Origin of the sequence: Caballeronia sp. RCC_10 (genome assembly GCF_041360715.1) — a bacterium.
In the GTDB taxonomy this organism is placed as follows: Bacteria; Pseudomonadota; Gammaproteobacteria; order Burkholderiales; family Burkholderiaceae; genus Caballeronia; species Caballeronia grimmiae.
Genome location: NZ_JBFUPT010000012.1, coordinates 1 through 57,671 on the forward strand (window position 1 = coordinate 1; position 57,671 = coordinate 57,671).

General features: G+C 61.6%; 49 protein-coding genes and 1 pseudogene (1 of these 50 running past the window's edge). 26 read left to right on the forward strand and 24 right to left on the reverse strand.

The genetic code is table 11. From position 1 onward, the window contains the following. Window positions 1–216 precede the first annotated feature (216 nt). Window positions 217–657 carry an Hsp20/alpha crystallin family protein gene (locus tag AB6804_RS20370; protein ID WP_370887977.1) on the forward strand — a complete coding sequence of 147 codons (441 nt, stop codon included), beginning with the start codon at window positions 217–219 and terminating at the stop codon, window positions 655–657. 21 nt (window positions 658–678) lie between these two features. Beyond that, on the forward strand, window positions 679–1,086 hold the full coding sequence (locus tag AB6804_RS20375; RefSeq protein WP_370887978.1) for an Hsp20/alpha crystallin family protein: 408 nt from the start codon (window positions 679–681) through the stop codon (window positions 1,084–1,086). 423 nt (window positions 1,087–1,509) lie between these two features. Here the strand turns inward: AB6804_RS20375 and AB6804_RS20380 are convergent, their stop codons facing one another. Both AB6804_RS20380 and AB6804_RS20385 read right to left on the reverse strand, forming a co-directional pair. Then, window positions 1,510–1,737, reverse strand: a complete 228-nt coding sequence (locus AB6804_RS20380; protein WP_035960342.1) for a hypothetical protein — start codon at window positions 1,735–1,737, stop codon at window positions 1,510–1,512. A 492-nt stretch (window positions 1,738–2,229) separates the two neighbouring features. Continuing rightward, the gene (locus tag AB6804_RS20385; RefSeq protein ID WP_370887979.1) at window positions 2,230–3,921 is read right to left on the reverse strand and encodes a methyl-accepting chemotaxis protein; all 1,692 of its coding nucleotides are present in this window, start codon (window positions 3,919–3,921) and stop codon (window positions 2,230–2,232) included. 628 nt (window positions 3,922–4,549) lie between these two features. Here AB6804_RS20385 and AB6804_RS20390 point away from each other — a divergent pair. Continuing rightward, window positions 4,550–5,359, forward strand: coding sequence for a class II aldolase/adducin family protein (locus tag AB6804_RS20390; protein WP_035960340.1), 810 nt, complete (start codon window positions 4,550–4,552; stop codon window positions 5,357–5,359). 90 nt (window positions 5,360–5,449) lie between these two features. Next, a complete protein-coding gene (locus AB6804_RS20395) occupies window positions 5,450–6,754 on the forward strand; it encodes an MFS transporter (RefSeq protein WP_370887980.1) in 1,305 nt (434 codons plus the stop codon). A 9-nt stretch (window positions 6,755–6,763) separates the two neighbouring features. Here AB6804_RS20395 and AB6804_RS20400 read toward each other — a convergent pair whose 3' ends face one another. Both AB6804_RS20400 and AB6804_RS20405 read right to left on the reverse strand, forming a co-directional pair. Beyond that, entirely contained in the window at window positions 6,764–7,675 is a 912-nt protein-coding gene (locus AB6804_RS20400; RefSeq protein ID WP_370887981.1) for a LysR family transcriptional regulator, read from the reverse strand. 166 nt (window positions 7,676–7,841) lie between these two features. Then, the gene (locus AB6804_RS20405) at window positions 7,842–8,846 is read right to left on the reverse strand and encodes an NADP-dependent oxidoreductase (RefSeq protein ID WP_370888131.1); all 1,005 of its coding nucleotides are present in this window, start codon (window positions 8,844–8,846) and stop codon (window positions 7,842–7,844) included. 241 nt (window positions 8,847–9,087) lie between these two features. On the opposite strand from AB6804_RS20405, the gene AB6804_RS20410 reads away from it, so the two are divergent. From AB6804_RS20410 to AB6804_RS20460, 11 genes are all read left to right on the forward strand, one after another. Continuing rightward, complete coding sequence (locus AB6804_RS20410; RefSeq protein WP_370887982.1) at window positions 9,088–13,953, forward strand: NAD-glutamate dehydrogenase; 4,866 nt, start codon at window positions 9,088–9,090, stop codon at window positions 13,951–13,953. Window positions 13,954–14,136: 183 nt separating this feature from the next. Further along, the gene (locus AB6804_RS20415) at window positions 14,137–15,456 is read left to right on the forward strand and encodes a helix-turn-helix domain-containing protein (RefSeq protein WP_370887983.1); all 1,320 of its coding nucleotides are present in this window, start codon (window positions 14,137–14,139) and stop codon (window positions 15,454–15,456) included. A 188-nt stretch (window positions 15,457–15,644) separates the two neighbouring features. Next, complete coding sequence (locus AB6804_RS20420; protein WP_370887984.1) at window positions 15,645–16,181, forward strand: carboxymuconolactone decarboxylase family protein; 537 nt, start codon at window positions 15,645–15,647, stop codon at window positions 16,179–16,181. Window positions 16,182–16,229: 48 nt separating this feature from the next. Further along, window positions 16,230–17,054 (forward strand): oxaloacetate decarboxylase, encoded by an 825-nt coding sequence (locus tag AB6804_RS20425; protein ID WP_370887985.1) that lies wholly within the window; start codon window positions 16,230–16,232, stop codon window positions 17,052–17,054. A 40-nt stretch (window positions 17,055–17,094) separates the two neighbouring features. Further along, complete coding sequence (locus tag AB6804_RS20430) at window positions 17,095–17,487, forward strand: RidA family protein (RefSeq protein WP_370887986.1); 393 nt, start codon at window positions 17,095–17,097, stop codon at window positions 17,485–17,487. Between the two features lie 720 nt (window positions 17,488–18,207). Further along, a complete protein-coding gene (locus AB6804_RS20435; RefSeq protein WP_370887987.1) occupies window positions 18,208–19,299 on the forward strand; it encodes an ABC transporter ATP-binding protein in 1,092 nt (363 codons plus the stop codon). Beyond that, on the forward strand, window positions 19,286–20,410 hold the full coding sequence (locus AB6804_RS20440) for an ABC transporter ATP-binding protein (RefSeq protein WP_370887988.1): 1,125 nt from the start codon (window positions 19,286–19,288) through the stop codon (window positions 20,408–20,410). The genes AB6804_RS20435 and AB6804_RS20440 overlap by 14 nt, the downstream gene beginning before the upstream one ends. Then, complete coding sequence (locus AB6804_RS20445) at window positions 20,407–21,303, forward strand: carbohydrate ABC transporter permease (RefSeq protein WP_370887989.1); 897 nt, start codon at window positions 20,407–20,409, stop codon at window positions 21,301–21,303. The genes AB6804_RS20440 and AB6804_RS20445 overlap by 4 nt, the downstream gene beginning before the upstream one ends. Further along, entirely contained in the window at window positions 21,293–22,105 is an 813-nt protein-coding gene (locus AB6804_RS20450) for a carbohydrate ABC transporter permease (protein WP_244796196.1), read from the forward strand. Before AB6804_RS20445 ends, AB6804_RS20450 begins: the two co-directional genes overlap by 11 nt. Next, complete coding sequence (locus tag AB6804_RS20455) at window positions 22,105–22,386, forward strand: DUF2160 domain-containing protein (protein WP_370887990.1); 282 nt, start codon at window positions 22,105–22,107, stop codon at window positions 22,384–22,386. The genes AB6804_RS20450 and AB6804_RS20455 overlap by 1 nt, the downstream gene beginning before the upstream one ends. Before the next feature lie 101 nt (window positions 22,387–22,487). Next, entirely contained in the window at window positions 22,488–24,227 is a 1,740-nt protein-coding gene (locus AB6804_RS20460) for an ABC transporter substrate-binding protein (RefSeq protein WP_370887991.1), read from the forward strand. A 331-nt stretch (window positions 24,228–24,558) separates the two neighbouring features. Here AB6804_RS20460 and AB6804_RS20465 read toward each other — a convergent pair whose 3' ends face one another. The 4 genes from AB6804_RS20465 to AB6804_RS20480 are packed head-to-tail and all read right to left on the reverse strand — an operon-like array spanning window position 24,559 to window position 27,807. Beyond that, window positions 24,559–25,254, reverse strand: a complete 696-nt coding sequence (locus AB6804_RS20465; protein ID WP_370887992.1) for a hypothetical protein — start codon at window positions 25,252–25,254, stop codon at window positions 24,559–24,561. Between the two features lie 29 nt (window positions 25,255–25,283). Further along, window positions 25,284–26,177, reverse strand: coding sequence for a fumarylacetoacetate hydrolase family protein (locus AB6804_RS20470; protein ID WP_370887993.1), 894 nt, complete (start codon window positions 26,175–26,177; stop codon window positions 25,284–25,286). Window positions 26,178–26,186: 9 nt separating this feature from the next. Beyond that, the gene (locus AB6804_RS20475) at window positions 26,187–26,999 is read right to left on the reverse strand and encodes a 2-keto-4-pentenoate hydratase (protein ID WP_370887994.1); all 813 of its coding nucleotides are present in this window, start codon (window positions 26,997–26,999) and stop codon (window positions 26,187–26,189) included. Window position 27,000: 1 nt separating this feature from the next. Continuing rightward, a complete protein-coding gene (locus tag AB6804_RS20480) occupies window positions 27,001–27,807 on the reverse strand; it encodes an IclR family transcriptional regulator (protein WP_370887995.1) in 807 nt (268 codons plus the stop codon). Between the two features lie 86 nt (window positions 27,808–27,893). Between AB6804_RS20480 and AB6804_RS20485 the strand changes: the two genes are divergently transcribed. The 5 genes from AB6804_RS20485 (at window position 27,894) to AB6804_RS20505 (ending at window position 32,990) form a co-directional block, all read left to right on the forward strand. After that, a complete protein-coding gene (locus AB6804_RS20485) occupies window positions 27,894–29,327 on the forward strand; it encodes an MFS transporter (RefSeq protein ID WP_370887996.1) in 1,434 nt (477 codons plus the stop codon). Window positions 29,328–29,445: 118 nt separating this feature from the next. Then, window positions 29,446–29,898 carry a cupin domain-containing protein gene (locus AB6804_RS20490; protein ID WP_370887997.1) on the forward strand — a complete coding sequence of 151 codons (453 nt, stop codon included), beginning with the start codon at window positions 29,446–29,448 and terminating at the stop codon, window positions 29,896–29,898. A 65-nt stretch (window positions 29,899–29,963) separates the two neighbouring features. Next, window positions 29,964–30,800 carry a shikimate dehydrogenase gene (locus AB6804_RS20495; protein ID WP_370887998.1) on the forward strand — a complete coding sequence of 279 codons (837 nt, stop codon included), beginning with the start codon at window positions 29,964–29,966 and terminating at the stop codon, window positions 30,798–30,800. 118 nt (window positions 30,801–30,918) lie between these two features. After that, window positions 30,919–31,938: a Gfo/Idh/MocA family protein gene (locus tag AB6804_RS20500; RefSeq protein ID WP_370887999.1), complete on the forward strand. Its 1,020-nt coding sequence runs from the start codon at window positions 30,919–30,921 to the stop codon at window positions 31,936–31,938. Further along, on the forward strand, window positions 31,935–32,990 hold the full coding sequence (locus tag AB6804_RS20505; protein WP_370888000.1) for an alpha/beta fold hydrolase: 1,056 nt from the start codon (window positions 31,935–31,937) through the stop codon (window positions 32,988–32,990). Before AB6804_RS20500 ends, AB6804_RS20505 begins: the two co-directional genes overlap by 4 nt. A gap of 395 nt (window positions 32,991–33,385) precedes the next feature. Here the strand turns inward: AB6804_RS20505 and AB6804_RS20510 are convergent, their stop codons facing one another. Beyond that, complete coding sequence (locus AB6804_RS20510) at window positions 33,386–33,769, reverse strand: nuclear transport factor 2 family protein (protein WP_370888001.1); 384 nt, start codon at window positions 33,767–33,769, stop codon at window positions 33,386–33,388. A gap of 207 nt (window positions 33,770–33,976) precedes the next feature. Next, window positions 33,977–34,924 (reverse strand): lyase, encoded by a 948-nt coding sequence (locus AB6804_RS20515; protein ID WP_370888132.1) that lies wholly within the window; start codon window positions 34,922–34,924, stop codon window positions 33,977–33,979. A 1,130-nt stretch (window positions 34,925–36,054) separates the two neighbouring features. Between AB6804_RS20515 and AB6804_RS20520 the strand changes: the two genes are divergently transcribed. The 4 genes from AB6804_RS20520 to AB6804_RS20535 all read left to right on the forward strand — a co-directional run bounded on the left by AB6804_RS20520 (window position 36,055) and on the right by AB6804_RS20535 (window position 38,252). After that, the gene (locus AB6804_RS20520) at window positions 36,055–36,330 is read left to right on the forward strand and encodes a hypothetical protein (RefSeq protein WP_370888002.1); all 276 of its coding nucleotides are present in this window, start codon (window positions 36,055–36,057) and stop codon (window positions 36,328–36,330) included. A 67-nt stretch (window positions 36,331–36,397) separates the two neighbouring features. Next, window positions 36,398–36,583, forward strand: a complete 186-nt coding sequence (locus tag AB6804_RS20525; RefSeq protein ID WP_370888003.1) for a DUF6566 family protein — start codon at window positions 36,398–36,400, stop codon at window positions 36,581–36,583. A 95-nt stretch (window positions 36,584–36,678) separates the two neighbouring features. After that, window positions 36,679–37,914, forward strand: coding sequence for an NAD(P)/FAD-dependent oxidoreductase (locus tag AB6804_RS20530; protein WP_370888004.1), 1,236 nt, complete (start codon window positions 36,679–36,681; stop codon window positions 37,912–37,914). A gap of 65 nt (window positions 37,915–37,979) precedes the next feature. Beyond that, a complete protein-coding gene (locus AB6804_RS20535; protein ID WP_370888005.1) occupies window positions 37,980–38,252 on the forward strand; it encodes a UBP-type zinc finger domain-containing protein in 273 nt (90 codons plus the stop codon). Between the two features lie 67 nt (window positions 38,253–38,319). On the opposite strand, the gene AB6804_RS20540 is transcribed toward AB6804_RS20535, so the two are convergent. From AB6804_RS20540 to AB6804_RS20555, 4 genes are all read right to left on the reverse strand, one after another. Further along, window positions 38,320–41,151, reverse strand: a complete 2,832-nt coding sequence (locus AB6804_RS20540) for an ATP-dependent Clp protease ATP-binding subunit (RefSeq protein WP_370888006.1) — start codon at window positions 41,149–41,151, stop codon at window positions 38,320–38,322. A 37-nt stretch (window positions 41,152–41,188) separates the two neighbouring features. Then, window positions 41,189–41,548, reverse strand: coding sequence for a hypothetical protein (locus AB6804_RS20545; protein WP_370888007.1), 360 nt, complete (start codon window positions 41,546–41,548; stop codon window positions 41,189–41,191). A gap of 79 nt (window positions 41,549–41,627) precedes the next feature. Then, on the reverse strand, window positions 41,628–42,050 hold the full coding sequence (locus AB6804_RS20550) for a PRC-barrel domain-containing protein (protein WP_370888008.1): 423 nt from the start codon (window positions 42,048–42,050) through the stop codon (window positions 41,628–41,630). Window positions 42,051–42,495: 445 nt separating this feature from the next. Next, window positions 42,496–43,353: a helix-turn-helix domain-containing protein gene (locus AB6804_RS20555; RefSeq protein ID WP_370888009.1), complete on the reverse strand. Its 858-nt coding sequence runs from the start codon at window positions 43,351–43,353 to the stop codon at window positions 42,496–42,498. A gap of 530 nt (window positions 43,354–43,883) precedes the next feature. Between AB6804_RS20555 and AB6804_RS20560 the strand changes: the two are divergent. Next, a pseudogene (locus AB6804_RS20560) lies at window positions 43,884–44,075 on the forward strand (IS110 family transposase); the annotation flags it as partial. Window positions 44,076–44,163: 88 nt separating this feature from the next. Here the strand turns inward: AB6804_RS20560 and AB6804_RS20565 are convergent. The 5 genes from AB6804_RS20565 to AB6804_RS20585 form a co-directional block, all read right to left on the reverse strand. Continuing rightward, on the reverse strand, window positions 44,164–46,032 hold the full coding sequence (locus tag AB6804_RS20565) for a serine hydrolase domain-containing protein (protein ID WP_370888010.1): 1,869 nt from the start codon (window positions 46,030–46,032) through the stop codon (window positions 44,164–44,166). Between the two features lie 357 nt (window positions 46,033–46,389). Beyond that, window positions 46,390–48,141: a nickel ABC transporter ATP-binding protein NikE gene (gene nikE / locus AB6804_RS20570; protein ID WP_370888011.1), complete on the reverse strand. Its 1,752-nt coding sequence runs from the start codon at window positions 48,139–48,141 to the stop codon at window positions 46,390–46,392. After that, a complete protein-coding gene (locus AB6804_RS20575; RefSeq protein ID WP_370888012.1) occupies window positions 48,138–48,983 on the reverse strand; it encodes an ABC transporter permease in 846 nt (281 codons plus the stop codon). The genes nikE and AB6804_RS20575 overlap by 4 nt, the downstream gene beginning before the upstream one ends. Then, window positions 48,980–49,918, reverse strand: a complete 939-nt coding sequence (locus AB6804_RS20580) for an ABC transporter permease (protein WP_370888013.1) — start codon at window positions 49,916–49,918, stop codon at window positions 48,980–48,982. The genes AB6804_RS20575 and AB6804_RS20580 overlap by 4 nt, the downstream gene beginning before the upstream one ends. Window position 49,919: 1 nt before the next feature. Beyond that, a complete protein-coding gene (locus tag AB6804_RS20585; RefSeq protein ID WP_370888014.1) occupies window positions 49,920–51,656 on the reverse strand; it encodes an ABC transporter substrate-binding protein in 1,737 nt (578 codons plus the stop codon). Between the two features lie 476 nt (window positions 51,657–52,132). On the opposite strand from AB6804_RS20585, the gene AB6804_RS20590 reads away from it, so the two are divergent. Beyond that, window positions 52,133–53,776 (forward strand): ABC transporter substrate-binding protein, encoded by a 1,644-nt coding sequence (locus AB6804_RS20590; RefSeq protein ID WP_370888015.1) that lies wholly within the window; start codon window positions 52,133–52,135, stop codon window positions 53,774–53,776. Window positions 53,777–54,151: 375 nt separating this feature from the next. Here AB6804_RS20590 and AB6804_RS20595 read toward each other — a convergent pair whose 3' ends face one another. The 5 genes from AB6804_RS20595 to AB6804_RS20615 form a co-directional block, all read right to left on the reverse strand. Further along, on the reverse strand, window positions 54,152–54,481 hold the full coding sequence (locus AB6804_RS20595) for a hypothetical protein (RefSeq protein ID WP_035960314.1): 330 nt from the start codon (window positions 54,479–54,481) through the stop codon (window positions 54,152–54,154). A 636-nt stretch (window positions 54,482–55,117) separates the two neighbouring features. After that, window positions 55,118–55,414, reverse strand: a complete 297-nt coding sequence (locus AB6804_RS20600; protein WP_370888016.1) for an AMP-binding protein — start codon at window positions 55,412–55,414, stop codon at window positions 55,118–55,120. A gap of 291 nt (window positions 55,415–55,705) precedes the next feature. After that, window positions 55,706–55,852: a hypothetical protein gene (locus AB6804_RS20605; protein WP_370888017.1), complete on the reverse strand. Its 147-nt coding sequence runs from the start codon at window positions 55,850–55,852 to the stop codon at window positions 55,706–55,708. A gap of 188 nt (window positions 55,853–56,040) precedes the next feature. Then, window positions 56,041–56,322: a hypothetical protein gene (locus tag AB6804_RS20610; RefSeq protein WP_370888018.1), complete on the reverse strand. Its 282-nt coding sequence runs from the start codon at window positions 56,320–56,322 to the stop codon at window positions 56,041–56,043. Between the two features lie 174 nt (window positions 56,323–56,496). Further along, window positions 56,497–57,671, reverse strand: the 3' portion of a protein-coding gene (locus tag AB6804_RS20615) for a putative bifunctional diguanylate cyclase/phosphodiesterase (protein WP_370888019.1). It continues 721 nt past the right edge of the window; 1,175 of the gene's 1,896 nt are visible here — the last part of the coding sequence; its start codon lies off the right edge, out of view — the gene reads right to left on this strand; its stop codon occupies window positions 56,497–56,499.

Below are 57,671 nucleotides of genomic sequence, written 5' to 3' on the forward strand. Positions count from 1 at the left end.
CGCCTCAAGGGTTCGCTGCGCGGACCTTACGCTCGCCCTTGACCCGCCAAACCACCCACTGAGAATTCAAAAGAGGCATTTTTTATATTAGGCGGTAGAAAGGCAGCCGCCGTCAGCGCGCGCTGCGTGTTTCAACTTAATTTGTCCGCGGCATTGGGGCAGCTAAGCTGAAGCGCAAAAAGCAGCTTCCCCTCTTGCCGCCAGAGGAGAGCAAAGATGAATGAAGCTTTCACTGGGGCCAATCTCTTCACCGAACTGGAGAGACTGCAAAGGCAGTTGTCGAGTGTATTCGATGGCCTTCCGAGCAGCCTGCGTTCAGGCCGCCTCGACGCGTTCCCGCAAATCAACATCGGCTCGACCGACGACACGATAGAGATCGTCGCGTTTGCGCCCGGTCTCGACCCGGGCAAACTCGAAGTGTCCGTCGACAAGGGCTTGCTTGTCATCGCCGGCCAACGCGTGACGCAGGATGGTGCCTTGCCGGAAGGCACGCGCGAATACGCTCAGGAGCGCTTTAGCGGCGCGTTCCGGCGTGCTATCGAGCTTCCGCAGCACGCCGACCCCGACAAGGTGCAGGCCCGGTACATCGACGGATGTCTGCTGATTTCAGTAGGCAAGCGCGAGGCGTCGAAGCCGCGTGCGATCACCGTCCAATGAAGACACGAACGAGGTGATGTCATGAGCGATACGACACAAGTTGCAGAGCGCGAACAAGGTGCGGTGGCTCGTCAAGAGTCGAACGATCAACGCCGGCGCGAGACGCGGACGCCGACTGTGGACATTATCGAAGACGCGCACTCGGTTACCCTTTGGGCTGACCAGCCGGGTGTATCGAAGGACCGGCTGGAAGTGAAGGTCCAGGACGGACGCCTGACGATCGATGCCGACTCCGTCGTCCCAGTGCCAGGCAACTTGCGGCTGATCCACGCGGAGGTCCGGGCACCGCACTTTTCACGCACGTTCACGGTGAGCGAAGACTTCGATACATCAAAGATCGATGCCTCGCTCAAAGACGGCGTGCTTCGGTTGACGCTGCCTCGCCGGGAAGAGGCCAAACCGCGGCGCATTGAAGTCGCCGTGAAGTGAGAGACTGGACGTGGCGCAGCGGTTGCGCCACGTCCTCTGAAGCGTACGGTTTGTTTGCGTCGTTGGCGGGAGGAAGGTTATCGTGAGCAGCGTGAGCGCAGTCCGATGGAGATGAACCGAAGCCGGCTCTTTAGGACGAAACGCTATGAAGCAAGATCTCTAAACATATCGAGCAGTTCGTGAACCGGCCGCGACCGAGTGCCTGGTCGCGTGGGACAAGCGGCCCGACTGCCCAATTTCGGCGACAGCACTGGCAAGGAAGATGGAGTGCACCAGCCGTGTCCGTGTACTACAGCAACAACGGCTGAAGACTGAACATGTGCGCGACAGCGGCATCGCGTTACGGCACGCCCGTGCTAGCGAGAAGGCGCAGGGCGCGCAGCGTGAACGTCAACGGCTCGAACCGCTACGGCACGAGCCGGGCTACGCAGACAATCCGATGGGCGGCACAGGCAATTCATCACCCTCGAGGAAGGCCGTCGCCGACCGGATCGCAAACTGCATCGCGCAATCTTCGCTGGCGAAAAAGCCCCACTTCCCGAGCGAAGTCGAATGGCCATCCTCTTCCAGAATGGAGGCCGTTGCCACGAAGGCTTTTCCGTTGCGCATGACGTTCGGCTCGAATGCGGCTCCGCCGTGATAGATGATCATCGGTTTCTCTCTCTCAAGTTATGAATCGCTCCGGCACTCGTCGATGCCGTTTGCTCCGCTCGCTTTCCACCGCAGGCAGATCGCGACGCGGCATGGTGATCCGCTCCTCAGCTACGTCTTAGGTCAGCAAATTCGAGGGGTGATATTAACGGTTCAATTTTCGTCTAAGGGTAGTTTTAACTTTGCTTACAATTTTACGGCGCGCTCTTAAATCAGACGTTTAAGAACGACGTTATTGCCTGCGAGAACTCGATAATCGCTGTCGACGGAGCAGCGAGCGGCTCGTATGCCGAAAAAAAACCCCGACCGATGACCCGGTCGGGGCGAACTTGAAGGTAACAACGAAATCGGGCGTTCCGACGATCACCACCACGCATAGAAGTCACCCACCGCAATGAGTGAGACCGCAAGGCCCTTGTAGCGCGTGTCGGATCGCCCAAAACCAAAAAGCCGCAGACAACTGCGGCTTTTCATCCGATGCAACATCGTCGATCAGAACGTCGACCAGTCCCCGTCACTGGAAGCCACGACCGGTTGAGCGCGCTCGATCACCGGCTTCTTCGCAGGACGCGTGACCGCGCGCACCGGCACCGGAGTCGGTGAACGCTTAACCGGAACTGCACTCGCTGCTACCGGCGATGCCATGAACATCTGCCCCGTCCGAAACGCACCAACGGCTGTGGTCAGTTGCTTCGCCTGGTCGTCCATTGACCCCGCCGCTGCCGCTGCTTCTTCAACGAGCGCCGCGTTCTGCTGCGTGACCTCGTCCATCTGCGAGATGGCCTGATTCACCTGCTCGATGCCTCGCGTTTGCTCGTTCGACGCCGACGCAATCTCGCCCATGATGTCAGTGACTCGCTGGATCGCGGTGCCCACGCGCTTCATCGTTTCACCTGCCTGCGCGACGAGTTCGGATCCCTCGTGGACCCGGCTGCCAGACGTTTCAATCAGATCCTTGATCTCCTTCGCGGCGGTCGATGAACGCTGCGCGAGGCTGCGCACTTCGCTGGCGACCACGGCGAAGCCACGGCCCTGCTCGCCGGCACGTGCGGCTTCCACGGCAGCGTTGAGCGCCAGAATGTTGGTCTGGAACGCGATGCCTTCGATCATCCCGATGATTTCGGCGATCTTGCCCGAGCTTTGCTCGATGCCGTCCATCGTCTGGATAACCTGACCGATGATCGCGCTTCCCTCGTTGGCGACCGCATTCGCGTTGTCGGCCAGTCCGCTCGCTTGCTGAGCGTTCTCGGAATTCTGCTTGACCGTCGCTGTCAGTTCCTCCATGCTCGCTGCCGTTTCTTGCAGCGACGCCGCTTGCTGCTCCGTGCGGCTGGAGAGGTCGGTATTGCCCGCCGCAATCTGAACGGCGCCGGACGATACGGATTCCGAGCTTGCACGGATCTTGGTCACCATCTCTTCGAGACCGAGGCGCATGTGTTCCACTGCTGCGAGAAGGCTGCGGTCATCACCGTTCTTGAGCACCGTGGGTGAACTCAGATCGCCGCCTGCAATCGCCCGGACAACGCCCACTGCATACCCGGGTTCGCCGCCGAGGGCACCCGTCACGCTGCGAATGGTTTTCCACGCCAATGCAGCAATGACCGCGAGCGCCACTGCTATCAAGCCCGAGATTTGCAGCGTCGTGTGCAGGAAAGTGGCGGTGATATCGTCGGTGAAGAATCCCGTACCGATCCACCAACCCCAGGGCTTGAACTCGACGATGCCGTTTATCTTGCCTGTCATCACGCCGGTCGATGGGTGTGTCGTCACCACCATCAGCACCGGAATGTGCTCCTTGGCGAGCATCTCGCGATAAAGCTCTGTGTCTGGCCGTCCGTCCGGCGCTTTGCCCAACAAGACTTTGCCGATGTTCTCCTGCTTCCGGTGCACGAGCGACGTCCCGTCCGGAAGACGCGCCCAGAAATAGCTCTGATCGGAATAATTCATTCTGTTCAAAGCGGTCTTGGTCGCCGCCTGCGCTTGCTCCGTCGTCATCGCGCCGGCAACTTCCTGCTCGTGGTAATACTGCGCGAGGTGCTCGGCCATTTTCAACAGGTTGACGATCTGCGCCTGCTTGTCATCGAGCATCGCGCGTCGAACGCTATAGACGCTGTATCCACCGACTGCGAGCAGCGCAATAAGCGCTGTAACGGCTAGCAGTATTAGCCGAGTAGAGACTTTCATTCCAGGTTCCGAGTGCAAGGTTGCGGTCGCCGCAATGCGCGGCTTTACCCCTGCTAACGGCAGTAACTTCGACCACTTGAATGGAGGAAGTCCCTAGTCGGCGCATGAGGCCGCAGGAACGACGTTGCGAACGTTCAGAGCGACGCCATCGTCGGGCGTCCTGGTGCTCGGGTGCAAACCGTGCTCGGCTTCAACTTCGCGCCGGATGTGGATGGTCTGGTGCTGACGGCTGCGCAACGCTCGCTTGAAGCGCTCGCCGCGATGATCGCGCCTCCGCTCGTCCCTTTGTTGCAGCGCGCCGGCGTGACGCGTGTGAACGTTCAAACGCACGAAAGCGCGCTGATGCCGCTCGTCGAACTGCTGGAAAAGGAATACCGCGCGACGGATCGCGGGCACATGGTCGCCATGTCTGCCGCTGCTGATCACACTTCCTGTGCACGTCGAACGCTTGTGCGAAGGAACGCTGACCGCACGCGCGACGGCCACCGCGAGCGTCTCTGCAGCGGAGCGCCGGACTGGCGCGCTGCCACGACGATGCCCGTGCATAAATCCTATTCCCGCCAGCCCCTGAATCCATCGCAAACGCGCTCCTATACTGGCACCTCGAACTTAACAAGGGGACGCTTCGATGCTAATGGACGCCAAGGATTCGATTTACAGCCCGACACAGGATGGCCTCATCTTTCCACAGGAACCGACGTTTTCCAGTTCCGCCGAGGAGCGCCGTTATCGCAAGGAACATCTCGCCGCCGCGTGCCGGATCTTCGCCCGCCACGGTTTCAGCTTTGGCTTCGGCGGCCATCTGACGGTGCGCGATCCGGAGCATCCGGATCTCTTCTGGACCAACCCGATGTGCGTGCCGTGGTCGCGCACGAAAACGTCGCAACTGGTGCTGGTCGATCATTCGGGTACCGTGATCGAAGGCAAGTATGCGGTGAACCGCGCCGGCTACGTGCTGCATTCCGCGATTCATGCGGAGAATCCGGACATCATCGGCTCGTGCCATGCGCATACGGTGAACGGCGACGCATGGGCCGCGATGGGCAAGCCGCTCGATTACGTCACGCAGGACGCGTGCATGTTCTACGGCAGTCATACCGTGGTACGCGATGGAGCGGGCAAGGTGCCGGTGGCGGACGAATCGGGCAATCCTATCGCGCGCGCATTCCAGGATCACAAGGCGATCATCCATCAGAATCACGGGCTGCTGACCGCCAGCCGCCACAGCATCGACGATGCGGTGTGGACCTTCATCGCGCTGGATCATTGCTGCAAGATGCAGTTGCTGATGGACGCGACCGAATCGCGCCCGATACCGATCGATCACAAGTTCGCCGAATATTCGCACCAGCACCTCGGCAATTCGTTCATCAGCTGGCTGCATTTCCAGACCATGCTGTACGAGATTGCAGAAGAGGAACCCGATTATCTCGATTGACGCATCGAGATCTGCCAGCACTCGCGGCATGCGCGAAGTGATCGAGCATGCCGCACCAGGCGCACAAAAACATCTATACCGGAGACACGCATGGAAGCGCTATATGGCGAAGAAGCCGTCAGGCAGGCGGATACGAGCCGCACGTATTACCGCGCCTATTGGCGGCTCTTGCCGCTCTTGTTGATATGTTATCTGGTCGCGTATCTCGATCGAGTGAACGTGGGTTTCGCGAAACTCCAGATGCTCGACGCACTTCATTTCGACGACGCCATCTATGGCCTCGGCTCGGGCATCTTCTTCGCGGGATATTTTTTCTTCGAGGTGCCAAGTAATCTCGTGATGCGCAAAGTCGGCGCACGCAAGTGGATCGCGCGCATCATGCTGACCTGGGGCGTGATCTCGGCCGCGATGATCTTCGTGAAGACGCCGACGATGTTCTACGTCGCGCGCTTCCTGCTCGGCGCCGCCGAAGCAGGCTTCGCGCCCGCGATCATGTATCTGCTCACGCTCTGGTTCCCTGCGCGATATCGCGGCCGCGCAATGTCCATCTACGTGATGGGCGCACCGCTCGCGTTCGTCGTCGGCGGGCCGATTTCCGGCTATATCCTCCATACGTTCGCAGGCAACGAGTATCTGGCGGCGTGGCAATGGCTGTTTCTCATCGAGGCGATTCCTGCCGTCGTGCTCGCGTTCGTCGTGCTCGCCTTTCTCGACGACAACCCCGCTCACTCGCGCTGGATCACCGAAGAAGAGCGCAACGACGTGCTCAACGAGATCCGCGCTGAGAACGCGGGCAAGGTGGATCATTCGAGCGTGCGCGCGTTTCTCGCCAACCGCAAACTCTGGGGGTTCTGCGCGATCTTCTTCTGCCTCATCATGGGCCTTTACGCGCTCGGCTTCTGGATGCCCTCGCTGATCAAGCGCAGCGGCGTAACGGACCCGTTCGCCATCGGCCTGTACTCGGCGGTGCCGAATATCTTCGCGGCCATCGCCTTGTATATGTCGAACCGCAGCGCCGACCGCACCGGCGGACGCCGCCTGCACTTCGCTCTCTTCATGTTGATCGGCGCGGTGGGACTGGCAATGAGCATGTGGCTTTCTGCGGGACCGGTCGTGACGACAGTGTGTCTGTCGGTGGCGGCCGCAGGCGTGTATTCATGCGTTGCACTCTTCTGGGCGTTGCCGACGAGTCTGTTCGTTGGCGCATCGGTGGCCGCGGCGCTCGCGTTCATCAATTCAGTCGGCAATATCGCTGGATTCGTGTCGCCGTACCTCGTCGGCATGCTCAACGTCACGGTCGGCAACGCGAATATCGGCATGTACGTAATTTCCGCGTTTCTCGTGCTCGGCGCAGCCATGACCATGCGCCTGCCCAAGACGCTGGATGACAGGTGACGCCATCGCTCAAGCGGCCCACGGCGGCCGCTTGAGCCTTTCCCCCACATAATCAATGAACGCGCGCACGCGCGGATGAAGCGACGAATCTCGTGGATACAGCGCATAAATCGCGGTTTCGTCGCTTGGCTGGAAGTCGGTCAAAAGCGGCACGAGCATGTTGCTGCGAATCGAAGGCAGCACCATATGCTCCGCCATGCGCGTAATGCCGACGCCCGCGAGACACATATAAACCGAACTCACGCCGCTGCTCGTCTGAAAGTTTCCGTTGATGAGCATGGACGTGCGTTCGCCGTCGACCACGAACGGCCAATGGTTCAGATGGTCCATTGGCGGCTCCCACATCAGGCAGTTGTGACTGGCGAGATCGGCAGGCACCGAAGGCACGCCGTGACGCGCGAGATAAGAAGGCGACGCGGTCACCACGCGCTGCAGATGACACAGCTTGCGGCTGACGAGATTCGAGTCCTGCAGGCTGCCCATGCGAATCGCAACATCGAATCCTTCGCCGATCACATCTGCCAGCGTATCGGATAGCGACAGCCGAACGCGCAAGCCAGGATAGCGTTCGAGAAAGCCGGGAATGAGCGGCACGATCTGATCCATGCCGAATGAAGTCGCCACGGTCACGCGGATGGCGCCGGTCATGTGTTGACTCGCGCGGGAAAGTTGCGCCTCCGCGACCTCGATGTCATCGAGAATACGCTTGCACAACGCGAGGTACTGGTGACCTTCCTGCGTGACTTGTAGACGGCGCGTCGAGCGCCTGAGCAGCGCCACACCGAGGCGTTTCTCGAGATTCGAGACGGCGCGGCTCACATAAGGTTGCTGAAGATCGAGCGTGAGCGCCGCGGCGGTGAAGCCGCCGGTTTCCGCGACGGCCCGGAATATCTTCATTTCGACGAGGCGTTCGTCCTTCATATCCGCGATACGAGCGTAAGCGAGATCAAAGGCAGCATCATAGCCAGCGCCGGTGGCTTGTCATACCGGGAATTGCACGAGGACGGGGCGACGCAATCCGATGCTCTGCGATATACGTCGCGCTTTACCGAAGCTCACGCCCTCCATTGCGAAGGGCGTCATGCGTCTAGACCAGCTTGACCAACTGTTTTCCGAAATTCTTTCCGCGCAGCATGCCGAGGAAAGCCTCTGGCGCGGATTCGAGACCTTCAGCGATGCTTTCACGGAACAGTAGCTTCCCCGACGCGACGCGCTCGCCAAGTTCTTTGAGGGCTTGCGGCCACACGTCCATATGCTCGGTCACGATGAAGCCCTGCAGTTTCAGCCTTTGGCGGAGAAATATCGTCGGCGTCTTGATCGGTACGGGCTGGCCGTCGTATCCCGAGATCATGCCGCACAAGGCGATGCGCCCATGAGCGTTCATCTGTTCGAGCACGGCGTCGAGCACATCGCCGCCGACGTTTTCGAAGTACCCGTCGATGCCTTCCGGCGCCGCGGCTTTCAGGTCGTCGCGCAGCTTGCCTGCCTTATAGTCCACGCACGCGTCAAAACCTAGCGTCTCGACGACATAGCGGCATTTCTCCGCGCCGCCCGCAATGCCGATCGCGCGGCAGCCCGCCGCCTTGGCCAGTTGGCCGACGACACTGCCCACGGCGCCGCTTGCCGCGCTAACCGCGATGGTTTCGCCCGCCTTCGCCTCGATGATGCGGTTGAGCCCGAACCATGCCGTCACGCCCGGCATGCCAACTGCGCCGAGATAAGCCGAGAGCGGCACGCGCGCGGCATCCACGACGCGATGGTCTGTGCCGTCCGACGTGCTGTATTCCTGCCAGCCGCCCACCCCGACCACCTTGTCGCCAACGTTGAATGAGGGATTGCGTGACTCTGTTACTTCACCGACCGTCCCGCCGATCATGACCTCGTTGAGAGGCTGCGGATCAGCGTAAGACTTGGCGTCGCTCATCCGGCCGCGCATGTACGGATCGAGCGACAGATAGTGGTTGCGCACGCGCACTTCCCCATCGTTCAACGGCGCGAGCGGCGTTTCGACCAGCTTGAAATTTGCAGTCGTCGCTTCGCCTTCCGGCCGTGACGCCAGCAGGATGCGGCGATTGTTGTGTACATCGGCCATCTTGTCTCTCCGGTCTGAGGTGCGGGTTCTCATCGTAGCGCAGCGGCACACAACGCGGCAGTCACGATTCGTTTGACGATAGCCGAAAGCCAATGTCCCGCAAAGTTCATGCGGCGCGGCTATCGTGCAAGTTGTGCAAGCGCACATGGCCGAAGCAAGGCCAAATGCCCGGCGCGGCGCATAATCGGCATGCACTCGAAACAAGCAGGCTCCAATCAGCGCCAGGCCTCGGGAGGACACCATGCTCGTCAGAAACGAAGCGCGAGTCGAACGCCTCATCAACGATCTTCTGGAGTTCGCACGCGGACGAATGCCTGAGCCGACCTTCCAGCTCATCGAGCCGCTGCTGCGCTATTACTACGAACAGGTGGATGTCGAGGACATCGCGAGCCGCGATGTCGCCGATCTCTACGGCGCGGCCATGGCGCACTGGCAGACGGCGCAGAAGTTCGTGCGCGGGCGCGAGGTGCTGCGCGTCTATAACCCGAATCTGGAGCAGCACGGCTGGCATTCGGATCACACGGTGGTGGAAATCGTCAACGACGACATGCCGTTTCTCGTCGATTCCGTGACGATGGAGCTGAACCGCCTCGGCCTCGCGCTGCATTCGGCGATTCATCCGGTGTTCCGCGTGTGGCGTTCGAGCACGGGTCCGCATGCGGGCGAGATCGAGCGCATCGGCCCGGGCCACGCCGAAGCGGGCGATGGCAATTCCGAACTCGAATCGTTCATCCATTTCGAAGTGGATCGTTGCAGCGACGCCGAACGCCTCGACGAAGTGCGCGACAACATCGCACGCGTGCTCGGCGATGTGCGCGCGGCGGTCGAGGACTGGCCCAAGGTGATCGACGCCGCACGCGCGGCGATCGGCGAACTCAGGACGCGCGACACCACGCCAGACGGCATCGAATCGCGTGCGTTTCTCGAATGGATGGTCGCGGACCATTTCACTTTCCTCGGCAGCCGCGATTACGATCTCGTGGAACACGATGGCGGCTTCGCGCTGCGCGGCGTGCCCGGCTCCGGAATGGGCATCCTGCGCGAGAACTTGCGTCACACTCCTCCCGGCGATCTGACGCCGCTGCCTCCGGGCGCGGCCGCGATCATCGAAAGCGCGGCGCCGATCTTTCTGACCAAGGCCAACTCACGCGCGACGGTGCATCGTCCGGGCTATCTCGACTATGTCGGCGTGAAACGCACGTCGGCGGACGGCAAGGTGACAGGCGAGCGGCGTTTTCTCGGGCTATACACCTCGACCGCGTATCTCGTGCCGACCTCGGAAATTCCGATCGTGCGGCGCAAGTGCGCGAACATCGTGCGGCGCGCGGGTTTCCTCGAAAAAGGCCATCTGGCGAAATCGCTCATCACGGTGCTGGAGCAGTATCCGCGCGACGAGCTTTTTCAGGCCGACGAAGACGTGCTGTTCGAAATCGCGCTCGGCGTGCTGCGTCTGCAGGAACATCAACGCACGCGCCTCTTCGTGCGACGCGACCGCTTCGACCGCTTCGTGTCCTGTCTCGTGTTCGTGCCGCGCGACAAGTTCAACACCGATCTGCGCCGGCGCATCAGCAAGGTGCTGATGGAGGCGTTCAACGGCAAGAGCATCGAGTTCACGCCGCTGCTATCGGAGTCGCCGCTGGCGCGCATTCATATCGTCGTGCGCGCGGATCGCGGCGCCATGCCCGAAGTCGATACGCGCGAGCTCGAAACGCGCATCGTGCAGGTGGCGCGCCGCTGGCAGGACGATCTCGCCGATGCGCTGATCGACAGTCACGGCGAAGAAGCAGGCAACCGGCTGCTGCAACGCTATGCGGATTCGTTCCCGGCCGGCTATCGCGAGGATTACCCGGCGCGCACGGCGGTGCGCGACATCGAACTGATCGAGGCCGCGCATACGCAGCCCGGCGGGTTGTCGATGAGTCTCTACCGGCCGATCGAAGCCGGGCGGCGCGCGTTCCGCTTCAAGGTGTATCGCGCGGGCGATCCGATTGCGCTGTCGCACAGCTTGCCGATGCTCGAACATCTCGGCGTGCGCGTCGATGAGGAGCGTCCGTATCTGATCGAGCCGACCGGCGCGCCGAACGCGTGGATTCACGACTTCGGCCTCGAGTTGCAGGATGATGTCGGCTTCGATATCGACCGCGTGAAGCCGCTGTTCGAAAACGCCTTCGCCAGCGTGTGGTCGGGCGAGATCGAAAACGACGACTTCAACCGGCTCGTGCTGCGCGCGGAATTCGGCTCGCGCGACGTGACCATCCTGCGCGCCTACGCGAAGTATCTGCGACAGGTCGGTTCGACATTCAGCGATGCGTATATCGAACGCGCGCTGATCGGCAATCCGCTGATCGCGAAGAAGTTGCTGCAATTGTTCAAGGTGCGTTTCGATCCTGCGCGCGGCGGCGCTGCCGAGGATCGCGAGAAGGCCGCCGAGCGCGTGCTCGCGGATATCGAAGCGGCGCTGGACCAGGTGCCGAATCTCGACGAGGACCGCATCCTGCGTCAGTTTCTCGGCGTCATCACGGCGACCGTGCGCACGAATCATTTTCGTCGCGATGCAAACGGCCAGCCGCGTCCTTATGTGTCGTTCAAGCTCGATCCGTCGAAAGTGCCGGGCCTGCCCGAACCCAGGCCGATGTTCGAAATCTGGGTCTATGCGCCTCGCGTGGAAGGCGTGCACTTGCGCGGCGGGCGCGTGGCGCGCGGCGGGCTGCGCTGGTCGGACCGGCGCGAGGATTTCCGCACGGAAGTGCTCGGCCTCATGAAGGCGCAGATGGTGAAGAACACGGTCATCGTGCCGGTGGGATCGAAAGGCGGCTTCGTCGTGAAGAATCCGCCGCCCGTCACGGACCGCGAAGCGTTCCTTGCGGAAGGCGTCGCGTGCTATCAGATGTTCCTGCGCGGCCTGCTCGACGTGACCGACAACCGCACGCCCGATGGCATCGTGCCGCCGCCCGACGTGGTGCGCCACGATCCCGACGATCCGTATCTCGTGGTCGCCGCGGACAAAGGCACGGCCACGTTCTCCGACTACGCCAACGCGATCGCGCGCGAATACGGCTTCTGGCTCGACGATGCCTTTGCGTCCGGCGGTTCGGTGGGCTACGACCACAAGAAGATGGGCATCACTGCGCGCGGCGCGTGGGAGTCGGTGAAGCGCCATTTCCGCGAGATGAACTTCGATACGCAAACCACCGACTTCACCGTGGTCGGCATCGGCGACATGTCGGGCGACGTGTTCGGCAACGGCATGCTGCTGTCGCGCCATATCCGGCTGATCGCGGCGTTCGATCATCGGCATGTGTTCCTCGATCCAGCGCCCGATGCCGCAACGAGTTACGAGGAACGCGCGCGCCTCTTCGCGCTGCCGCGCTCCAGCTGGGCCGATTACGACGCCTCGCTGATTTCGACTGGCGGCGGCGTGTATAGGCGCACCGCGAAGTCCATTCCGGTGTCGCCGCAAGTGCAGGCGGCGCTAGGGATCAACGCATCCGTGCTGGCGCCGAACGAGCTGATTCGCGCGATCCTGCTCGCGCAGGCGGACCTGCTCTATAACGGCGGCGTCGGCACGTATGTGAAGTCGAGCGCGGAGACGCATCAGCAAGTCGGCGACCGCACTAACGACGGCGTGCGCGTCAACGGCGCGGAGCTGCGCGTGAAGGTCGTCGCGGAAGGCGGCAATCTCGGCCTGACGCAACTGGGACGCATCGAGTTCGCGCAGCACGGCGGGCGGATCAACACGGATGCAATCGATAATTCCGCGGGCGTCGACTGTTCGGATCACGAGGTCAACATCAAGATTCTGCTCGGCCTCGTGGTCGCGGACGGCGAGATGACCGAGAAGCAACGCAACGCGCTGCTCGCCGAGATGACGGATGAAGTCGGCCTGCTGGTGCTGAAGGACAACTACGCGCAGACCCAGGCGCTTTCCATTGCCAAGCGCTATGTCGCTGAAACGCTCGATGCCGAAGCGCGCATGATGCGCTATCTCGAACGCGCGGGGCGGCTCAAGCGGCGCATCGAGTTCTTGCCGAACGACGATGACATCGCCGAGCGCGCGGCGGCGAAGTCCGGGCTGACATCGCCTGAACGCGCGGTGCTGCTCGCTTACGGAAAGATGTGGCTCTACGACGAACTGCTGGCGTCCGACGTGCCGGAAGACGCGCTCGTCGCCGGCATGCTGCCCGAATACTTCCCGACGCCCTTGCAGCAACGCTATAGCGAAGCGATGCAGCGCCATCCGCTCAAGCGCGAGATTCTCGCGACGCATCTGACCAATGCGCTGGTGAATCGCGTGGGCTGCACCTTCGTGCATCGGCTGATGGAGGAAACCGATGCGCGCCCCAGCGATATCGTGCGCGCCGCGCTGATGTCGCGCGATGTCTTCGATCTCGACGACCTGTGGCGCCGCATCGACGCGCTGGACAACATCGTCGCGGATGAAGTGCAGGCGCGCATGTTCGTCGATGTCGTGCGCCTGCTCGACGAAACGTCGCTGTGGTTCCTGCGGCAACTCGGGCGCAGCGGCGCCAGCGCGCATGAGGTGAAGGGCTTGCTCGCGCGTTGCCGCGAGGCGGCGCAGCGGCTTGCGCCGCAATTGCCGGCGCTCTTGCCCGCGGCGCAGCTCGACGCATGGTATGGACGCCGGCGCGAACTGGAGGATGCGGGCGTCGAAAGCAGCATCGCGGCGCGCGTGGCAAGCGGCGAGATCGCCACGGCGGTGCTGGACAGCGCGGAAGTCGCGGCATGCTCCGAGCGCAGTCTGGAACTGGTCGCGAGCGTGTATTTCGGCATCGGCACGCTGCTGGACTATCGCGGCATCGCCGAGCGCGCGATGGCGCTGCCGATCTCGACGCACTGGGATTTGCTGGCGCGTGCGGCGGCGCTCGAAGAACTGGCGCGTCTCAAGCGCGCGTTGACGGTGAGCGCGCTAGAAGCATCACGCGGCATCGACGAGGCCGACGTGATCGTCGAAAGCTGGCGCGCCCGGCGGCAAGATGCGCTCGATCGCTATACGCGTCTGCTCGCGGAACTGCGAGCCAGCGGCGGCGCGAGTCTTTCGATGCTGCTCGTCGTGGTGCGCGAGATGGCGGTGCTGGAGCGGACTTAGGTTTGTTTGGCGAACGGCGGGTGGCGCTGTTGCGGTTGCTTGTTTGTATTGTGGACATGTCGGGGCTGTGTCGCTTCGACGAAGGTGGCGCGTGCCCGTTGCTCCCCGGCTTCTGAAACCGGCAAAGTCGATAACGCCAAGGACATGAGGCGAAGCCCCTTGTCGCAGTCGAGCGGTCGTCGAATGACCGCATGTCAACTGGCCGAACGCTGCGTGATGTCGAACGCCGGCACCTCCCGGCAGCCGGGCGGACTACTGACTGTCACGGCGTCGTACGGCACGTTCGCAAACGCCTGCGTCAGCGAACTGACACTTACGATCCGTTTCGGCCGATCGCCCGTGCCTCAACCGTACCGCTTGTCTGTGCAGCAACGAGTATGTGCCGCTACAGCTATTTCTCTCCGTCTTCCCGAGGGAGGTCGCCGACACGCGACCTGCCCTGCCGTAGCAAGTCCGCAGCCCGCGGCACTCGTGCGACAATCCGTCATCGCGTTCCAGCTTTGGCCGGCATTGCCGCGTTCTTTCGAACGAATGTCCATCTCAACGCCCCTGTCGTCGTCCGCGCGCCTATCCGCAGCACACCTCGATGAACTCATCGCGCTGCTGGAGATCCGCGTCCTGGGCCTCTCGGAATGCCTCGTCAGCGAGGGGTTCGTGCTCGAACTCGACGGCAACGACGCGCCCGGCATCCACTACATTCTTTCCGGCAGCGGGCTTCTGCACATCGGAGGCGCCGATTCGGTACCCCTCACACCGCACACGCTGCTGATCGTCCCGCCGCGACATCCGCTGAAACTCGAGGTGCCCGCAAACCGGGCGGGCATCGCACCCGTTGTCGTATCCGGCCGCGAGCATAAGCGTGTCGTCGATTCCATCAACCGGTTCCGCGCCGGATCGACCGAGCCCATGACCGTGATGATCTGCGGTTACTTCACCGCGGCTTTCGGCGCATCGATCAATCTCTTCGAAACGCACTCGATGCCGATCGTCGAGCAATTCGATCCTTCCGACCGGCTCGACGTCTATCTGCGCACTGCCTTCGACGAGTTGATGGCACAGGAGATCGGCGCCGGTGCGATGTCGGGCGCGCTGCTCAAGCAGGTGATCGTTGCGCTCGTGCGCCGCTCGCTCAAAACCAGCGCATTGTGGATGGAACGTTTCGCACTGCTCGGCGACCCCCAGATCGCGCGCGCGTTCGCCGACATGACCGCGAGGCCCTCCGCGCCGCACACCGTCGAAAGTCTCGCGCAGATCGCCTGTCTGAGCCGCTCCGCGTTCATGGCGCGCTTCTCGGCGGCCTTCGGCCAGGCGCCGATGCAAGTGCTTCGCGACATTCGGATGCGCCAGGCCGCCGCCCAGTTGCGCGCGGGAGATCTCGCGCTGGACCAGGTGGCGCACAACGCCGGCTACGCGAGCCGCGGAGCTTTCATACGCGCCTTTCGCGAGACTTATGGAGCCGCGCCCGCCGAGTATCGGGCAACACCATCCTCATCCTCAACTTGATCCGCACCGGGCGGATCGACTCGCCCGCTCGACGCTCGAAGCGCCGGCTGGCAATCCACTAGCCGGACTTTTGCGCACATTTGCCGGATCCTGTGCACGGTGATCGCTCCTAGACTGCTTCTCAATGCAGGAACACCTGTTCCCGCAGCCATCATCCGCAGTTCGAACCGAACCCAGGGAGCAGTACTATGAGCCGCATCGCTATTCCGCAGAATATTCCCGCCGAGTCCAAGGCCGTCGTCGACGCCGTGTCGCGGCAACTCAAGCTCACGCCGAACCTGTTCCGCATCATGGCGCAAAGCCCCCAGGCGCTGAACGGGTGGGCCGGCCTGCAGGGCGCGCTCTCCAAAACACTCGACATGAAAACGCGCGATGGCATTGCACTGGCCGTGTCGCAGGTGAACGGCTGCCAGTACTGCCTCAGCGCCCACAGCTACGTCGCCACTAAATTTGCCGGCCTTTCCAGCGATGAGGTTCGCCGCAACAGACTCGGGGAGTCAGACGTGCCCCGCGTGGCGGCCGCGCTGGCGTTCGCGCGCAAGCTGACGCAAACGAGCGGCAACGTAGCGACGGCCGACCTCGACGCGGTGCGAGCCGCCGGGTACAGCGACGCGAATATCATCGAGATCATCGCGCTGAGTGCGCAGTTCATGCTGACGAATTTCGTCAATAACGTGTTCGACACGGAGATCGACTTCCCGGTGGTCGAAACGGAAGTCGCCTGAACGCGTTCGGAAGCCCGCAAGGGCTTCCCCTTTTTTGGGAGATCTGCCATGCCACGCACCACCGCCGAAAAGCGCGCCGCATTCCGGGCGCTGCACGAATCCGGTTGTTTCACGCTGCCGAACCCTTGGGATGCTGGCAGCGCACGTTATCTCGCGAGCCTCGGCTTTCAGGCTATCGCGACCACGAGTTCCGGCTATGCGTGGTCGACCGGCCGCGCCGACAACCAGGCGAGCCGCGACGACATCCTCGCGCACCTGCGCGCGATGGTCGAAGCCACCGATCTGCCGGTCAATGCGGATTTCGAAAGCGGCTTCGGCGACGATGCGGCCGGCGTTGCCGAGAGCGTGAAACTCGCGGTCGCCACCGGCGTGGCTGGCCTGTCGATCGAAGATGCGACCGGCGATGCCGCCGCGCCTCTGTGGCCGATAGAGATCGCCGTGGCGCGGCTCGCGGCGGCGCGGCAAGCGATCGACGATAACGGTGGCGATACGCTGCTGATCGGCCGCGCGGAGAATTTTTTCGTGGGTGTCCCCGACCTCAACGACACGCTCGAGCGTCTCAAGGCTTACGCAGCGGCCGGCGCGGACTGCCTGTACGCCCCTGGCATCCGGACGCGCGAACAGATCGAGGCCGTCGTCGCGGCGGTCTCGCCGAAACCGGTCAACGTACTGATTGGCGCGAACTCGGCCCTGACATTGCCCGAACTGGCAGCGCTGGGCGTGCGGCGCGTAAGCGTGGGCGGCGCACTCGCGCGAAGCGCCTGGGGCGGCTTCATGCGCGCCGCGCAGGCGCTCTCGAACGGACGCTTCGACGGCTTCGCAGATGCGCCACTGGGTTCAGATCTCAATGCACTGTTTACTCGCGACGCTTGATGCGCGCCGTTCACATCGCCCCACACTCAAGGAGAAACACATGGCTCGCGAAATCATTCGGGTCGAACCACTGTCGACTTGGCTCGAGCGCTGGAAGGCACCCACCTCCGTTGCCACGCGTCACGGCGACACGCTCTACGTGTCGGGCTTGCCGCCATTCGACCCGCAGACCGGCGAAGTGCTGGATGCGCCGATCGAACAGCAGACTCGGCGCGTGCTGGAGCAACTGAAGCTCTGTGTCGAAACCGGCGGATCGTCGCTCGACCAGGTGCTCAAGTGCAACGTCTACTGCACATCCGTCGAGATGTTCCCGGTCGTCAATGAAATCTATGCACGATTCTTCGGCCCGCAGCCACCGGCTCGCATCTTCGTGAACGTGCCCGCATGGCCCGGACGTTTCGATATCGAGATAGATTGCATTGCAGCGGTTTGAGCCGTGTTGCGCAAGAACATGGTTCGCTTGAACGACGCTTAGATCGAAGCGGCACTCATCGATGAATTTTGGCCTCGCCGCGATCGCGCCCGCGACGGGCGAGATCGCGTCGCCGATGTGCGTCACTTCTCGACATCGGACCAGGCGATCTTTCTGCCGGATTGCGGGTAATTCACTCGCTTGTTCCCGTCACTGGCTCAAGACCACGGTCAACGACCGTTATCCGAACGGAACCGCCGTCTGAATGACATCGCGACGCTAAGGAAGAGGGTCTCTTCCCGGTGACTCTGGCAATCTGGCATCGTCTGCCGAATTTCACTCGTCCACCGCTTCCGCGAATGATCGCGTACACACAGCCTCAGTGACGATCCCCGAGTGCGAGCGATGGGCCTCAGCAACTGGCTCGCCAGATTCGAGATGGATAGCCCACCCGTACGATGACGCGCATAGACCGCCTTGCGAGAACTGCTGCACCACCGATCGCCGACGTCGCGCGCTGAAAAAGGAGTCACATTACATCCCACTATCTCATGTCGATCATCTCCAACGCGCCGAGCAAGTTCTCTAATTCATCCTGTCGTAAGGTTTACCCCGATTTAAACGGAAACCAACAAAAGGGACATTTTGGCTGCTGCACGTAATCCAAGCGCAACCCAATTGACGCCACCTTGAAGCGCCGCCTCTTCGACTGGCGTCGCGCACGCCGCAAAGGAGAGCGATTTGGTTCTGGAACTGGAGCGGGTCAGTGTCGTTTCTGGCGGGCAGCCGTATTTGTACGGCGCGGATTTGCGCCTCGTCCCAGGCGCCATCAATGTACTTCTCGGACCCACGCAGGCCGGTAAAACCACGCTGATGCGCGTGATGGCGGGTCTGGACAGGCCGACCGACGGCCGCGTGCTCGTCGACGGCCGGAACGTGACAGGCGTCAGCGTCCGCGAGCGTAATCTCGCGATGGTCTATCAGCAGTTCATCAACTACCCGGCAATGACGGTTGCCGAAAACATCGCGTCGCCTTTGCGCCTGCAGAAGACCGACCCTGCCGAAATCCGCCGGCGCGTGCGGGAAGTCGCAGCCAAACTGCATATCGATCATCTGCTGGAGCGGCGGCCAGGCGAACTGTCAGGCGGCCAACAGCAGCGCTGCGCGCTCGCGCGTGCGCTCGTGAAGCGTACGTCGCTGGTGCTGCTCGACGAGCCGCTCGTCAATCTCGATTACAAACTGCGCGAGGAATTGCGCATGGAACTGGCTACGCTTTTCGCCGACGGCAACACCACCGTCGTCTACGCGACTACCGAACCTCTCGAAGCGTTACTGCTGGGCGGCTATACCGCGATCGTCGATAAAGGCCAGATTCTGCAGTTCGGTCCCACTCTCGATGTCTATAACGCACCGGTCAACGTCGCGGCCGCAGCCGTTTTCAACGATCCGCCGATGAACATGCTGACGAGCGACTGCGGCAATGGCCGCGCGCGTCTGCCAATCGGCGTGGAGGTTCCGTTGCAGCACGGTCCCGCCGTAAACGGCGCATGCCGCATCGGCATCCGGCCGGGGCATCTGCGTCTTCGGGCGAAGGACGCTCATGCGATCGCCGTTCCGTGCCGGCTCGAACTCGCTGAACTGAGTGGCTCCGAAACGTACCTGCACTTGCGCACGCTGACCGGCGCGGTCAACCTGGTTGCGCAACTGCAGGGCGTGCACCAGATCGAGCTGGGCACGCAGCTCGACGTTTTCATCGACCCTCGAGAACTGTTCGTGTTCGGCGCGGAGACCCAGCTGGTGTCCAGCCCGGAGGCAGCTTATGGCGTGCATTGAGTTCCAGAATCTCGCGCACGCGTACAGGCCAAACCCCGCGACGGTCGACGACTACGCGCTTCAACCCATGAGCATGGTCTGGGATGACGGCGGCGCTTATGCGTTGCTCGGTCCATCGGGTTGCGGCAAGACCACGCTGCTGAATATCGTTTCGGGGCTCGTCAAGCCATCGGAGGGCAAGGTGTTGTTCGACGGACGCGACGTGACGGCGCTCGGCGCACGTCAGCGCAACATCGCCCAGGTGTTCCAGTTCCCCGTGGTCTACGACACCATGACCGTATTCGATAACCTCGCGTTTCCGCTGCGCAACCGCAAGTTGTCAGCCGCCGAGGTCACGAAGCGCGTGCATGAAGTCGCGGAGATCCTCGATATGACGCGCGACCTGCCGCTCAAGGCGAGCAATCTCGCCGCCGACGCCAAGCAGAAGATCTCGCTGGGGCGCGGCATGGTTCGCAAGGACGTCGCGGCGATCCTCTTCGACGAACCGTTGACTGTGATCGACCCCGCGATGAAGTGGATGCTGCGCCGCCAGTTGAAGAAGATCCATCAGCAACTCAAGCTCACGCTCATCTACGTGACGCACGATCAGGTAGAAGCGCTGACTTTCGCCGACGAAGTCGTGGTCATGACCAATGGCCGCGTCGTTCAGAAGGGGGGAGCCGATGCGCTTTTTCTGCGGCCGGATCACGCTTTTGTTGGCCACTTCATCGGCAGTCCCGGCATGAACCTTTGTCCGATCGAGCTCGACGCCGACGGCGCGAAAATCGGCTCGCAGCGCTTGCCGCTCGACCCCGGCACGCTCGCGACGCTACGCGGCGCGCATCAGCAGACAAACGGCGCGCTCAAATTGGGGATTCGCCCGGAGTTCCTCCGCCTCTCGCAGGAAGGAGGAGCCGGCGCGGTGAACGCGCGAGTGCTGCGCGCGCAGCAGCTCGGCAACTATCAACTGGTCACCGCGCAATGCGACGGCCATGTTTTCAACGCGAGGCTCGAGCCGCATTTGCGGGTTGTCGACGGGCCTGCCTGGCTGCATCTGGTTGCGCCTGAAACCGTGTACTTCTGCAACGACGAACGAATCGAAACACGCCGCTCCGAAGGAGCCGCGCGATGAACAAGCCCGTCAATCAGAAAGCATGGCTGCTGGTCATTCCGGTGTTCATCTGCGTCGCGTTCTCCGCGATCCTGCCGCTGATGACGGTGGTCAACTATTCGGTGCAGGACATCATCGGCCCGACGCAGCATGTGTTCGTCGGTACGGAGTGGTTTCGCAACATCATGACCGATCCGGATCTGCGCGAAGCGCTCGGCAGACAGGTCATTTTCTCCGCGTGCGTTCTGCTGTTCGAGATTCCATTGGGCGTGGGTCTCGCACTGTCGATGCCGGCTTCGGGATGGCGCGCATCGGCCACACTCGTCCTGCTTGCCATGCCGTTGCTGATTCCGTGGAACGTGGTGGGCACGATCTGGCAGATCTTCGGGCGCCCGGATATCGGACTGCTCGGCTACTGGCTCAATGGTCTTGGCTTCGACTACAACTACACGGCGAGTCCCACAGCCGCATGGATCACCGTGCTGGTGATGGACATCTGGCACTGGACCCCGCTCGTCGCGCTGCTGTGCTATGCGGGCTTGCGCGCGATTCCGGACGCCTTCTATCAGGCTGCGGAAATAGATGGCGCAAGCCGCTTTGCGGTGTTCCGCTATATCGAATTGCCGAAGATGCGCGGCGTGCTGATGATCGCCGTGCTGTTGCGCTTCATGGACAGCTTCATGATCTACACCGAGCCGTTCGTGCTGACAGGCGGCGGTCCCGGCAATTCCACGACATTCCTTAGTCAGTATCTGACCCAGAAAGCGGTCGGTCAGTTTGATCTTGGCCCCGCTGCGGCTTTCTCGCTGATCTATTTCCTGATCATTCTGCTGCTGTGCTTCATTCTCTATAACTGGATGAGCCGCGTAGGCAAAGGTGGACCCGCCGCGCAAGGAGACGACCATGCAGGATAGGCGCCGCTGGATGCGGACGTTGATGCTCGTCGTCTATATGCTGTTCGCGCTGATTCCGCTTTACTGGATGGTTTCGATCTCACTGCGCACGAACGAGGAAACCATGTCGACGTTCGCGACGCTGCCGCAGCACGTGACGTTCGACAACTACAAGGTGATCTTCACTGATCCCTCGTGGTACTGGGGCTATATCAATTCGATCATTTACGTGCTGATGAACACGGTGATGTCGGTGTTGGTCGCGCTGCCTGCCGCTTACGCGTTCTCGCGATATCGCTTTCTCGGCGACAAGCACATGTTCTTCTGGCTGCTCACCAACCGCATGACGCCGCCCGCCGTGTTTTTGCTGCCGTTTTTTCAGCTCTATTCGAGCGTCGGCCTGACCGACACGTACATTGCCGTCGCACTTGCGCACATGCTGTTCAACGTGCCCCTTGCCGTGTGGATTCTCGAAGGCTTCATGTCGGGCGTCTCGCGAGAGATAGACGAAACCGCGTACATAGACGGTTATACGTTTCCCGCTTTCTTCGTGAAAATCTTCCTGCCGCTCATCAAGTCGGGCGTCGGCGTCACGGCTTTTTTCTGCTTCATGTTCAGCTGGGTGGAATTGCTGCTCGCGCGCACGCTGACTTCGGTCAACGCGAAACCTATCGCCGCCGTGATGACGCGGACCGTGTCGGCGGCCGGCATGGACTGGGGTGTGCTGTCGGCGGCGGGCGTGCTGACTATCGTGCCCGGCGCGCTGGTGATCTACTTCGTGCGCAACTACATTGCGAAGGGCTTCGCGATGGGGAGGGTGTGATGTTCACCTGGATGTACTGGACTCCTGAGGTAGCGATCTTCTTCGCCTGCATAGTCGTCATGCTGGGCGGCATGACGGTATGGGAACTGCGCTCGCCGACTCATGAACGCAAGGGCTTTCTTCCTATCGCGACGACTCGCGGTGATCGCCTGTTTATCGGCCTTTTAGCTGCCGCGTATGTCAATCTCGCGTGGCTCGCAATCAGCGCCGAGGGCTCGAGTTCCTGGCCGGGCTTCGCGGCCTCGGTGCTGGTGGTGTTCGCGATCATGTGGAAGGGCTAAAAGCGGAAGCATGCAACGAAGACTGGCAACTGCCGGATCCGCTGATGCCCCGAGCGGATGCCGACCAGGTGGAAGGGGCACAAAAGACACAGGAGAAGACCATGCATCAGAGGAGACGGATCGTCGCACTGGCATTGGGAAGCATCGTGTCAGGCGCCTTCGCGAGTCAGGCTCTGGCGGGCACGCCTGAGGCGCAGAAATGGGTGGACAGTGAGTTTCAACCAAGCACGCTTTCGAAACAGCAGCAGATGGACGAGATGAAATGGTTCATCGACACCGCAGCGAAACTCAAATCGAAAGGCGTCAAGGAGGTTCATGTCGTGTCGGAAACCATCGACACGCATACGTACGAATCCAAAACGCTCGCCGCCGCGTTTAGTGAAATCACCGGCATTCAGGTCAAGCACGACATCATTCAGGAAGGCGACGTCGTCGAGAAATTGCAGACCTCCATGCAATCCGGGCAAAGCATTTACGACGGCTGGATCTCGGACTCAGACTTGATCGGCACGCACTATCGCTATGGCGTGATCGTTCCGCTCTCCGATTACATGGCAGGCGAAGGTAAGGAATACACCAACCCCGGTCTTGACCTGAAAGACTTTATCGGCACTAGTTTTACGACCGCGCCTGACAAAAAGCTCTATCAGCTTCCCGACCAGCAGTTCGCGAACCTTTACTGGTTCCGCGCGGACTGGTTCGCACGCAAGGATTTCCAGGACAAGTTCAAGGCGAAATACGGCTACGATCTCGGCGTGCCGGTCAACTGGTCGGCGTATGAAGACATCGCCGAATTCTTTACCAACGATGTGAAAAATATCGACGGAGAGAAAGTTTATGGACATATGGATTACGGCAAAAAAGACCCGTCGCTCGGCTGGCGCTTCACGGACGCATGGCTTTCCATGGCGGGCGAAGCCGACAAAGGGATTCCGAACGGCATGCCCGTCGACGAATGGGGCATTCGCGTGACGCCTGACGGCTGTCATCCGGTAGGCGCTTCGGTGTCGCGCGGCGGCGGCACCAACAGCCCGGCAGCGGTCTACGCGACGACCAAGTACATCGACTGGCTCAAGAAATACGCACCGCCGGAAGCGTCGGGCATGACCTTCAGCGAGGCTGGCCCCGTGCCCGCGCAAGGCAAGATCGCGCAACAGGTGTTCTGGTACACCGCGTTCACGGCGTCGATGCTCAAGCCGGGCAACGTCACGAATGCGGACGGCACGCCGAAGTGGCGCATGGCGCCGTCCCCGCATGGCGCTTACTGGAAGGACGGCATGCAGAACGGGTATCAGGACGTCGGTTCGTGGACGTTCTTCAAGTCGACGCCGCCGAACCAGCGAGCCGCCGCGTGGCTGTATGCGCAGTTCGTGACGTCGAAGAGCGTGTCGCTCAAGAAGTCGATTGTCGGTCTCACGTTCATTCGCGACTCCGACATTCATAGCGACTACTTCACGAAAAACGCGGACAAGTACGGCGGCCTGATCGAGTTCTATCGCAGCCCGGCGCGCGTCGCGTGGACGCCGACCGGCAACAACGTGCCGGACTATCCGAAGATGGCGCAACTCTGGTGGAAGAACGTCGGCACGGCTGTCGCCGGTGAAAAGACTCCGCAGGCTGCAATGGACAACCTCGCGAAGGAAATGGACCAGGTGTTGTCCCGTTTGCAGCGGGCCGGGATGAAGGTTTGCGCGCCGGAACTCAATCCGCAAAGCGATCCGTCCAAGTGGCTGTCCGACCAGCACGCGCCGTGGAAGCGGCTTGCCAACGAAAAGCCCAAAGGCGAAACAGTGAAGTATGAGCAACTGCTGTCGGCGTGGAAGGCGGGCAAGGTACGGTAGTATTTCTGACGGTTCTTAGGGCTCTTATGATGGGCGGCGCTTGATAGTGCCGCCCTTTTTTGTGTGTTACTAGACTCTCGGCATGCGGCCCGAGCGATCTTCGACGAGCGAGCTGGTATGAGGCAGCGGCGGAGACAGGGATACTCCGGGACGTTGGTCCGTATCTGCATGCTGCCGGCCTGTTCGTGGAGTTGGGCGACGCTCGTTTTTTCGTCGTCAACATGCCGGCCATCGCACGGCAGGCCGCCGATCAGCAGCCCATCTCTGCCGCCCCGAGACCGGCGGGGCATGCGGAAGTGCCGCCTTCTGCTATTAAAGTACAAACAACGCTTCACCCAGCGCTCCATGGCGTCTTGCAGCGCGTGTACTCGAGTTGATAAAGCGTGCAATCAGGCCTGGCTGTCCCGAGGCCCGGCAGAGCGACGAGTCCGGCATTGAAAGCGTCTACCGCTGCACGCAGGCGGTCAGGGCGGCATCCTTCAATCAAGACGATCCATGTCGGCACTTGTGTGCCGTCAGAACGTGCCCGCTTCTCCGCTGTCTCCACGTTGCTGACTGCCTCATCGGCCAGGCAAAGGTGGACTCCGGTGATGTCCGCCATGTCCACAAGCACTGGCAGGACTCGCTGACGCAGACTCTTCACGACTTCCGTACGCGACGTCGAAGGCACGTCGAAACGCACCGTCACAAGATAGGCGCCTTGTCCGACACCATCGGAATAAGCTACATGGCAGATGGAGCGGGCCACGCTGCGAAACGAGGGGACGACCCGCTTCGTCCACGGAGTCGGCGAATTCAACCGAAGAAGATAGTCTTGCGCGCCGAGCACCTCTACGGTGTCGGCTTCATAGAGATTGAAGTACTCGGGACCCGAGTCCAGCGCAATGTAACGCCGCCCGCGCCTGAACCCAGGGATTCCGGCGCGCTCGGGCATGTGTTCCCGGTTGTGCCACTCGTAGAATTCATCCTTCGCTTCCGGCAGCAGATCATGCCAGATCGCAACGACGCCTGTTCCAGCAAGGCTCATATCCCCTCCTTTTCGCGGATGAAGTTGTCTTATCGTGCCGACGGATACTCGCCACGGCCCCACGCCGCGCCAAGTGCTTCCGAATACGGCACGACCTTCTGCGTTTGCTCGCCGAGTCCGCTACCGCCCAGGGTCATCGTATCGCCCGCTTTCAGGAAGACAGGCGGCTTTTGACCGAGGCCCACGCCAGGCGGAGTTCCGGTGATGATGACGTCGCCTGCCATGAGTGGCATGAAACGGCTGAGATACGACACAATATGCGCGACGTCGAAGATCATCGTGCGTGTGTTGCCAGTCTGGCGTCGTGCGCCGTTGACATCGAGCCACAGGTCGAGTACTTGCGGGTCGGGGACTTCATCACGCGTCACGAGCCATGGGCCGAGCGGCGCAAACGATAAGCCGCTCTTGCCCTTGGTCCACTGGCCTTCACGTTCGAGCTGGTATGCGCGCTCGGAAACGTCATTGGCAAGGCAGTAACCCGCCACATGATCCAGCGCGCTTGCTTCGTCGATCTGCCACGCGGGTGTGCCGATCACGACGCCTAATTCCACCTCCCAATCCAGTTTTTGCGCGTCTGTCGGCAAGATAACCGGATCGTTCGGACCGCTGATTGAGCCTGTATGTTTGTTGAACACGACGGGCTCGCGCGGGATCGGCGTATCGGTTTCGGCGGCGTGATCGGAGTAATTCAGGCCGATGCAGACAAGGTTGCGGACGTTTCCAACACAAGCGCCAAGCCGCGTGTGCGCCTCCACGACAGGAAGGCTGTCGAAGTCGAGTCGGCGCAGCTTCTCCAAGGCGGCTGGCGAAACAGTTGTTCCATCGATGTCACCGACGATGCCGCTGAGGTCGCGAATTGCTCCGCTCGAGTCAAGGACACCGGGACGCTCTTGGCCAGGATTGCCAAAACGGACGAGACGCATTAAGTACTCCTATTCAGGGAAGATAAAACGAATGGGCGAGACGCCAAGAGCACCAAATCCAATGTGCAACTGCCGGCCGACCGGCAACTCGAGCACGCCCCCGTAGGAGCCCGTTATCACTGCTTGGCCGGCTCGCAGTCCCAGACCCCGTTCGCTCAGAAAATTGGCTAGCCACACAATGGGCAGGAGGACGTTCCCATCAGGGTGCCGGCCTTCAAGACGCACCGGAGCTTCACCGGCAACAGTCAGGCTGATGGTGAATTCGGCTGGAAGCTGGTCCGGCGTCGCGCCGTCAGAGAGCTCAACGCGCGGCCCGATGACAAGCCCGGCATTGAATAAACCATCCGCCAGCAATTCAGGAAACGTTAGGGACGCCGGATGCGAGTAGCGACTGCCGAGCAATTCGAGCGCGAGGTGCACGTCACCTAAAGCATCGAGCACCTCGGCTTCGCTGTATGCGTCCCTTCGCGGCGGCAAGTCCCGTTTCATAAAACAGGCGAGTTCGGGCTCCGCCTTCACCCTAGACTGCACCGAGCCGGCGGTGAAGGTGCATTCGACGCTGCGGTAGATCAGATTTGCGTAGATCGGCGCGGCGATGACCTTACCTGCTGTCGGCAGCGCGCATTTCCATGCACCGGTTTCGCGCCCGAAGGCATCACTCACCTTTCGCTGAATTGCGAAGCCCTCGTCAACCGTTGAAGGCCGCAGTTCGACGGGCAGGCGGTCTACCTGCGCGCCTTGACAACGCGCTGCAATGAGAATGCTTGCTGCCTTTTCATGCCACGAGGCAACTCGCTGAGAAGCAGGAACGGAGTTCGGCATCTCAGGCCGCCTCGTTGACGCGCCCATCGACGCTTTGTCGCGGCCAGACGGCTCCAAGCTTCGCGGATGCCTCGCGCAGTAGCGCGTAAAAGGCGTCGTATCGCTGCGGCGGTATGCGCAAAACCGGCCCGGCAATGCTCATGGTTCCGACTACCGCGCCGTCAGTCAGCGAGCGCACGGTCACGGCCATCGCGACGACGCCTGGCTCCGCCTCCTCGACGACCAGACCATAGCCGCGCTGCCTGGTCAGTTCAAGCTCCGGTATCAACTGGTCGACGCTAGTGATCGCCTTTGATGTGCCCGCGCCGTTTGGCTTGCCGAGTCCTCCGCGCAATGCGTGCCCGATTGCTTCGTCGTTCGACATTGCCGCCAACCACGCCTTCCCTACTGATGTCGCATGCAATGCGATGGGACTATGCATGGACGGCGAATACATGAGACCGGGCGCCGCGCCCTGAGACGCTGCGAGCCACGCGAGTGTCCCTTCATTGATCACCGTCAGCCGTACTAGCTCGTGGCACTGCGCTGCGACTTCGTCGAGGATCGGCTGCACCAAGCCCGGTAGCCCCAGCCCATGCAGGTACTGCTGACCGAGCAAAGAAAGCTTCAACGTCAAGCGGTACTGGGAAGTCTGCTCATCTTGCTCGGCCCAGCCCTGCTCGCACAGCTGTGCAAGTACTCGATGGGCGGGTCCTTTCTCCAGTTCGAGTTCAGTGGCGATGTCGGACATACGCATCCAGCGCGCCTGGCGCGCTAGCAACTCGATCGCCTGAAGCGAACGGTCAACTGCTCCCTTGACAACTCTCATAATGTAGGTAACATGATTCTTACTGGAACGGTGTTACAACAATAAAGAACGAACGCCGAAAAGTCAATCCAAGACGGAGACAAGTCATGAGTGGAAGCACCCAGGTTGAGGCCCATCGTCAGCGCCAGTCGAAGATAGCCGCGGCCAGCGGCTGGATCGGCTCAGCACTTGAGTACTACGACTTCTTCATATACGCGACCGCAGCGTCGTTGCTTTTTCCGCAGCTCTTCTTCCCCTCGGGTAACCCTACGGTTGCCATCATCGCATCACTGGCAACCTTCGGCGTCGGCTATGTCGCCCGACCGATAGGCGCTATGGTGCTCGGCCATGTCGGCGACCGGCACGGCCGGAAGACAGTGCTTATTTTCTGCATGTTTTTGATGGGCATCTCCACGATGGGCGTGGGCCTGTTGCCGACCTATCAACAGGTCGGCATCTGGGCTCCGTTGCTGCTCGTCATCCTCCGGCTCATTCAGGGCTTTGCCGTCGCAGGAGAGGTTTCCGGCGCCAGCTCCATGATTCTCGAGCATGCGCCGTTCGGCCGACGTGGCTACTTCGCGAGCTTTACCCTTCAGGGGGTGCAAGCCGGGCAACTCCTCGCGGCAGCGGTCTTTTTGCCGTTGGCGCACTTCCTGCCGAGAGATCAGTTCGCCTCCTGGGGATGGCGCATTCCGTTTCTCCTCAGCTTCATCGTTATCATCATGGGGTACATCATTCGCCGCCAGGTTGACGAAACTCCCGCTTTTCGGGAGGAGCAGGCTCACGGCGAAGTGCCTTCGTCACCGGTTGTCGAGGTCCTTCGAGACAGTTGGGACGATGTCTTGCGCGTCGTCTGCATGGCGCTCGTCGCTGTCATCGCGCTTCTTGCTACGGTGTTCGGCGCCGCGTATGCAGTCCAGCCGGCCTACGGTATCGGCTTTCCCGTTGGCGTCTTTCTCTGGATTCCGGTTCTCGGAAACATCTGCTCGGTCATACTGATTCCCTTCGTTGGTAATCTGTCTGACAAGATCGGCCGCAGGCCGCCAGTGCTTGCCGGCGTGCTCAGCGCCGGGCTGCTCTCTTTTGGTTACCTGTACGCCATCAGCATCCACAATCTCTGGCTCACGATAATTCTTGCGGTGCTGATGTGGGGTATCGCCTATCAGGGCTTCAACGGAGTGTTCCCGAGCCTTTTCCCAGAATTATTTCGCACGCGGGTGCGCGTGACAGGGATGGCCATCGGACAAAACGTTGGGACCACGCTCGCGGCACTGACACCCACCCTCTTTGTCGCCGTCGCGCCCCCCGGCACTGCCAACATTCCGCTGAAGATCGGCCTTCTAACGTTCGGTATCTGTCTCGTCGCCGCCTTCGCTGCGTTCACTACACGTGAGACGTATCGGATCCGCCTTGACGATCTTGGCGACCGCGATGCGGTGCCCGTACCCGAAGCCGAGTACGAGCGCGCGCGCGCCGAAGCGATGGCGGGACGAATCGATTCAACCGATGCGCGAGACCTCGCGAATCAGGCCCGATCGTAACTGTTTTGGCATCCTACCTGGTTCGGCAAATGTGTCGGTGCAGCTTGGTTTAAGCCGGACATGAACGATTTGACCGCGGCTCCTGCGAATAGCTTCACGCCGCGCAAAGGAAATGTAAATGCACAACGAAGACACCCCCCGTTACGACGGCCCGCGCGAGCTTGCGCAATCTTTAAGCGCGTTTGCGCGAATCAGTGCGGCCGAAGCGCCCTGGAATCAGGAGGGCCTGCGCGCCGATTCGGAGTACCGCGACCTCGGACTCGCCACGGTAACCAATGGTCGCATCGGGGCGAAGCACATTCGTGCGCTCAAGCCGTTCACCGATCCTACCGGCTGGCACTGGCACGACATGACCGGGCACTACCTGTATGTGTTGCGCGGATCCGTGACGTTCCGTTTCGCCGGAGTAGAGGGCGACGTGACGCTAAACGCCGGTGACGGCCTGTCGCAGCCCGCCGGCGTGCCGCACAACGTGATGTGGCGATCCGACGATCTCGAGGTCATCGAGATCAACGAGCCCGCTGTCTACGGGACGTGGGATCTGGACGTACCGCCGGCACCCTGGAAGTGACTGTCACCGTTCCGGGCAGTCACGGTAAGACTGCGCCATCATCCAACATCGAACACCACGCAGCGATGGATCCACATATCACGGGAAAAGCGCGACTCTATGGGTTAGTGGGCGATCCACTGACGGCAGCTAAGTCGCCACAATTGTTGAACCGGCTCTTTGCTGAACAGCGCGTGGACGCAGCTTGCGTTCCGTTCTGGGTCAAGGCGGAAAACCTGTCCGCGTTTGTCGCCGGCGCACGTGCGATGGGCAATCTCTCCGGCATGCTCGTCACCATGCCTCATAAGCAACGGATGCTGGAATTCGTCGACGAGCTTGATCCGACTGCTCGCCAGGTCGGCGCGCTCAACGTCATCCGTTGCGAGGCAGATGGACGTTGGGTCGGCGCGATATTCGATGGCGTCGGCTGCGTTCTTGGGATGCAGTGGGAAGGCAATCATCCGGCGAATAAATCGGTGCTTCTTGTCGGCGCGGGAGGCGCAGGCAGCGCCATCGCATTCGCGGTCGCGTCCGCAGGCGCTAGCAATCTCACCATATCCGACGCCAACGAGCATCGCGCTGGCGACCTCGCGGCATCTGTTGCTGCCGAGACCGGCTGCGACGCACGTTCGGGGCCGCCCGACCCGCGAGGTTTTGACGTCGTGATTAATGCCACGCCGCTCGGCATGAAAGTGGACGATGCCATGCCGATCGATCCGGAGCGGCTCACGCCTGGCGCCATTGTCGTCGACATCATCAATGCGCCCGAGCCAACGCCGCTTCGACGCGCCGCCCAAGCGCGCGGGTGCCGTACCCAGGACGGGGGACCGATGCATCAAGGACAGGCCCTTTATGCACTCAAATTTCTGGGTTTCGATTACCGCCCCGATGGGCGGCCAGCACCTGAGGACGGCCCGCGATAGACGCCGAATGAAACGCACGACCGTCGAGACAAAACAGTTAGGAAAGCGCGCATAGGCAGACTTTCTACGGTTCGCTTTAGAACTACAAAGTCGTGAGAATTTTCAAAAGGAGACACGCATGAGAGTTGCTTTACTGGAGGTCAGCCATTGGCACGTCCCGCTCTATCTTGATGCGCTGGAAGCGCCGGGGATCGAAGTGGTTGCCGTATCGGATGCGGAGCATGTCAAGGGCGAGGCAATTGCCGCACGATTCGGAAGCAAGCTGTACTCGTCGGCCTATGATTTGCTCGAGCGCGAGGAGGTCGATTTTGCGTTCGTGTTCGGGCGGCATTCGGAGATGCCGGATCTCGCTGAGGCCGTGATCGCGCGTAACATCTCGTTCGCGCTGGAGAAACCATGCGGCGTCAACATGTCGCAAGTCACCAGACTTCGCAAACTGACTGAGCAAGCGAATCTTTATTGCGCCGTGCCATTGATCTTCCGAATGAGCGAGTTGCTCCGCTCGCTGGAAGATGCGGAGGGCCGCGTACCGTCGGACTTCAACTACATGTCCTTCCGTTTCATTGTGGGCCCGCCGAGCCGGTACGAAGCGGCCGGCGCGGGCTGGGCGCTCGATCCCGCGTACTCCGGAGGAGGATCGACAATCAACGTGGCGACTCACTTCATCGACCTGTTCAGATTGCTCACTGGAAAAGAGGTCGCCCGAGTCTCTGCCACGATGAACTCGAGAACGCATCGAGGGGCCGTCGAGGACTATTCGCTGCTGACCATGCAAACCGACGACGGCGTGATCGGTTCGGTGGAAACGGGATATAGCTTTCCCAGTACTCCCGACGAGCAGCGCGAATTCTCGTTCACTTTGGCGTCTGATCGTATATACGCGAAGTCCGCTCCCGACCGAATCGAGATTCGAGAAAGAAACAACCTTTCTGCTGGCACGCGAAGCCGCCGCCTCCAGCTAGAGACTGACATTTACTACCCGTTGTTCGTCAAGCGGGTGCTCACGGAATGCCGTACCGGCGCAAAACCCATCGCGTCATTGCGTGACGCAGAGCTCATGATGCAAGTCATGGACGCGGCCTACGCGTCAGCTCGCCAAGGGGGTGCGCTTCAAACTCTTGAGCCGATTTCAAAGTGACGTATCCGTTAGACGGCACGCTGTTGCTGCAAACAACACATTGCGATGCGGCCGACTATCCTGCGCCACGGGAAGCCGACTGGATCGCGCGAGATTTCCGTTTCAGCACCGGCGACGTGATGCCGGAGGTGCGGCTACACTTCCGAACCATCGGCGACCCGTCCGGAGAGCCTGTCCTCGTCTTGCACGGCACGACAGGCACGGGCGCCAGCATGTTGACACCTGGTTTCGCTGACGAGTTATTTGGCCCCGGGCAACCGCTAGATGCCCACAAGCATCTCATCATCCTCCCGGACGCGCTAGGAGCCGGTGGATCGTCCAAGCCGTCCGACGGACTGCGCACGCGGTTCCCGGCTTATAACTACGACGACATGGTGTTCGCGCAGCACCGGCTTCTCACCGAGCACCTGAACATCCGGCACCTGCGTCTTTTGATCGGCAACTCGATGGGCGGCATGCACGCATGGATCTGGGGTGTGCGCTATCCGGATTTCATGGACGCGCTCGTGCCAATGGCGTCACAACCGACGGAGATGTCCGGCCGCAACTGGATGCTGCGCCGCATGCTCATTGAGATGGTCCGAAACGATCCCGCGTACCGCGGCGGCGACTACACGAGCCAGCCCAGTTCGTTGCGGCGTGCCAGCGCCTTTTTTGCGCTGGCTACCAACGGTGGCACGCTCGCCTGCCAGAAGGCGGCGCCGACAACCGAACTCGCCGATCGGTACGTCGACGACAAGTTGGCCCAGCCGTTCACATCGGATGCCAACGACTTCATATATCAGTGGAGCGCCTCCCGCGGTTATAACCCCGAACCTGACCTAGAATACGTGAAGGCTGCGGTCCTCGCCATCAACGCCGCCGATGACGAACGCTATCCGCCAGAGACTGGCTTGATGGAGCACGCGATGCGGCGTGTGCGCAATGGCCGGCTGCTTTTGATTCCTGCCAGCGAGGATACGTGCGGCCACGGGACGAACGGCCTGGCTCGCTTCTACAAGCGCGAACTGCATGAACTGCTACGAACGGCTCCACGCAGGGTCGCGGAGTGACGCCTCTACGGGCGAACCGCTAAGCTCACCGATTCGAGCCGTCGTTTCGCTGTCGCCTTTAACGTTCACTGCGTAAAGGACGACGGTCGCCGCTGTCGTCGTTTCCGCGCAGCGACTGTCCCATCGCCAACGGCGGCCATTCAGATCGGCGGCAAAATGCGCTCAGCGCCGTTCGAGCAGAGCGCGATTCGGCCCACTCGTTCAGCGCGATGGCCAATACTTTCGTAAGGCACGCGTGGCCCTTCGAGCGTCGATCATTGACGCGTTCTGATTTCGACATGCATTCCGACGGTTCTGCAGAGTCTCCGCAAGGATTCTCTGAACAGCGAATTCGAGCAAGCCAAATCCAGCCGGGGCGACCATTAAGCGATCGAGCCTATCGCCCCAATGCACTGTCACGGGATTTGTTGAACCCACTGGCGCCGCCAATCCGGCGCTTCAAAGGGATCCGAAAAATACTGAGTCTCGTGAATGACCTTGCCGTTGCGGAACTCCATGATGCTTACCGTGTAAGCCGGCCGTCCGTTATAGATGATGGAGTATTCCGTGATCCATAGATCACCTTCTCCCTGAATCCGTCTGACATCGAAACCAGCTGGCTTGGCTGGATGATGACTCCGCAGTGCCTGCAGGTTCATTCGCCCGATAATTCGTTCACCTGACTGTGGATAGTCACAGATGGCATAATCATCGTAAATATCATGTTCTGCGTCTAGATCGCCGGCCGCCGATGCTTGCCAGTGCGCATTCAGGGCTTCGCGTACTTTCTCTTCCTGCATGGAGTGCCTCCGGATATTCACCGCTGCCATCGACTTCTTGGCGCGGGCGAGTTGTGCGTGGCCCGTGCCTCACGGTCCCGCTCGGCGGACTGAGTTCCGCCCCTGCTCGTGAATCTGCCGCAGCGTCATGCCACTAGGAAAATTCAGATGTCGGAATCAAATCCTCTGTTATAGAGTTGCGTGAAGACGGTAACGGCTGCTATGGCGTCACTTGCTGCCGACAACCGCTGCGCCGGATTGGTAGCGCAGCAAGTGGTCGGTCCCCGACTCGGACAGCCAGACTTCTCCCGGCCGGCCCATCATCTGGCGTACGTTCGCGTGTGGGCGCGGCAGCGCAAACATCTCGAATCGCTCCGTTCGTGGATCGAAGCGAACTAGCGCGTTAGCGCTCCATTCGCTGAGCCAGACGATGTCTCTGTCGTCGACGAATATCGCATATACATGGGGATCGGAGCCAGGCAGTTTCCATTCGCGCCACCGATGCGCCGCCGGGTCGAACATCCCCACCTTTCCTGCGCTCCATTCGCTGGTCCAGACGCGTCCTTTCGAATCGGACCATACCCGGCGCGCTCCCTGTTCGGGTGTTGGCGGCTCGATGACTTGCGCGGCACCGCTCACCGGATCGATGCGGCCGAGGTAGCTGCCGGCCAGTGAAGCAAAGTACAAGCTGCCGTCAGGGGTGACACAGATTCCGTAAGCGCCCGGCCCGCGCGGCGCATTGAACACGCGCATGCTGCCGCTTCCCGGGTCGAGCTCACCATAGATTCCCGCTTGTCCGGTAAACCACAGGTGACCGCGTTTGTCGAAAACGGCCGTGTTCAGGTTGGCGTTCTGCCGGTCTTTCGGCAACGGGAAGCGCGTCACAGCGAGTGTCTTCGAATCGACGCGTACGATCGCGTTAAGCCCGCCGTCGGTAATCCATGCAGCGCCATCCGGACCGACGATCACGCCGTGCGGCGCCGATCCGTCGCCTAGCGGGACCTGCTCAATCTTGCCGCTGCGCGGGTCCAACCTTCCTGCTGCGCCTTGTGCCTGCGCGGTGTACCAGACGGCGCCGCCAGCCTCTGGCGCGACATCGTGCGGTGCGCTGCCGGGGGGGACGGCAAACGAGTCGAACGAAGCGGACTGAGCCTGTACTGAGCTTATCGCTAACATGGCGTCAACAAGAACCGACGCAACATATCGGAAGAACCGGGATGTGAAGATCCCCTTCACCGTCGCCGAACCCGCTGCATTTGCGATGTGGATCACGTTCGCCTCCCTAACCAGAATTGCCTTGCCCACTGTTGTCAGCTTGCTGTGGCGCTAACCGGAAGAAATTTCGGGTGGGACGCAGACAAGGCGTGTTGCAGGCATTCATCTGCGATCACAGGGTTGTTCTATGAGTGCAATGATGCAACACGAATAACATTCTAGTTCGTGCGAGCCAAGACCCGCCCACGCACGCGGTAGCCGTATTGTGAAGGCGACTACGCGAATCGACCTTAGCGGAGGTTCGGCCCGGTTCAATAAGATGTCGGAAACATCCCGGCTTGCGGACGTTGACGGCAACCACCACCGATTCTGACCACACCTTCGTGGAGGCATCAACACCCGCGAAGTACATGAACTCGATCAAACTGACGCACTTCAGGACAACGCGACCATGGATGCCGCCGCATCTTGGCCGGGCCACGATCCAACAACGATGTGCGCAAGCGCTCGCAGAAGATATCGGTCGATACAACTGCCGGCCACGCGGCCTGCTGCAGAACTGCATCGAGTTTATGGCGCACGGTTGATCGTAGGCGAGCAAACGCAGCGGTCAAGCGGTACACCGTGCGTCTTGTGTCCCAAACCTGTCTTAGCGGCTGATGGTTCACTGACATATCTGAGTGTCGGCGCGGCATCGAAAAGCCCTTGTGTCCAGTCATTGAAGAAAAGCCAGTCGTCAGAATTCCGTCATGCCACGCTTTCCCGGTCGCTTGATACGACGCAATGAGCCAGCACCTGCTTGATGAAGCCTCACCAACGTCTCCGGCCGAGCGTTCGCAACCTACGACAGGTGATGACAGGACACTCATGCAGCGGATCATCGGCGCTGGGCCGTCGAGCCTCAACGTTGCATGAGAACCAACTAGGAAGATGACAAACTGACAGACTCCGCTTTCGTCACGCACAACGGTCGTCGCGGCTAGCCATCGCACCTACTTTGCCATCAGCGCAGATGCGTTTATCCGTACAGGCACTACACTTCAATCATCTGCGCGCGATCTCCCCGCAAGTCTTTCGCACGACGTAGCTCCGTGTCGACCTTTGCCACTCATGAGGGCAAGCCCATGTCCAAATCGATTCAAACCGCCGAACAGATTCGCGACGAAGCACAACGGCGCGTCGAGCAGCTTGGAACTGACGTTCCCCAACATTTGCGAGTCCGTGTGCCGCTGCCCGAGCGGCATCCGCCCGATGCCTCCGGGCGAAACTGGGACATGCTCGCGCTCAATGAAAGCGGAGCCGACTATCTTCGAGAGGTGAGGCGTGTCATCGAGGACATGCGTACGGAGTTCGTCTTGCCGGATTGAGACGACGTGCGCAGGCCCGTGCGTTCGATGAATCCCAGACGGCGTCCCGGCTGACGTCGGATAGCGTGTGCAGAGACACACGATCGCGCGGCGAGGCTACAAGATCGCGTGCAACCCAGCAGAACGATTCTGCGCATGGCGCGCGAAGGCCGGCGTACCGAATGCTACGAATGCGTTGACCGGGTTTCGTCCCGGGACCGCTAAGCCTGAATGCCGAACCGAGGCCGATACGGTGCGTGACAGCCTCGAATGAAGCCGCGGCGTCATCCATCAAAAGATCGAAGCGCCGGCAAACGCTCTTCGACTGTTAGCTACTCATGTTGCAACACATACATTGGCGAGGCAGACATGGTCAAGATCTATGGACGCATGCGGTCTGCGGAAGGCTATGCGATCCGCGATTTCCTGCATCGTTGCGATATACCCTTCGAGTGGGTCGAACTCAACAACGATGAAGAGGCGGCGAAGCTCGCACACGTGCAGCATCTTGGCGACTCCCGCCTGCCGGTGTGCGAATTCAACGACGGCACGCGACTGGAATGTCCCACGATCCGGCAGATTACCGAAAAGCTCGGCTGGTTCCGCAGCCCGTCACGGTCGGAATACGATCTCGCGATCTATGGCGCCGGGCCGGCGGGGTTAAGCGCAGCGGTCTATGGTGCGTCCGAGGGATTGCGTACGGTGCTGGTGGAGCGCTGGGCCGTCGGTGGGCAGGCCGGCAGCACGTCGAAGATCGAGAACTACCTGGGGTTTCCGGATGGAGTAAGCGGTACGGAGCTCGCGGAGCGGGCTCGCGATCAGGCAGTCCGTTTCGGCGCGGAAATCCTGCTGGCCCGTGCCGGCGTGCGCGCGGAATTCTCGACGGGCAACGGTATCGTCGATCTGGAAGACGGTTCACGGATTACGGCGCGCACGTCGGTGTGCGCGACGGGTGTCGCATACCGGCGGCTCGAATTGCCAGATGAGGCGCGCTTCAGCGGCGCGGGTGTGTACTACGGCGCGGGTGCGAGCGAGGCGTCGCTGGTCCGCGGCGAACACGTGTACATCGTAGGCGGCGGCAATTCGGCCGGGCAGGCCGCGATGCATTTTTCACAGTACGGCAATCACGTCACGATGCTGGTGCGCGATACGTCGCTGAAAAGCACACTGTCGCAGTACCTGATCGACCGCATTTCGGCGGCGCCGAACATCGACGTGCTGACCTGCACGACCGTTACCGGCTTGCACGGCGACGACGTGCTACGCGAAATTACGCTGACCGATCGCCGCAGCGGGCAAGCGCGACGCGTGAAGACGAACTGGCTCTTCGTTTGCATCGGCGGTCTGCCGCAGACCGAATGGGCCAAAGAGGTGGGCGTGGTGCGCGATGAAGCCGGCTATCTCGTGACGGGCCCTGACCTGCACGACACGGACCAAAAGCTGCAATGGCCGCTGGATCGTGAGCCGCTGTACCTGGAAACCAGCATGCCCGGCGTGTTCGCCGCTGGCGATGTCCGCCATGGCTCGATCAAACGTGTAGCAGCCGCCGTCGGCGAAGGCGCCACGGCGGTGGCGCTCGTGCACCGCTATCTTAGCAGCTCATGATGTGTTCACCTAAGTAAGCTGCCGTCCGCTTGGCTCTTTAGCAATCTGATCACCAGGAGGTGACCATGACTCCCACCTGCACACATCTGAATGGAATCCGCGTACTCGAGACCACGAAGCATTATTGCGAGGACTGCGTGAAACTCGGCGACTCCTGGGTGCATCTGCGGCTTTGCATGTCGTGCGGTCATGTTGGGTGTTGCGACTCGTCACCCAATCGTCATGCAAGCGCGCACTATCACGCGACCGGCCACCCACTAGTGCGTTCCATTGAACCGGGCGAATCGTGGATCTGGTGCTATCGCGACGAGGTGATCGCGGGAGAAGTGACACCGTAAGCGGGTACAGCTAGCGGGTACGACTGGCGGCGTTGACTCCGCCGGTCGCACCCGTCGCTTTCAAGCCTCAGGCGGGGGCTACAGCAGGTTTCTTGGCTTCTTTAGCAGTCTTCGATTCCTCCGCCTGCAGCTTCTTCACACGCACTGCCTTGTCGCCGGCATCCCAGCCGATTTCGACGGTATCGCCGCTGCGCACATCGCCTCTTAACAGCGCGTCGGCGAGTTCGGATTCCACTTCCAAACGGATCTTGCGCTTGAGCATCCGCGCGCCGAACTCGGGATCGTAGCCGACCGTGGCCAGATGATCACGCAGTGCATCGTCGAACGACAGCTCGATATTCTGCAACGCCGCCGTGCGCTGTACGCGCTGAAGCTGCAGGTCGACGATTCGGCGGATCTGCTCCTTGCCCAGCGCATGGAACACCACCACTTCATCGACACGGTTGAGGAACTCCGGCTTGAAGTGATGCCGCAGGATTTCCATCAGCCGGTCGCGCAGCGCCGGATAGTCGAGCTGTTTCGAATCGGCCTTCATGTTGTCCTGAATCATCTGCGAGCCGATATTGCTGGTGGCGATGATGATGGTGTTGGTGAAATCCACGAGCCGTCCCTTGCCGTCCGTCAGACGCCCTTCGTCGAATAGCTGCAGCAGGATGTTGTGCACTTCGGAATGCGCCTTCTCGATCTCGTCGAGCAGCACGACACTATACGGGTGACGCCGCACGCGCTCGGTCAACTGTCCGCCCTCTTCGTAACCGACATAGCCGGGAGGCGCGCCGACGAGACGGGCCACCGTATGGCGTTCCGAGTATTCGCTCATATCGATGCGCACGAGTGCGTTCTCGTCGCCGAACACCGCGGCGGCGAGCGCCTTCGCGAGTTCCGTCTTGCCAACGCCTGTCGGTCCGAGAAAGAGGAAACTGGCGATCGGCTTGCCAGCTTCCGTCAATCCCGCGCGGGAAAGCCGCACGGCTTTCGACACGGCCGTTACGGCTTCTTCCTGACCGACAACACGTTCCCTCAAACGGTCTTCCAGACGCAGCAGCTTTTCGCGATCCGCGGCCGTTAGCTCGGACACCGGCACGCCGGTGAGCGAGGACACGATCTGCGCGATGTCCTCCGCCGTGACTTCCTGCGAACTGGTGCCGCGTTCCTTCTTCCAGGCGTCGGTCGACTCCTTCAGGCGAGCTTGCTCGGACGTGATTTTGTCCTGCAACTCCTTCGCCTTGTCGAACTGTTTGGCCGCGCTCGCCGAGTCCTGCTCCTGTCGCAGCCGGCGAATAGTGCCCTCGATACCCTGCAGCGCCTGGGGCCGCGAGTTCGACGAGATGCGCACGCGTGCGGCGGCCTGGTCGAGCAGGTCGATGGCCTTGTCGGGCAGGAAGCGCGCGGCGATATAGCGATCCGACAGCTTCGCCGCGGCCGTGATCGCCTCTTCGGTGATCTTCACCTTGTGATGCGCCTCGAGCCGGTCGCGCAGGCCGCGCAGGATATCGATCGTGTCCTCGACGCTCGGCTCGGGCACATTCACCGGTTGGAAACGCCGTTCGAGCGCCGAATCTTTTTCGATATATTTCTGGTATTCATTGAGCGTGGTTGCACCGATCAGATGCAGCTCGCCGCGCGCGAGCGCCGGCTTGAAAACGTTGCCGATATCGAGCCCGCCTTCGCCGCCGCCCTGACCCGCGCCGACGATCGTATGAAGCTCGTCGATGAAAATGATGAGCCGATCCTGATTCGCGACGATTTCGTCAAGCACCTGCTTGACGCGCTCTTCGAATTCGCCCCGATACTTCGCGCCCGCCACCACGCTGTTGATGTTCAGTTCGAGCACGCGCTTGCCGCGCAGCACTTCGGGGATCTGATCCTGCGCGATGCGTTGCGCCAGTCCTTCGACGATCGCCGTCTTGCCGACGCCCGGCTCGCCGATCAGCACTGGGTTGTTCTTGCGGCGCCGTGCGAGCACTTCGATCGTCGTTTCGATTTCCTTGTCGCGGCCGATCACCGGATCGAGCTTGCCGCGCTTTGCCAGTCCGCTCAGATCGCGTGCGTATTTGTCGAGCGTCGGGGTGGAGGAGCGGCCTTCGACGCTGCCTTCTTCCGCGCCCTGGCCTACCACCTTCACGGTTTTCTGACGCAGCGATTGCGACGTCAGGCCGAGCTTCCGTAGCAGTTCGCCGGCGAAGCCGTCTTCTTCCTCGACTAGGCCAATCAGGATGTGCTCCGGGCCGACATAGCTATGGCCGAGCTCGCGCGACGCCACGAGTGCTTTTTCGAGCGCGCTCTTTGCGCGCGGCGAAACGCCGATTCGAACCTCCTCGCCATCGGATTTGGCCGTACCGCGCGGCGCGTCCCGTTCGATGGTGCGTTTGATTTCTTCGGCATCGAGCTTGAACTCTCGCAGGATTTCGCTGACCACGTTGTTATCGGGCAGCGCGAGCAGCAGATGTTCCGTGTCGACTTCGTTCTTGCCGAACTCGACGGCTTTCTGCGCGGCCGCCTGCAGCCGGTCGAGCCCGCTTTCGCTCAGAAAGCTTTGCAGGTCGACGGCCTCGCGCGCACGCCTGCGCCGGCGAGGGCGGGCGCCGCTGCCGTCTGGACCGCCCGCTGCTTCGGACTGATCGGATGGACCGGCCGAAGCCGTTGCGCGGCCAGGCGCGGAACGTCCTGCCCGCTCCAGGTCCGCGCCGTCATCGTCGAATGGCGACCATCCCTCGTCGAACAGGCGCTGGAACAGCCCGCCGTGGAAAAGCGACTCGAGCGGCGACAGGCTGCGCTGATGGCGTGCCATGAACTCCATGTGATGTTCGTCGCAAAGCATCAACTGACGGCGCTGGCCGTTCTCGGTGATCGTAATCTGTGTAGTCGCCGGTTTGCCGCAAACGATGCATTTGGCCATGATGTTCCTCTAGAGGTTCTGCCCACGCGCTGTGCGTTCACATGTGGGCGAATGGGCTGCCCTTATCCTGGATATCTCCGCCTCGCCGGCGGCTCAGGCCCGGCAGTACGGCGACGATGCGCAGCGCGTCGCCGTCGTCGATCACCTCGAGGCGCGGCGGAAAGCTGCCTGGTCTGAAGTTGCCGAGCCGGTTGCCGAGTAGTCCTGTTCCGCGGAATGCATTGCGTATTTGATCGGCGGGAGGATGCAGGGTGTGAGGCAGCGGCCAGCGTGCCCTATCGAACGATGCCTGCCATGCGGTCACGGCCGCACCCCACCTGAACGGTGCGGGGGCGTGCTGTAAGGCGGCAGGCGCGGCGTTCAGCTTCGCGCCCGCTCCCTCGGGGTCCAGAAGCATCGCTATGCTCCCTGTTTCGATGAGCCGCCGGAGCGGCCAGAAACGTCAGTGACTCGTGCGGCGGCGTTCGCGGCCGATATCAGCTCTTGGCGTATTCGAACTCCGGCAGTTTCTTCAGCGCCTCCTTGTTTGCGCCGACCAAAATTGCCTTCGGCGCCATCTGCTTGAACTGCTGAATGGGGATGGCGACACGGTGCGCCGCCATCCCGAGAAAGCCGCCCACGTCGATGACCGCGACCGAAAGCGAGCCATTGGGCGCGACAATCAGGTCGTCGACGCGGCCGATCTTCTCATTCTTGTCGTTATAGACATCGGCGTGGATCAACTTCGATGCTCGCCAGCCCGTTGCGACCAGTTGCGCTTCGGTGACGGTCACGCCGAGCGTCGTCTTGCCGGCGATGGGCGCATCCTGCGCGGTCGCGCCGCTGGCCGCGAAGCCACCAGCAAATAGCACGAGCACGAGGGTCGACAGCCTTGCGGCCGATGCGAAGATAGTCGTCATGGCGTTTTCCAGAGTAAGCAACACGATATGTGGACGCCGGGCGCAGGACGCGCTCAACAAAGTAGCGGCGCTTCCAACTTGTCGCGAAGGTCGGCGCTCCGCAGGTTCCGTGCGCCGGGGACAAGGGCGGCATCGACAGCACGCCGAAGAACAACGGCAGCTATTCCGTGCGGCCGCGCGTTTTGAGCCGACTTCGGGCGACCAGATCCAGCCCGCCGATGACGACGGCAGCGTGAGACCACAAAACGCAGCGCGAGGGTCCGAGAACTTCCTCCATCGTTGGGTTTCTCGTTCGAATCCCTGGCAGCCGACCATACGGAGTGCGCAATTTGTGCGGCACCTTCGGTCAAGCTTATGTCCGCGAGGCGCGCGCTTCTTCCGGGTTCCTGCGCTGCGGTGTCGGATTTCTGCGGTCGTTGCTCGCTCAGGGATCGAATGGCGCGCATCATCGGACCGTCGGGCGGTAATGCGCAAGGCGGAACGCGCGGGGCGTGCAGCCTGCATATCGATGAAATACTTCGGTGAAATGCTGCTGTGTCTGGAAGCCCGCGCGTGCAGCAACGTCGATGAGCGGGAGGCTCCCTTCCGAAAGCATCGATTGCGCTAGCTTCAACCTTTCGGTCGTCAGGTAGAAGTGAGGAGCATGCCCCGTCGCGTTCTTGAAAGACCGCGCGAAATGCGACGAGCTCATGTGCACGAGCGCAGCGAGGTGCTCGATCTGGATATTCTCCGAGAGGTGCTCGTGTATGAAGTGTTCCACGACGCTTAGCTTTGCGTGGTTGAGAGTGGTACCCGTGTCGTGCGGATCGGCATGGCGTCCATATCGGCGCGCGAGGTGCAGGGCGATCACGTCGCCGAACGCGGCGAGGCACAGGGGATCCGGGATTCTTCCCGAGTGCAACGCAGAAAGCGTGTTGGCCGCTTCGCGTAAGAAGGGGTCCCATGCCGTGAACCAGCACGGGATAACACACCCCGCAATGCCGAGCGCCTCTCGAGCAGTTTCCATTAGTTGGGCCGCACTGAGCGCGACGACGAGTCCGCACGGATCGTCGACATTCTCGAGTCCGGTGCGAGCCCACGCCGGCACGATTGCGATGAACGGTGCGCTAACGCTTATGGATTCGCATGTACGTGCGCTGCCGCCGACGGCGCTCGCATGTGCAGTGGTCTGGTCCGCGGGGATGACACACAGGATCCATTGCGCCGACTCTTCGGCGCAGTCCGAGCAGGACGTACCGATCGAATGGCAGTGAAAACATTGCAAGTGCGGAGAACCTGTTATTTGTCCCATGGTGCGCGTCACCCTGAGATGCGGGAACCGAAGTTACGAGCCTCGAATTGTAGTGTCCTGTTTTCGTCTATCCTAAGTTTGCTTTGTTATATGGATGAGGACGCGCGGCATTATGGTCCGCAGAAACCGACTTGAGATAAGCGCACGCAGGGGCGGTCGACAGAAACGTTGCGCTTCATGATGGACCGCTTGCGTATATCTCATCGCACCACACCGTTCCGCACGATCGTCTCGATCAGCTTCAGTCTGTTCCATTGAATGCGTCCAGCAATCGGCTTGCCACCGGTTCAAAACCCGGCATTTTTATATAGCGAGAACACGACACAGTGAAATGGCCAGCCCGATCCCGCGACGGTTCCACGACAGCCAGTTCAGTCCACGGTAGAAGCGAGTGCCATGAACGAGGTCACGCTTATCGGTATCGATCTGGGCAAGCATGTGTTTCATCTTCATGCGCAGCATGCGAAGGGCATGATGTGTTCCGCAAGCGCCTTGCGCACCTGCAATTGCTTTCGTTATTCAGTAATCCAAAGATAATAACTATCGTTATGGAAGCGTGCGCGGGCTCGCACTGGCTGGCATGCAAGCTCAACGATGGCGCACGTTGTCAGGCTGGTTTCACCGCAATACGTGCGGCCTTTCGTGAAGGGCACAGGAATGATTGCATCGATGCCGAGGCGATCTCCGAAGCCGCGACCCGGCCCACGATGCGCTCCGTCAAACCTCGCACCGAGGCATAACGGCTTCTCGCAGCGCAAGACAGGGAGCGTGAGGGCCTCGTAGCGAACGCACGGCCGCCATCAACTCCGCGTCCTACAACTGTTAGATCCGCGCGTAAATGGAACTGCCGATCGTCAACGTCGTCGCACCGGGGGACGCGAAACGGATGTCATAGAGGTCGCGTCCAAAATTGCCCGGTACTTTGACCGACATACCGCCTAGCGTATCGCTCACCGGCACGATCAGTTGATAGCGAAGATCTTCGTTCCCGTACAACACATAACCAGGAAGCTCGGCAAGGGTCGCAAAAAACCCGGGCGGATTGCCCAGCACGACAATGGGCACGGCGCTCGGCGAATCGTTGGTCAACGTCCATTGTGTGCCGACGCGTTGCTGCCAAACGGCGTCGAGCGCCGCCAGCGGTGCCAGTTGCTGACCGACCGGGAGCGTCAGATACGCATAGCCCGCGCCCGGCGCGACACGCTTCATCAGATAGCGATAGTTGAACGCATGTCCTTCGCTGTCGTTGCCGGACACGACTGTGAAGCGATACGAAGCCGTATCGGTATCGCTCCAGTACCAGCCGTCGCTGCGGTACTGGTACTTGCCCACTTCCGCCCAGCCTCGCGTATTCGCGGCCCACTGGTTAATCTGCAAACTACTGTCCGCATTGGCGAGCACCTGATACGGCGAATCGGAATTGCCGTAGATGCCCGCGCTGTTCGCGATGCCCGGCCCCGATGCGACCGGCGGCGCCGTGGTGCCGACCTTCGCCGGCAGCGACGAGATCGTGCCGTCTTCCTTCAACGCCGACAGCACCAGCGTTTCGGCAACTTCCCGCGCGTTATAGCCGGCGTTGCCAGTCACAAGCAGCGCGAACTGCGAGCCGGGTACGACAAAAAACTCAGTCGAATAAAACGCAGTGCCGCCGTCTTTCTCCCAACCCAGCACGCCTGCTGCGTTGAGCGCCGGCTGTACTACCGTGTCCCAACCCAGACCCCAGCGCCATTCCGGCGACGGGTTGATCGTCAAGTTTTTAGTCTGATCCTCGCCCATCTGCGCGATGCCCGCTGCGGACACGATGCGCTGCCCTTCGAACACGCCTCCCCCGTAAATCATCTGAGCGAGATTCATCATGTCGGCGGGCGTCGAACTCAGTCCGCCCGTCGCGTACGCATTGACGAATTCCTGACGCTGCACGCCGTCGACGTACGGCAGCGAGAACGATCCACTGGTCGGCACGCTCGTCAGATAGCTGGAGTGGGTCATCTTTAGCGGCGCGAGAATCGCCGACTGGACGAAGTCCGCGAAACTCTGGCCCGTCACGGCGAGCACGATCTGCTCGACCATCGTGAAACCGTCGTTGCAATAGACCGCCAGTTCACCGGGCAGATGCTTCAGATGGGAGTTGGCGAGTTCGGCCTGCGTGTCGGCGGCGTAACCGGCGACCGGTTCAAACGTAAAGAGATTGCGCCCGTTCGTGCCTGGCAGACCGGACGCATGCGACAGCAGATGACGCGTGGTGATCTGCGCGTATTCCGGCGACAGCATCGTGAACGTCGGCAGATATTTGACGATGGGTGTATCGAGCGTGATCAGCCCGCGATCCACGAGGATCATCGCCGCCAGCGCGGGAAACAGCTTGCTGACCGAACCGATATTGAAGCGCGTCTGCGGCGTCGCCGGGATTTTTCCCGGCACCGATGCCAGCCCGACCGCCTGCTGCCACACTATCGCATTGCCCTTGACCATCGCGACGGAGATCGCCGCGACGGGTTGCGACGGATCGCTGACTGCCTGCTGGATCATCTGTTGACCGAGCGCGATGGTCTGCGGATAAGGCGTCGAATGCGTGTCGTCGTGCCCGCAACCGGGCAGCACCGCCGCCAGCATCCCGGCGCCGGTGTAGCCGAGAAACTGCCGCCGGCCTGCGCTGAAAAGCATGCCTTGATTGCGATCGCACTTGGCCACGGCATTCCCCTTCGTTATGGTTCGTGGGACTTGCGAGAAGCACTGTTCGCTGATTTCGGCGCCGCCAGCGCGGTGGCAATGGCCGCTTTGGAATCTGAGCTAGTGACCAGCGTTCTGCTTGCCGTCGATCCACTAAGCCCAAATTCATAGCCGTGCGATGTAACGCTGGTCGCGACCTGTCGGAATCCTACCAAGCTTTGGCCCAATAGTGCGAGCCTAATGGCAACAGCGCTTGTTCTAACGTCCTTGTGCATCATCGTGCCGACACGCCTAGACACTCACACGAAGCGTTATTTCAGACAAGTTCGGGAGCTGGAACCGCACGAATCGGCCCGCCGCACAGCGTGACGTCCACGCTCAAAGCATCGGCTCTCGCGCGAGCGCGCTCGTCTCGTCGAGCCTATCATCATGTCGATGCCGGAACGTCGGCGCCGATGCCTTGAGCAATCGCGTATAAGCGTGCCTCGGATGCGCGAACACTGTGTCCACGTCGCCCTCCTCCACAACGCGCCCGGATTTGAAGACGAGCACCCGATCGCACAGATGCCCCACGACATCGAGGTCATGCGAGATGAAAAGCAGCGCAGTCGAATGCCGCGCCTGCACGGACACCAGCAGATCGAGCACCTGTGCCTGCACGTAGACGTCCAGCGCGGAAACCGGCTCGTCGCAGACGATCAGCGCCGGCTCCGGCGCAAGCGCCCGCGCGATCGCCACGCGCTGCCGCTGCCCGCCGGAAAGCGACACGGGCCGCCGATCCAGATACGCCGCGCCAAGGCCCACCTGTTCCAGCAATTCCACGCTGCGGTCGAGCACGTCCGCCCTGGAAAGACGCCGCGAATGCAGCCCTTCCGCGAGAAGCTCGCGCACGGCATGCCGCGGATCGAACGAACTTAGAGGGTCCTGCGGGATGTATTGCATACGGGCGCGCAGCGCGCGACGCGACGACTCGGCGAAACCAACGCCATTCCATTCGCTTCCCATGAAACGCACGGCCCCGCGATCCGGCGCGAGCAGCCCCAGCACGATATTTCCGCAGGTGCTTTTCCCTGATCCCGATTCGCCGATGATCCCCAGCACTTCGCCTTCGCGCACGCGAAACGACACGTCATCGAGCGCGGTGAAACGTTCGTCGCGCGCACCGCCGCGCCGCCTGTAGGTCTTGCCGATGCCCGCGACGTCGAGCACCACGCGATCCGACGAAGCCGCCCGCGCCGGCAGCGGATCGCGCACGATCGCCGGCATCGAGTCGCACGCCGTCGACGCGATGCGCGCCGAACTCAGCCGATGCCCGCGCGACTCCAGCGATGGCTGCGCGGCCAGTAACTGCCGCGTGTAATCGTGCGACGGATGGTGCAGCACGTCGCGCGTCGCCCCGCTATCGACGACATGGCCGCCGTGCATGACGAGCACGCGATCCGCGATGCCCGCGACCACCGCGAGATCATGGCTGATCAGCAAAACGCCGACGCCCTGCGCGAGACGCCCGGCAAGCACCGCGAGCACTTGCGCCTGCACGGTGACATCGAGCGCAGTCGTCGGTTCATCGGCGATGACGAGCGCCGGGCCGGCCGCAATCGCCGACGCGATCAGCGCGCGTTGCCGCAAACCGCCCGAGAGTTCGTGCGCGTATTGCCGGGCGCGCATCGCCGGTTCGGGAATGCCGACATCGGTCATCACGTCATGCACCCGCGCACGGCGATCCACCCGCGAGCGCAGCACCCGATGATGCGCAAGCACTTCGGCAATCTCCGCGCCGACCGTGCGCAGCGGATCGAGGGAGACGAGTGCGTCCTGCATCACCAATCCGGCAAACGGACCGCGCAAGCCACGCCAGTCGCGCTCGGTGAACGCGAGCGCATCGCGTCCGGCAATCTCGAAGCGCTGCGCACCGATTTGTGCGCCGCGACCCGCCAGGCCGAGCAGACTGCGCGCCGTCAGGCTCTTGCCGGAGCCGGATTCGCCGACGAGCGCGACACATTCGCCGGGGCGAATCGTCAGATCGACGCCTTGCACGAGCGGCGCGCCGCCGTTCGCATGCGCAAAACCAATCGACAGCCCGCGAATGTCGACGAGCAGCCGATCCTGAACCCACGCCTGCGACTTCATGCGCGCACCTCGAACTTGCGTTGCAGGAAGCGGCCGATGACCGCGAACGACAGGACGGTCAACGTGATCGCCATGCCCGGAAACACGCTAGGCCACCACGCGACGCGCAACACGTCGCGTCCCTCGGCGAGCATCACGCCCCATTCGGGCGTCGGCGGTTGCGGACCGAGGCCGAGAAAGCTCAGGCCCGATACGGCGATGATCGCGCTGCCGATATCGATGGTCGCGATGACCGGCACCGCGACGAGCACGTTCGGCAGCACATGCCGGAAGAAAATCTGCGTGCGTGAAAGACCGAAGCTCACGGCATGCGTCACGTAATCGGCGCGGCGCACGACCAGCGCCTGCGAGCGCAGCACGCGCCCGAACTTCGGAATGCCCGCGATACCTACGGCTACAGCGATATTGACGATCCCTTGCCCGAGAAACGTCACCACGAACAGCGACAGCAAGACCGGAGGAAACGCCGACAGCACGTCGAACACGCGCGACGCGGCTTCATCGGCGAGACGGTTCGACAAGCCCGCGAAGAGTCCGACGACGAGCCCGATCGCGAGGCTCACGATCATGCTCGCCAGTCCGATCAGCAATGAATACCGCGCGCCGTAGATCACGCGCGAAAGCACGTCGCGCCCGATGCGATCGGTGCCGAACCAGTGTTGCGAACCCGGTGGCTGAAGTGCGGCGGCGACATCGCTGACGAGCGGATCGAACGGCGTCACGATGCGCGGAAACGCCATTGCAATAGAAAGCGCGACGAGGAAAGCCGCGGCGATCAGCACGTCTGCGGGCAGAGGCACACTCGCACGCGGGGCGAATGCGATACGGTCGACGGTACTCATTGGCTGCGCAGCCTCGGATCGATGAAGAGATAGGCGATGTCGAGCAACGTCGATACGACGACATGCACGAACGCCGCGAGCAACACGACAGCCAGCACCACCGGCACATCCTGCGAGGTCACCGCATTCAGCGTCACGCTGCCGATGCCCGGCCGGCCGAACATCTTCTCCGTGATGACCGCGCCGCCGAGCAGGCTGCCGACCAACCAGCCGCCGAGCGTCACGACGGGCAGCAACGCGTGGCGCAATACATGACGCGCACGCAGTACGAGTTCGGACACGCCGCGTGCGCGAATCGTCGTGACGAACGGTTTCGCGAGCGCGGCTTCGATGGATTCGCGCATGACTTGCGAGAGTATCCCGGCGGTCGGCAACGCCAGCGTCACGGCGGGCAGGACGAGCGCGCGCCAGCCGTTCGCGCCCGATACCGGAAAGAGCCGCAATTCGAACGAGAACGCGATCAGCAGCAACATGCCGAGCCAAAAGACGGGTGTCGACGTGAACGTGAGTTCGATCAGCGACGCGCATCGCGCACCGAGCGCGCTCCACGCCCCGCGCGTGCCCTCGCCGCCCGCCGTGAGCGTCGCCACCAGAATCGCGAGCACCAGTGCGAACGCGCCTGCGGACAACGCGAGCTGCATCGTCGGCCAAAGCTGGCTGCGAAGCACGTCGAGCACCGGCTGCTGCATCACGAAGGACGTCCCAAGGTCGCCATGCGCGAGCCGCAGCAGAAATTGGCCGTATTGCCACGGCAGACTGTGATCCAGCCCCCACTGCGCGGCGATCGCCTCGCGCAAGCCGGGATACGCCAGATCGCCCGCCAGCACGTCTTCGATGCGTCCCGGCAACGCGTGAATCGCGACGAAGGCCACCGACGCTGCGAGCCATAACACGAGCAATCCCGTCAGCACGCGCGTCCCGATTTTTTTGCGCATCTCAGGCTCCCTGCTTGTCGATCCAGATGTCGTAGGCGCTCGCCGGGCCGTCGAGCTGCGGCTCGAACCCGACGCCATGCACGTTCGATTTCGACGCCAGGTGATACACCGGCGCGAAAAGCGGCACGATGAACGCCTGATCGACTGCGCGCTCCTGAATCTCGCCGAGCAGCTTGCGCCGTTCGTCACCGATGGGCATCAGACGCGCGCGATTGATATCGCCGGTGATCTTCTTGTCGGAACCGGGAATCGCGCTGTACAGGAAGCCCTTGTCGCCGAGCATGTCCCACAGTTCCATCGCGACATCGGACGGGTTGTCCGTGTTCGGATAGATGAACCACACGCCCGTCGCCTTTTGATTGGCGAAGTCGCCCGCAGTCGTGATGCGCAGATTCAAATCGAGGCCGATGTTCTGCCGCAGCGCCGACTGCACTGCCCGGATGAGTACGTCGCGGCTGTCGCGCACATAGGGCTGTGGGTATCCAACTTCGACCGTTAGTCGCTTTCCGTCCTTGGTGCGGAATCCGTCCTTGTCACGCGCGGTCCATCCGGCTTCGTCGAGCAGACGGTTCGCATCGGCAATCTTGTTGCCCCACGAACCCGCGAGCTGCTTCGCATAGTCCGGATTGTCGGGACCGATGTTGGACCACGCGCGCCGCACCGTGCCCAGATACACGCTCTTTACGATGGCGTCGAGGTCGAAACCGTCGCGCAGCGCGCGCCGCACGCGAACGTCGTTGGCAGGCGGCACCGTGTAGTTGATGTTCAGCGTGAACGATGTCGTCGCGGACGGACCGTGCACGTACTGGAAGCCATCCACCTTGTCGAACACCGCGATGTCGGTCGGCTGAACGCCTTCGATCAAGTCGACCTGCCCCGAACTCAGCGCGCCCGTGCGCACGGCCGCCTCCGGCAAGAACCGATAAGTGACGCGATCGAGATACGCCGGCCCGCGATGCGCGGCGTTATCGGGCGCCCATTGATAATCCGGGTTGCGCTCGAACGTCGCGTGCTGTCCGCGCTGATACGACTTGAACACGAGCGGTCCTGTTCCGACGATGCCGGGACCGCCGCTGCACAGATCCTTGTTCTCGGCGAGCGCCTTCGGTGAGATGAAGCCGAGCTTCACGCTCGACAGCGATTCGAGCGTCGTGGAGTCGGCCTGCTTCATCAAGAGCTTGACGACATAAGGCGACACCACTTCGACGTGATCGAACGCGACGAGCAACGACGCCGAGGAGGACGTCGTGCTGACATTCTTCAGGATGTAATCGAAGTTGGCCTTCACCGCGTCGCCATTGAAGGGCGTGCCGTCGGTGAACTTCACGTCGTCGCGCAGAGTGAAGGTATAGCCCTTGCCATCGGCGGCAATGGTCCACGACTTCGCGAGCCACGGCGCATAGGTGCCGTCGGTGCGCTTGGAAATCAGCGAATCGATGTAATTGCGGATGACCCAGAACGAGTTCTGCTGCGATGAACGATGCGGATCGAAGCAGGCGGGTTCGGTCGTCACGCCCCAGGTGAGGTCTCCGCCCGCGACGGGTTGTTTCGCCGCCGCACGCGTGGCCGTTGCGGACTCCGATTTGCTGCAAGCCGTGATCGCCGCGCTCAGTGCGAGCGTCATGGATATGGTCAAAGCGCGCGCAAGCGCCGGTTGATTCACGTTCATCGAATGGCATTCCCCGGGCAGACAGAAGACGCGACGCGCCCGCGCCTTGTCCAGCGCAGGAAGCAGCATTCAGGCGGCATCGCGAGAGAGGGGAAAGCTTACGGTCGCCATAACGTGCCAGGCAAACAAGCAAACTTCATAAACTTATCGTTGGCGACATTCCTAGTACTTGCGCCGGGCGCTCACAAAGCGTAGCGATCGTTCGGACTATCGATATGGGGATCGCGCGGTGCGTATTTAGCATTCCGATGTATCCATTGCACGCGAAATGCCTTATCAATTACCGTGCAATGGATAGCTGTTTTTGTCGCTTTGCATTCGGACAAGAGCACGTCATCATGTCCGGCTCTCGCCGATCGAGGAAACATTCGTACTGGCCAGATACTCACCCGGCCAACAACAGGCAGCCGCGATAGCAAGCCCGAAGTCCCGGTATTCGCGCTCGCATTGACAGTCCACCATGTGGCCAATTCATACCCTTGGTACAGTACGACATCGAACCCGCTATCAGGCGGGATGACCATCCTTCTCGTGCTAAAGCGACAATGACAAGAAACGCCGCAACACACCGTTCATGCGCCGCGCCGACGCGTGCGCTCGCACTGTCCGCCTTGACCGTCCTCGCAATGAGCGCAGCGCCGCCATCCGCACAAGCCGCGAGCAAGACGCTCGTGTTCTGTTCCGAAGGCAGTCCCGCCGGTTTCGATTCCGCGCAATATACGACCAGCACCGACTTCGATGCCGGCGCGCACGCCGTCTTCGACACACTGGTCGAATTCAAGCGCGGCACGCTCGATCTCACGCCAGGTCTCGCCTTGACATGGGACGCGTCGCCGGATGCAAAGACGTTCACTTTCCATCTGCGTCATGGCGTGAAGTTCCAGTCGACTTCGTACTTCAAGCCGACGCGCGACTTCAATGCGGACGATGTCGTGTTCACGTTCAAGCGAATGATCGATCCGAACGAACCTTTTCAGAAAGCGCATCCGGTCAGCTTTCCCTATCTGACCGACCTCGGGTACGACAAGAACATCTCGTCCGTCGACAAGCTCGACGATTACACCGTGCGCTTCACGCTCAAGACGCCCGACGTGGTATTCGTGCGCAATGTCGCGATGGAGTTTGCGTCGATCGTATCGGCGGAATATGCCGCGCAGTTGTTGAAGGCCGGCAAGGTCGAGGACTTCAATCAGAAGCCAGTGGGCACGGGCGCTTTCGTTTTCCACGATTATCAGAAAGACTCGACCATTCGCTACGATGCGAATCCGACTTTCTGGAACCGTAAAGAAGTGCATATCGACAAGCTCGTTTTTTCGATCACACCCGACGCCGCCGTGCGCGAACAGAAACTCGAGAGCGGCGAGTGTCAGGTTACGTCGTTCGCACGCCCCGCCGATATCGCGAGTGCGAAGAAGAAGCCGAATCTCGCGGTACTGTCAGGCGTGGGATTCAACGTCGCGTACGTCGGATACAACACGACGCACAAACCGTTGGACAACGTGCTGGTGCGTCGCGCCCTCGACATGGCAATCGACAAGCAGGCGATCATCAAGTCCGTGTATGAGGGCGCCGCCACGGTCGCCACCAATCCGATGCCACCCTCGCAATGGTCGTATAACAAGGCGCTGAAGGACGCGACGCGCGATCTCGCGCGCGCGCGGGCTTTGCTGAAAGAGGCGGGCTTCCCCGATGGCTTCGCGATCACGCTTTGGGCCATGCCCGTGCAGCGCGGCTACAACCCGAACGCACGGCTGATGGCGCAGCTCATTCAGTCCGACTGGGCCAAGATCGGCGTGAAGGCGAACATCGTTACGTACGAATGGGCTGAGTACAACAAGCGCGCCAAGACGAACGGCGAGCACGACGCCATCCTGTATGGCTGGCTCGGCGACAACGGCGACCCCGACAACTGGCTCGGCACGACGCTCGGCTGCGACGCCGTACATGGCAGCAACATGGCGAAGTGGTGCAATAAACAGTTCGACGATCTGCTGGCGAAGGCCCGGCTCGATACGAATCAGAACGCGCGCACCAAGCTCTATGAAGAAGCGCAGGTGGTTTTCAAAGACCAGGTTCCTTATACGCCGATCGCTCACGCCGACACGTTCCAGCCTATCTCAAAGCGCGTGCGTGGGTACTTGATTAGTCCGTTGGGCGGGCATCGGTTCGATGGAATTACGCTGGACTGAGTAAGATCGTCATCGCGACCGAAGTAGCGGTCTTTCGATGCGCTGCGTTGCTTTACTGTTGATCGAACCGGCGTCCGACGAATTGGTAAGTGTGAAGCTTCGACAAGCGTCGTTGCTCTCACGCCGCAGTACACGCCGCGTCGACGGTTGACCTTCGCGCCAGAGCGGCGCGCGCTTGCAGCGCTTCAGTGCCGTGTCCACGCGACCGCGCATGGTTCGGCCGGCCGCGCAAATATCCTGCTCACCCGGCCGAACATTCATCAGAGATCAAAGCGCCTCGACGCGCCGGCAGGCGTTAAGCCGTCGACGCGAAGAACAACAGGCTAAACGACCGCCGCGTCAGCGCAGCGGCCATGTGACAGTCGCGAAAATGCGCTACTTGCCTGCCGGCGACTTCACGCCTGGCGTCGCGAGCGTATTGTTGCTGGTCGCAGGCGCAGCAGGCGCCACGTCGCTATTGGTGCTGCTCGGCAGGCCCGTGCCCTTGGTGGACATGCCGCTCTCCGAATTGGTCATGCCGGGCGTGCCGTATCCGCCGGTCGCGCCGTTGACCTGATTCGCCGGGCTGGCCGTGCTGCCTGCCGCGCCGCCGCCGTTAGCGCCTCCGCCTCCAGCCCCGCCCGCTCCGCCGGCTTGTGCATAAGCGCCGCCTGCCAACGTCAGTGCCGCGACGGCCGCGACTAACGTGCTGATTGCCTTGTTCATGGTTCGGCCTCCTTGATGGGACAGAAATAAGGGTGCAGACGCTTGCCGCCTGCTTCAAAAAAGAGCGCAACGTTCGTGCCGCGTGACGGCGTAACTGGCATCGTCTGAGAAAAGCGCGCGTGCGTGCGCGGATGTTTCCCGGCCATCCGCGCACGATTGCGCCGGTTACTTCGATCGGTGCTGCTGCTTCGCGCCTCCTCCGGCACCCTCATTCTGGCCGGCCTTGGCGTGATTCGCAGGGTGCTGTCCGCTGCTGGGCTTGTCGCTGGATGTAGTCGCCGGGTTGCCCGAATTGGCCCCAGCTTTGGCGTCCTGTTCGGTCTGGTTGCTGGGCGGTGCGGTCTTCATGGAACCCCCGAAGCTGCGCCCGTCACGATCGCTACCTTTTTCGTCAGGTTCATTGGCTTCCTCTTCTTGCCATTGGATTGCACTTGTCCGAAGCGACGCGGTCATGCATCACCCGATTGCATAACGCACGCGCCACACACGCGGTTCTCTTGCGGTAACGATCGTAGATTAAGACGCGCGACTGGTTTTCCGCCCCCTCAAGAATAGGGGCGTCACGCATGTTTCCGCTGTCTATCATTGGCCGGATCGAAATTCGCTCGGGCCCGCCAGTGACCATCAGCGACATCATCAGGAGCTGTGCATCGCTCCCTTCGGGAGGCCCGTGCTGCCCGACGTGTAGATGATCGAGGCGAGGTGGCCCGGCTTCGGCAGGCACGTCCCGCAACGGTTGCTGCCGCGCGGCGAGCGCGTCCCATTGCTGCGCGTCGGGCATCGCCGGCGACCGCGGCAGGCCGACCAGTTGCACGTGCGATGGCAAAGCCTGGCGAATCGCGCGGCGAGGCGTTGAACACGGCGGGGCGCGGATCGCCATTGTGATTTGACCGGACTGGCAACAATCGATCGAATATTGCTAGTACCCGTCATGTGCGATTTTGTCTCAGCGATCCCGCCGCCGGATCAGGCTCGTGACCACCAGAATGCCGGCGAACATCAGCACGCCGCTGGCGACGAGACTCGCGCCGATCGCCGCAGGGCAGGCGCGACGTCAGGCATATAAATCGGCCACGCGGGATGGAAGGCAGGCGCGAATTCAATGGCCGCGATGAAGAAACGGTCGCGGAGTCGATCGGCTGGTCAAGCGCATGAAACGCGATGGTTGATTTGCTCACCATGCGCATCTGCTTGTCGACGATTCAGTCGAATGTGCCGTGGGCCTCAGGCTTCATGACGTTGATCGCTGCGCGCGTGCGCGAAGAAGCCGATACTCGGTGGCGACGGCATGGGGCAAGGACGAACGCGGCGACTGCGGCGCATCTGATCGATCTTGCGATGATCGGCCGCCTGCATCTCGAAGATGCGCACTATCCATTTCGTGCAACGCGCGAATTAGCGTTGCGCAAGTCGTCGACGGTGTTGCCAGCGCAATGCGTACTGGCTCACGCGTTATCCGGGTTCGCAGAGCAGCGATCCGGTGGTATAAGCGTGTTCGCGCGACCATCGACGGCGACGCATCTGAAACGCGCATAGCCGGCGCTGGCCGCGTAGTCACATCAAGAGCCCTTGTAAACGTTACAGGGCAAACCCACCGGGCAGTTGGCCGGGTTGCGTCCCCGCACCCACTCGCCATAGTTGCGCGCACCGGCGTTGGTATCGCCATAAGTGGAACCGCCGTAGTCCGCGCCTTTATACGTGGATGGGCCGTAGGTGGCCGTGCTTGCGTCGGTGGTGTGCGATCCGCGTGCCATCGGCGCACTCTGCTCTTGTGCGATAGCAGCCCCACTTGAGACCAGAACGCCAGCGGCGGCAACCGTTAAAAGATGACGTAGTTTCATGTTGATTCCTCTCGCAAGTTAATTCGCTGCGGCGGAACATTGCAGCTCGTATCCGCGCCCTCAGCGGTATTCGTCTGAGCAACCGGCATACCTGCTACATGCATGCAACTCCCGCTGACGAGTCGCTTTCGCTTCCATATGCGTACAACCCATGGGCCGGCTAACGCACGGCTTTCATGCGAGCTGGCTATCAAACGCTTCGTTCGCAACAAGGGCGCGGAACTGATCGAGTGACATCGGACGACCGGTCAGAAAGCCTTGCACGACATCACAGCCCGCATCGATGAGCCAGGCAAGCTGCCTTGGCTCTTCGACGCCTTCAGCCACCGCGTGCAAACCGAAGCTATGCGCCATCGAGAGAATCGCCGTCACGATGGATTGCCCATCCTCGGGAATGCGCTCGATGAACGAGCGGTCGATCTTGAGCGCGTTCACGGGGAACGCATGCAGGTACGAAAGCGACGAATAGCCCGTGCCGAAATCGTCGATGGACAACAGCACGCCCGCTTCCCGAAGCCGGTTCATCACGTCGATGGCGGTTTCGCGATTCGCGATCAGATGACTCTCGGTAAGCTCCAGTTCGAGCAATGCGGGAGCAAGGCCGCTTGCACCGAGGGCGGCCATCACGTCGGGAACAAAGTTCGGATGCCTGAGCTGTCGCGCCGACACGTTCACCGCGACGCGCACGGCTGCCCCCGGGCACGAGGCATTCCACGCCGCCGCTGCCACGCATGCCCGCTGCAGCACCGTACGCCCGAGCAGTACGATGAGATCGCTGTTCTCGGCGATCGGAATGAACTCTCCCGGCGATACGTCGCCCTCTTCTCCATGCGTCCAGCGCGCAAGCACTTCCGCTCCGACGAGCGTGCCGCTGCCGCATTCGAACTGCGGCTGAAAGACGAGATCGAGCGCATCGCTTTCCACGGCCTTGCGCAACTCCGCTTCGAGATACGCGCGGCGATGCGCGGCGTCCATCATCTCCGCGGAGAACCCGACGACAGTATTCTTGCCCCGGCTTTTCGCTTCGTACAGCGCGATATCGGCGCTCGTCATCAGACTGCCGCTATCGTTGCCCGCTTCGGGAAAGCTCGCGTAACCGATGCTCGCGGTCACGTTGATCTCGCGCCCGCAAAGCGGGGCCGGGCGGCAAAGCGCGGCGCCGATTTCGCCCGCGAGTTCCGCGACCGCCGCGCGCTTCCACGTGCTCGTCAGCGTCACCGCGAACTCGTCGCCGCCCATGCGGCTGACCATCGCGCGTCCGCCGACGGTGCTTTCGAGTACATAGGCGACGTGCTGAAGCAGTTGATCGCCTGCGCCGTGGCCGAGCGTATCGTTGACGGTCTTGAAGT

What these genes read in the sequence shown, in the direction of transcription:
- AB6804_RS20475 (WP_370887994.1), bottom strand. Translation starts at nt 26,999, where the DNA reads ATGCCGAACTCCGTTCCTGCTTCTCAGCGAGTTGCCTCGTGGCATGAA.
- AB6804_RS20440 (WP_370887988.1), top strand. Translation starts at nt 19,286, where the DNA reads ATGGCGTGCATTGAGTTCCAGAATCTCGCGCACGCGTACAGGCCAAAC.
- AB6804_RS20595 (WP_035960314.1), bottom strand. Translation starts at nt 54,481, where the DNA reads ATGAACAAGGCAATCAGCACGTTAGTCGCGGCCGTCGCGGCACTGACG.
- AB6804_RS20510 (WP_370888001.1), bottom strand. Translation starts at nt 33,769, where the DNA reads ATGCAGGAAGAGAAAGTACGCGAAGCCCTGAATGCGCACTGGCAAGCA.
- AB6804_RS20400 (WP_370887981.1), bottom strand. Translation starts at nt 7,675, where the DNA reads ATGAAGGACGAACGCCTCGTCGAAATGAAGATATTCCGGGCCGTCGCG.
- AB6804_RS20535 (WP_370888005.1), top strand. Translation starts at nt 37,980, where the DNA reads ATGACTCCCACCTGCACACATCTGAATGGAATCCGCGTACTCGAGACC.
- AB6804_RS20480 (WP_370887995.1), bottom strand. Translation starts at nt 27,807, where the DNA reads ATGAGAGTTGTCAAGGGAGCAGTTGACCGTTCGCTTCAGGCGATCGAG.
- AB6804_RS20610 (WP_370888018.1), bottom strand. Translation starts at nt 56,322, where the DNA reads ATGAAACTACGTCATCTTTTAACGGTTGCCGCCGCTGGCGTTCTGGTC.
- AB6804_RS20530 (WP_370888004.1), top strand. Translation starts at nt 36,679, where the DNA reads ATGGTCAAGATCTATGGACGCATGCGGTCTGCGGAAGGCTATGCGATC.
- AB6804_RS20415 (WP_370887983.1), top strand. Translation starts at nt 14,137, where the DNA reads ATGACCGCATGTCAACTGGCCGAACGCTGCGTGATGTCGAACGCCGGC.
- AB6804_RS20430 (WP_370887986.1), top strand. Translation starts at nt 17,095, where the DNA reads ATGGCTCGCGAAATCATTCGGGTCGAACCACTGTCGACTTGGCTCGAG.
- AB6804_RS20420 (WP_370887984.1), top strand. Translation starts at nt 15,645, where the DNA reads ATGAGCCGCATCGCTATTCCGCAGAATATTCCCGCCGAGTCCAAGGCC.
- AB6804_RS20600 (WP_370888016.1), bottom strand. Translation starts at nt 55,414, where the DNA reads ATGACGGGTACTAGCAATATTCGATCGATTGTTGCCAGTCCGGTCAAA.
- AB6804_RS20380 (WP_035960342.1), bottom strand. Translation starts at nt 1,737, where the DNA reads ATGATCATCTATCACGGCGGAGCCGCATTCGAGCCGAACGTCATGCGC.
- AB6804_RS20465 (WP_370887992.1), bottom strand. Translation starts at nt 25,254, where the DNA reads ATGAGCCTTGCTGGAACAGGCGTCGTTGCGATCTGGCATGATCTGCTG.
- AB6804_RS20395 (WP_370887980.1), top strand. Translation starts at nt 5,450, where the DNA reads ATGGAAGCGCTATATGGCGAAGAAGCCGTCAGGCAGGCGGATACGAGC.
- AB6804_RS20585 (WP_370888014.1), bottom strand. Translation starts at nt 51,656, where the DNA reads ATGCTGCTTCCTGCGCTGGACAAGGCGCGGGCGCGTCGCGTCTTCTGT.
- AB6804_RS20390 (WP_035960340.1), top strand. Translation starts at nt 4,550, where the DNA reads ATGCTAATGGACGCCAAGGATTCGATTTACAGCCCGACACAGGATGGC.
- AB6804_RS20460 (WP_370887991.1), top strand. Translation starts at nt 22,488, where the DNA reads ATGCATCAGAGGAGACGGATCGTCGCACTGGCATTGGGAAGCATCGTG.
- AB6804_RS20370 (WP_370887977.1), top strand. Translation starts at nt 217, where the DNA reads ATGAATGAAGCTTTCACTGGGGCCAATCTCTTCACCGAACTGGAGAGA.
- nikE (WP_370888011.1), bottom strand. Translation starts at nt 48,141, where the DNA reads ATGAAGTCGCAGGCGTGGGTTCAGGATCGGCTGCTCGTCGACATTCGC.
- AB6804_RS20575 (WP_370888012.1), bottom strand. Translation starts at nt 48,983, where the DNA reads ATGAGTACCGTCGACCGTATCGCATTCGCCCCGCGTGCGAGTGTGCCT.
- AB6804_RS20445 (WP_370887989.1), top strand. Translation starts at nt 20,407, where the DNA reads ATGAACAAGCCCGTCAATCAGAAAGCATGGCTGCTGGTCATTCCGGTG.
- AB6804_RS20545 (WP_370888007.1), bottom strand. Translation starts at nt 41,548, where the DNA reads ATGCTTCTGGACCCCGAGGGAGCGGGCGCGAAGCTGAACGCCGCGCCT.
- AB6804_RS20580 (WP_370888013.1), bottom strand. Translation starts at nt 49,918, where the DNA reads ATGCGCAAAAAAATCGGGACGCGCGTGCTGACGGGATTGCTCGTGTTA.
- AB6804_RS20490 (WP_370887997.1), top strand. Translation starts at nt 29,446, where the DNA reads ATGCACAACGAAGACACCCCCCGTTACGACGGCCCGCGCGAGCTTGCG.
- AB6804_RS20515 (WP_370888132.1), bottom strand. Translation starts at nt 34,924, where the DNA reads ATGTTAGCGATAAGCTCAGTACAGGCTCAGTCCGCTTCGTTCGACTCG.
- AB6804_RS20410 (WP_370887982.1), top strand. Translation starts at nt 9,088, where the DNA reads ATGCTCGTCAGAAACGAAGCGCGAGTCGAACGCCTCATCAACGATCTT.
- AB6804_RS20450 (WP_244796196.1), top strand. Translation starts at nt 21,293, where the DNA reads ATGCAGGATAGGCGCCGCTGGATGCGGACGTTGATGCTCGTCGTCTAT.
- AB6804_RS20425 (WP_370887985.1), top strand. Translation starts at nt 16,230, where the DNA reads ATGCCACGCACCACCGCCGAAAAGCGCGCCGCATTCCGGGCGCTGCAC.
- AB6804_RS20590 (WP_370888015.1), top strand. Translation starts at nt 52,133, where the DNA reads ATGACAAGAAACGCCGCAACACACCGTTCATGCGCCGCGCCGACGCGT.
- AB6804_RS20455 (WP_370887990.1), top strand. Translation starts at nt 22,105, where the DNA reads ATGTTCACCTGGATGTACTGGACTCCTGAGGTAGCGATCTTCTTCGCC.
- AB6804_RS20485 (WP_370887996.1), top strand. Translation starts at nt 27,894, where the DNA reads ATGAGTGGAAGCACCCAGGTTGAGGCCCATCGTCAGCGCCAGTCGAAG.
- AB6804_RS20550 (WP_370888008.1), bottom strand. Translation starts at nt 42,050, where the DNA reads ATGACGACTATCTTCGCATCGGCCGCAAGGCTGTCGACCCTCGTGCTC.
- AB6804_RS20470 (WP_370887993.1), bottom strand. Translation starts at nt 26,177, where the DNA reads ATGCGTCTCGTCCGTTTTGGCAATCCTGGCCAAGAGCGTCCCGGTGTC.
- AB6804_RS20495 (WP_370887998.1), top strand. Translation starts at nt 29,964, where the DNA reads ATGGATCCACATATCACGGGAAAAGCGCGACTCTATGGGTTAGTGGGC.
- AB6804_RS20385 (WP_370887979.1), bottom strand. Translation starts at nt 3,921, where the DNA reads ATGAAAGTCTCTACTCGGCTAATACTGCTAGCCGTTACAGCGCTTATT.
- AB6804_RS20540 (WP_370888006.1), bottom strand. Translation starts at nt 41,151, where the DNA reads ATGGCCAAATGCATCGTTTGCGGCAAACCGGCGACTACACAGATTACG.
- AB6804_RS20375 (WP_370887978.1), top strand. Translation starts at nt 679, where the DNA reads ATGAGCGATACGACACAAGTTGCAGAGCGCGAACAAGGTGCGGTGGCT.
- AB6804_RS20500 (WP_370887999.1), top strand. Translation starts at nt 30,919, where the DNA reads ATGAGAGTTGCTTTACTGGAGGTCAGCCATTGGCACGTCCCGCTCTAT.
- AB6804_RS20405 (WP_370888131.1), bottom strand. Translation starts at nt 8,846, where the DNA reads ATGGCCGATGTACACAACAATCGCCGCATCCTGCTGGCGTCACGGCCG.